The sequence below is a fragment of the Nonomuraea sp. bgisy101 genome, from assembly GCF_057708945.1.
The window spans coordinates 54,000-110,082 of sequence record NZ_JBYITD010000022.1; the positions used below are offsets into that span (position 1 = coordinate 54,000).

At 70.0% G+C, this 56,083-nt stretch carries 52 protein-coding genes (2 of these 52 only partly in view); 19 read left to right on the plus strand and 33 right to left on the minus strand.

Features of this window, described 5'->3' with window-relative positions; all coding sequences use genetic code 11:
* The 3 genes from AC3EO4_RS34950 to AC3EO4_RS34960 form a co-directional block, all read right to left on the minus strand.
* Positions 1–601: the 5' end (the start) of a serine/threonine-protein kinase gene (locus AC3EO4_RS34950; RefSeq protein ID WP_431899677.1), read on the minus strand. It extends 1,043 nt beyond the left edge of the window; 601 of the gene's 1,644 nt are visible here — the first part of the coding sequence; the start codon lies at positions 599–601; its stop codon lies off the left edge, out of view.
* 52 nt (positions 602–653) lie between these two features.
* Positions 654–2,987 (minus strand): serine/threonine-protein kinase, encoded by a 2,334-nt coding sequence (locus tag AC3EO4_RS34955; RefSeq protein ID WP_431899679.1) that lies wholly within the window; start codon positions 2,985–2,987, stop codon positions 654–656.
* A 64-nt stretch (positions 2,988–3,051) separates the two neighbouring features.
* Positions 3,052–3,687, minus strand: coding sequence for a pyridoxamine 5'-phosphate oxidase family protein (locus tag AC3EO4_RS34960; protein WP_431899681.1), 636 nt, complete (start codon positions 3,685–3,687; stop codon positions 3,052–3,054).
* Positions 3,688–3,722: 35 nt separating this feature from the next.
* Here AC3EO4_RS34960 and pdxR point away from each other — a divergent pair, with 35 nt between their 5' ends.
* Positions 3,723–5,141 (plus strand): MocR-like pyridoxine biosynthesis transcription factor PdxR, encoded by a 1,419-nt coding sequence (gene pdxR / locus AC3EO4_RS34965; protein ID WP_431899682.1) that lies wholly within the window; start codon positions 3,723–3,725, stop codon positions 5,139–5,141.
* On the opposite strand, the gene AC3EO4_RS34970 is transcribed toward pdxR, so the two are convergent.
* Positions 5,122–6,243, minus strand: coding sequence for a DegT/DnrJ/EryC1/StrS family aminotransferase (locus AC3EO4_RS34970; protein WP_431899684.1), 1,122 nt, complete (start codon positions 6,241–6,243; stop codon positions 5,122–5,124). The genes pdxR and AC3EO4_RS34970 overlap by 20 nt on opposite strands.
* Positions 6,240–7,322 carry a GNAT family N-acetyltransferase gene (locus tag AC3EO4_RS34975; protein WP_431899685.1) on the minus strand — a complete coding sequence of 361 codons (1,083 nt, stop codon included), beginning with the start codon at positions 7,320–7,322 and terminating at the stop codon, positions 6,240–6,242. Before AC3EO4_RS34975 ends, AC3EO4_RS34970 begins: the two co-directional genes overlap by 4 nt.
* A gap of 201 nt (positions 7,323–7,523) precedes the next feature.
* Between AC3EO4_RS34975 and AC3EO4_RS34980 the strand changes: the two genes are divergently transcribed.
* The 3 genes from AC3EO4_RS34980 to AC3EO4_RS34990 all read left to right on the plus strand — a co-directional run bounded on the left by AC3EO4_RS34980 (position 7,524) and on the right by AC3EO4_RS34990 (position 10,846).
* A complete protein-coding gene (locus tag AC3EO4_RS34980) occupies positions 7,524–8,555 on the plus strand; it encodes a phosphotransferase family protein (RefSeq protein WP_379575882.1) in 1,032 nt (343 codons plus the stop codon).
* A gap of 52 nt (positions 8,556–8,607) precedes the next feature.
* Complete coding sequence (locus AC3EO4_RS34985) at positions 8,608–9,360, plus strand: SDR family oxidoreductase (RefSeq protein ID WP_379575881.1); 753 nt, start codon at positions 8,608–8,610, stop codon at positions 9,358–9,360.
* Positions 9,361–9,466: 106 nt separating this feature from the next.
* The gene (locus tag AC3EO4_RS34990) at positions 9,467–10,846 is read left to right on the plus strand and encodes a GH39 family glycosyl hydrolase (protein WP_379575880.1); all 1,380 of its coding nucleotides are present in this window, start codon (positions 9,467–9,469) and stop codon (positions 10,844–10,846) included.
* Here the strand turns inward: AC3EO4_RS34990 and AC3EO4_RS34995 are convergent.
* The 12 genes from AC3EO4_RS34995 to AC3EO4_RS35050 all read right to left on the minus strand — a co-directional run bounded on the left by AC3EO4_RS34995 (position 10,843) and on the right by AC3EO4_RS35050 (position 26,240).
* Positions 10,843–11,649 carry an SDR family NAD(P)-dependent oxidoreductase gene (locus AC3EO4_RS34995; RefSeq protein ID WP_431899687.1) on the minus strand — a complete coding sequence of 269 codons (807 nt, stop codon included), beginning with the start codon at positions 11,647–11,649 and terminating at the stop codon, positions 10,843–10,845. The two genes, AC3EO4_RS34990 and AC3EO4_RS34995, sit on opposite strands and share 4 nt — an antisense overlap.
* A gap of 50 nt (positions 11,650–11,699) precedes the next feature.
* A complete protein-coding gene (locus tag AC3EO4_RS35000; protein WP_379576321.1) occupies positions 11,700–12,887 on the minus strand; it encodes a DUF418 domain-containing protein in 1,188 nt (395 codons plus the stop codon).
* Positions 12,888–12,937: 50 nt separating this feature from the next.
* A complete protein-coding gene (locus AC3EO4_RS35005; protein WP_431899688.1) occupies positions 12,938–16,135 on the minus strand; it encodes an ICP22 family protein in 3,198 nt (1,065 codons plus the stop codon).
* Positions 16,136–16,143: 8 nt separating this feature from the next.
* Positions 16,144–17,466: a lipopolysaccharide biosynthesis protein gene (locus AC3EO4_RS35010; protein ID WP_379575877.1), complete on the minus strand. Its 1,323-nt coding sequence runs from the start codon at positions 17,464–17,466 to the stop codon at positions 16,144–16,146.
* A complete protein-coding gene (locus AC3EO4_RS35015; protein WP_379575876.1) occupies positions 17,459–18,262 on the minus strand; it encodes a polysaccharide deacetylase family protein in 804 nt (267 codons plus the stop codon). Before AC3EO4_RS35015 ends, AC3EO4_RS35010 begins: the two co-directional genes overlap by 8 nt.
* Complete coding sequence (locus AC3EO4_RS35020; RefSeq protein WP_379575875.1) at positions 18,259–19,200, minus strand: glycosyltransferase family 2 protein; 942 nt, start codon at positions 19,198–19,200, stop codon at positions 18,259–18,261. The genes AC3EO4_RS35015 and AC3EO4_RS35020 overlap by 4 nt, the downstream gene beginning before the upstream one ends.
* 10 nt (positions 19,201–19,210) lie before the next feature.
* On the minus strand, positions 19,211–20,047 hold the full coding sequence (locus AC3EO4_RS35025; protein ID WP_379575874.1) for a glycosyltransferase family 2 protein: 837 nt from the start codon (positions 20,045–20,047) through the stop codon (positions 19,211–19,213).
* Positions 20,048–20,255: 208 nt separating this feature from the next.
* Positions 20,256–21,386 (minus strand): GNAT family N-acetyltransferase, encoded by a 1,131-nt coding sequence (locus AC3EO4_RS35030; protein ID WP_379575873.1) that lies wholly within the window; start codon positions 21,384–21,386, stop codon positions 20,256–20,258.
* On the minus strand, positions 21,383–21,751 hold the full coding sequence (locus AC3EO4_RS35035; protein WP_379575872.1) for a hypothetical protein: 369 nt from the start codon (positions 21,749–21,751) through the stop codon (positions 21,383–21,385). The genes AC3EO4_RS35030 and AC3EO4_RS35035 overlap by 4 nt, the downstream gene beginning before the upstream one ends.
* A 262-nt stretch (positions 21,752–22,013) precedes the next feature.
* A complete protein-coding gene (locus tag AC3EO4_RS35040) occupies positions 22,014–23,603 on the minus strand; it encodes an RNA polymerase sigma factor (RefSeq protein ID WP_379575871.1) in 1,590 nt (529 codons plus the stop codon).
* 108 nt (positions 23,604–23,711) lie between these two features.
* Positions 23,712–25,469 (minus strand): substrate-binding domain-containing protein, encoded by a 1,758-nt coding sequence (locus tag AC3EO4_RS35045; protein WP_379575870.1) that lies wholly within the window; start codon positions 25,467–25,469, stop codon positions 23,712–23,714.
* Positions 25,470–25,601: 132 nt separating this feature from the next.
* Positions 25,602–26,240 carry a cation efflux transmembrane domain-containing protein gene (locus AC3EO4_RS35050; RefSeq protein WP_431899692.1) on the minus strand — a complete coding sequence of 213 codons (639 nt, stop codon included), beginning with the start codon at positions 26,238–26,240 and terminating at the stop codon, positions 25,602–25,604.
* A 113-nt stretch (positions 26,241–26,353) separates the two neighbouring features.
* Between AC3EO4_RS35050 and AC3EO4_RS35055 the strand changes: the two genes are divergently transcribed.
* Together AC3EO4_RS35055 and AC3EO4_RS35060 are read left to right on the plus strand one after the other, a co-directional pair.
* Complete coding sequence (locus tag AC3EO4_RS35055; RefSeq protein WP_379575868.1) at positions 26,354–27,115, plus strand: DUF4184 family protein; 762 nt, start codon at positions 26,354–26,356, stop codon at positions 27,113–27,115.
* Positions 27,108–27,941, plus strand: a complete 834-nt coding sequence (locus tag AC3EO4_RS35060; RefSeq protein WP_431899694.1) for a TrmH family RNA methyltransferase — start codon at positions 27,108–27,110, stop codon at positions 27,939–27,941. The genes AC3EO4_RS35055 and AC3EO4_RS35060 overlap by 8 nt, the downstream gene beginning before the upstream one ends.
* Positions 27,942–28,217: 276 nt before the next feature.
* Here the strand turns inward: AC3EO4_RS35060 and AC3EO4_RS35065 are convergent, their stop codons facing one another.
* Genes AC3EO4_RS35065 through AC3EO4_RS35075 form a run of 3 tightly spaced genes read right to left on the minus strand, consistent with a single transcriptional unit; the run spans position 28,218 to position 30,296 of the window.
* Positions 28,218–29,012: a hypothetical protein gene (locus AC3EO4_RS35065; protein WP_431899696.1), complete on the minus strand. Its 795-nt coding sequence runs from the start codon at positions 29,010–29,012 to the stop codon at positions 28,218–28,220.
* A 51-nt stretch (positions 29,013–29,063) separates the two neighbouring features.
* Positions 29,064–29,411: a hypothetical protein gene (locus AC3EO4_RS35070; RefSeq protein ID WP_431899698.1), complete on the minus strand. Its 348-nt coding sequence runs from the start codon at positions 29,409–29,411 to the stop codon at positions 29,064–29,066.
* 21 nt (positions 29,412–29,432) lie between these two features.
* Positions 29,433–30,296, minus strand: coding sequence for a D-alanyl-D-alanine carboxypeptidase family protein (locus AC3EO4_RS35075; RefSeq protein ID WP_431899699.1), 864 nt, complete (start codon positions 30,294–30,296; stop codon positions 29,433–29,435).
* Positions 30,297–30,415: 119 nt separating this feature from the next.
* Here AC3EO4_RS35075 and AC3EO4_RS35080 point away from each other — a divergent pair, with 119 nt between their 5' ends.
* Positions 30,416–30,607 (plus strand): YegP family protein, encoded by a 192-nt coding sequence (locus AC3EO4_RS35080; protein ID WP_379575863.1) that lies wholly within the window; start codon positions 30,416–30,418, stop codon positions 30,605–30,607.
* Positions 30,608–30,632: 25 nt separating this feature from the next.
* Here AC3EO4_RS35080 and AC3EO4_RS35085 read toward each other — a convergent pair whose 3' ends face one another.
* Positions 30,633–31,151 carry a DedA family protein gene (locus AC3EO4_RS35085; RefSeq protein WP_379575862.1) on the minus strand — a complete coding sequence of 173 codons (519 nt, stop codon included), beginning with the start codon at positions 31,149–31,151 and terminating at the stop codon, positions 30,633–30,635.
* 198 nt (positions 31,152–31,349) lie between these two features.
* Between AC3EO4_RS35085 and AC3EO4_RS35090 the strand changes: the two genes are divergently transcribed.
* Positions 31,350–31,856: a hypothetical protein gene (locus AC3EO4_RS35090; RefSeq protein ID WP_379575861.1), complete on the plus strand. Its 507-nt coding sequence runs from the start codon at positions 31,350–31,352 to the stop codon at positions 31,854–31,856.
* Here AC3EO4_RS35090 and AC3EO4_RS35095 read toward each other — a convergent pair.
* From AC3EO4_RS35095 to AC3EO4_RS35105, 3 genes are all read right to left on the minus strand, one after another.
* Positions 31,825–35,199: an ATP-binding protein gene (locus AC3EO4_RS35095; RefSeq protein WP_431899702.1), complete on the minus strand. Its 3,375-nt coding sequence runs from the start codon at positions 35,197–35,199 to the stop codon at positions 31,825–31,827. The two genes, AC3EO4_RS35090 and AC3EO4_RS35095, sit on opposite strands and share 32 nt — an antisense overlap.
* Before the next feature lie 63 nt (positions 35,200–35,262).
* Positions 35,263–36,318, minus strand: a complete 1,056-nt coding sequence (locus AC3EO4_RS35100) for a lysylphosphatidylglycerol synthase domain-containing protein (RefSeq protein WP_431899704.1) — start codon at positions 36,316–36,318, stop codon at positions 35,263–35,265.
* 67 nt (positions 36,319–36,385) lie between these two features.
* Entirely contained in the window at positions 36,386–37,201 is an 816-nt protein-coding gene (locus AC3EO4_RS35105; RefSeq protein ID WP_379575858.1) for a PIG-L family deacetylase, read from the minus strand.
* Positions 37,202–37,224: 23 nt separating this feature from the next.
* Here AC3EO4_RS35105 and AC3EO4_RS35110 point away from each other — a divergent pair, with 23 nt between their 5' ends.
* Complete coding sequence (locus AC3EO4_RS35110; protein ID WP_431899705.1) at positions 37,225–38,319, plus strand: glycosyltransferase family 4 protein; 1,095 nt, start codon at positions 37,225–37,227, stop codon at positions 38,317–38,319.
* Here the strand turns inward: AC3EO4_RS35110 and AC3EO4_RS35115 are convergent.
* Complete coding sequence (locus tag AC3EO4_RS35115; RefSeq protein ID WP_431899707.1) at positions 38,298–39,737, minus strand: DUF2079 domain-containing protein; 1,440 nt, start codon at positions 39,735–39,737, stop codon at positions 38,298–38,300. The two genes, AC3EO4_RS35110 and AC3EO4_RS35115, sit on opposite strands and share 22 nt — an antisense overlap.
* Positions 39,738–39,825: 88 nt before the next feature.
* A complete protein-coding gene (locus AC3EO4_RS35120) occupies positions 39,826–40,200 on the minus strand; it encodes a hypothetical protein (RefSeq protein ID WP_379575855.1) in 375 nt (124 codons plus the stop codon).
* A gap of 110 nt (positions 40,201–40,310) precedes the next feature.
* On the opposite strand from AC3EO4_RS35120, the gene AC3EO4_RS35125 reads away from it, so the two are divergent.
* Positions 40,311–41,651: an APC family permease gene (locus AC3EO4_RS35125; RefSeq protein ID WP_379575854.1), complete on the plus strand. Its 1,341-nt coding sequence runs from the start codon at positions 40,311–40,313 to the stop codon at positions 41,649–41,651.
* Positions 41,652–41,688: 37 nt separating this feature from the next.
* Here the strand turns inward: AC3EO4_RS35125 and AC3EO4_RS35130 are convergent, their stop codons facing one another.
* Positions 41,689–42,267 carry a DUF1707 domain-containing protein gene (locus tag AC3EO4_RS35130; RefSeq protein WP_379575853.1) on the minus strand — a complete coding sequence of 193 codons (579 nt, stop codon included), beginning with the start codon at positions 42,265–42,267 and terminating at the stop codon, positions 41,689–41,691.
* Positions 42,268–42,481: 214 nt separating this feature from the next.
* Here AC3EO4_RS35130 and AC3EO4_RS35135 point away from each other — a divergent pair, with 214 nt between their 5' ends.
* Positions 42,482–43,396 (plus strand): anti-sigma factor RsbA family regulatory protein, encoded by a 915-nt coding sequence (locus AC3EO4_RS35135; RefSeq protein WP_431899709.1) that lies wholly within the window; start codon positions 42,482–42,484, stop codon positions 43,394–43,396.
* A gap of 17 nt (positions 43,397–43,413) precedes the next feature.
* A complete protein-coding gene (locus AC3EO4_RS35140) occupies positions 43,414–44,565 on the plus strand; it encodes a low temperature requirement protein A (protein ID WP_379575851.1) in 1,152 nt (383 codons plus the stop codon).
* Here AC3EO4_RS35140 and AC3EO4_RS35145 read toward each other — a convergent pair.
* The 3 genes from AC3EO4_RS35145 to AC3EO4_RS35155 are packed head-to-tail and all read right to left on the minus strand — an operon-like array spanning position 44,537 to position 47,007.
* Positions 44,537–45,670, minus strand: coding sequence for a sensor histidine kinase (locus AC3EO4_RS35145; protein WP_379575850.1), 1,134 nt, complete (start codon positions 45,668–45,670; stop codon positions 44,537–44,539). The genes AC3EO4_RS35140 and AC3EO4_RS35145 overlap by 29 nt on opposite strands.
* A gap of 54 nt (positions 45,671–45,724) precedes the next feature.
* Positions 45,725–46,660 carry an aldo/keto reductase gene (locus AC3EO4_RS35150; protein WP_431899711.1) on the minus strand — a complete coding sequence of 312 codons (936 nt, stop codon included), beginning with the start codon at positions 46,658–46,660 and terminating at the stop codon, positions 45,725–45,727.
* On the minus strand, positions 46,657–47,007 hold the full coding sequence (locus AC3EO4_RS35155; RefSeq protein ID WP_431899713.1) for a MerR family transcriptional regulator: 351 nt from the start codon (positions 47,005–47,007) through the stop codon (positions 46,657–46,659). The genes AC3EO4_RS35150 and AC3EO4_RS35155 overlap by 4 nt, the downstream gene beginning before the upstream one ends.
* A 238-nt stretch (positions 47,008–47,245) precedes the next feature.
* Between AC3EO4_RS35155 and AC3EO4_RS35160 the strand changes: the two genes are divergently transcribed.
* Positions 47,246–47,932, plus strand: coding sequence for a DUF998 domain-containing protein (locus tag AC3EO4_RS35160; protein WP_379575847.1), 687 nt, complete (start codon positions 47,246–47,248; stop codon positions 47,930–47,932).
* 4 nt (positions 47,933–47,936) lie between these two features.
* On the opposite strand, the gene AC3EO4_RS35165 is transcribed toward AC3EO4_RS35160, so the two are convergent.
* Positions 47,937–48,302, minus strand: coding sequence for a hypothetical protein (locus tag AC3EO4_RS35165; RefSeq protein ID WP_379575846.1), 366 nt, complete (start codon positions 48,300–48,302; stop codon positions 47,937–47,939).
* A 95-nt stretch (positions 48,303–48,397) separates the two neighbouring features.
* Between AC3EO4_RS35165 and AC3EO4_RS35170 the strand changes: the two genes are divergently transcribed.
* The 6 genes from AC3EO4_RS35170 (at position 48,398) to AC3EO4_RS35195 (ending at position 54,288) form a co-directional block, all read left to right on the plus strand.
* Complete coding sequence (locus tag AC3EO4_RS35170; protein ID WP_379575845.1) at positions 48,398–48,862, plus strand: universal stress protein; 465 nt, start codon at positions 48,398–48,400, stop codon at positions 48,860–48,862.
* Positions 48,863–49,053: 191 nt separating this feature from the next.
* Entirely contained in the window at positions 49,054–50,298 is a 1,245-nt protein-coding gene (locus AC3EO4_RS35175) for an APC family permease (protein ID WP_379575844.1), read from the plus strand.
* A 205-nt stretch (positions 50,299–50,503) separates the two neighbouring features.
* A complete protein-coding gene (locus AC3EO4_RS35180; RefSeq protein WP_431899716.1) occupies positions 50,504–51,889 on the plus strand; it encodes a methionine--tRNA ligase in 1,386 nt (461 codons plus the stop codon).
* Between the two features lie 43 nt (positions 51,890–51,932).
* Positions 51,933–52,910: a phosphotriesterase family protein gene (locus tag AC3EO4_RS35185; protein WP_431899717.1), complete on the plus strand. Its 978-nt coding sequence runs from the start codon at positions 51,933–51,935 to the stop codon at positions 52,908–52,910.
* Between the two features lie 100 nt (positions 52,911–53,010).
* Positions 53,011–53,397, plus strand: coding sequence for an STAS domain-containing protein (locus AC3EO4_RS35190; RefSeq protein ID WP_379575841.1), 387 nt, complete (start codon positions 53,011–53,013; stop codon positions 53,395–53,397).
* Between the two features lie 9 nt (positions 53,398–53,406).
* Complete coding sequence (locus AC3EO4_RS35195) at positions 53,407–54,288, plus strand: sigma-70 family RNA polymerase sigma factor (RefSeq protein ID WP_431899719.1); 882 nt, start codon at positions 53,407–53,409, stop codon at positions 54,286–54,288.
* 410 nt (positions 54,289–54,698) lie between these two features.
* On the opposite strand, the gene AC3EO4_RS35200 is transcribed toward AC3EO4_RS35195, so the two are convergent.
* Both AC3EO4_RS35200 and AC3EO4_RS35205 read right to left on the minus strand, forming a co-directional pair.
* A complete protein-coding gene (locus AC3EO4_RS35200) occupies positions 54,699–54,833 on the minus strand; it encodes a hypothetical protein (RefSeq protein WP_358127072.1) in 135 nt (44 codons plus the stop codon).
* An 11-nt stretch (positions 54,834–54,844) separates the two neighbouring features.
* Positions 54,845–56,083 carry the 3' portion of a hypothetical protein gene (locus tag AC3EO4_RS35205; protein WP_431899721.1) on the minus strand. The gene runs 204 nt beyond the window's last position, so the window shows 1,239 of its 1,443 coding nt (coding positions 205–1,443); its start codon lies off the right edge, out of view; its stop codon occupies positions 54,845–54,847.

Consider the following 56,083-nt stretch of genomic DNA (forward strand, 5'->3'; position numbering starts at 1 on the left):
GCATGCCGGTCAGGCACTCGAAGAACACGATCGTCGCCGCGTAGACGTCGCTCGCGGGCGTGGCGGGGCCGCCCGACCACTGCTCGGGGGCCATGTAGGCGGGCGTGCCCGCCGAGTTCGCGCCCTCGCCCTGCCGTACGGCGATGCCGAAGTCGACGAGCTTGCTGCTGCCGTCGCCCTGCACCATCACGTTCTCGGGCTTGAAGTCTCGATGCACGACGCCGATCGCGTGTGCCGCGGCCAGGCCCTTCAGCGCGCCCTTGAGCACGGCCAGCGCCGCCTCGGGACCCGTCGGGCCCTCGGAGTCGAGCAGCGCCCGCAGAGAGACGCCGTCGACCAGCTCCATCACGATCGCCGCGCCCTCACCGTCCTCGACGTAGCCGAGCAGCCGGACGTTGTACGGGCTGCGCATGCTGCCGAGCATCCGCGCCTCGTGCCTGAACCTGGCCACGAAGCCGACGTCGTCGCGCAGCCTGTCGGACAGGTACTTGATCGCGACCTCGACGCCGTCGTGGTCGCGCGTGGCCAGTACCACCCGGCCCGAGGCGCCGGAGCCCAGCTCGCGCACCTCGGTGTAGCCGGGGACCCCCCACCGGTCCATCAGATCACCTCTGATCCCTCTGGGCCCCCACCCACATCAGACGGATCGTAGCTTAGTGTCCGCCACTCTGGCCCGGAACAGAATTGTCAGTATCTTCTTGTCCGGAATGACCGGGACGCGGAGTAGCGGTCTCGGCCGGGGGTTCGCAGGCAGGCGTCTTGCCTCCGGCGGTGTCGGTGCCGTTCGCCGCGGCCGGGCTGGTCGCCGCTGTCACGGCCCACGTCGATCCGCACGGCAGCCGCGGGAAGGCGAAGGCGACGGTCCTGCTGTAGGAGGTCTGGCCGGACAGCTCGGCCGACTCGCTGTGCTGGGTCCTGCCGCCGACGCCGAAGGCGACGCTCAGCCGTACCGGCTGGACGCCCTCGGTGCTCACGGTGACGACGGCCGTCACGCGGCCCCGCGCGTTCATGGCGGCGCGGGCGATCGAGACCTGCCGCACCCGCGCGGGGCACGGGACCTGGGCCCTGGCGGTGTCCTGCCGGTCTCCGGCCTTCACCGTCACCGCGACCGTCCCGCCGCACGGCCGCTCACCGAAGGTGTGGCTGAAGGCGCGGGTGTAGGCGGTCCGCCCGGACAGCGAGAGGGACCTGGAGGCCACCTGGTCGCCGTTGAGCGCGACCGTGGCGGTCACGGGCACCTTGCCGGTGCCGCTGGTCTCGACCGCGAGCTGGGCGCGTACGGCCCGCCCCGGCGCCTCGGGCACGTCGAGGGACACCCGCACTCCCGTGACGGTCGTCGGGCACTCGGGCAGCGCCGCCCTGACGGTCTTCGCGCCACCGGGGGCGGCGGGCGAGGTGGAGACGGTGAGCGTGACGACCCTGCCGCAGCGCCGTTCGCCGAGGCCGTGGCTGAAGGCGCGGGTGTGGGCGCCGGAGCCGCTGACGCGCTGTCTGGCGGTGTGCACGGCCTGGCCGTCGACCGCGAAGCGGGCGGTGATCGTGACGGCTCCCGTGCCCGTGGTGCGCAGCGAGACGGTCGCGGCGGCCAGGCCGTCCGCGTCGACCGTCAGGCCGCCAACGTTCAGCGCCGACACGGCCGTCGTCGGAGGCGGTGTGGGAGTGCTGGGCGTCGGCGTCGGCGTCGGCGTCGGCGTCGGCGTGGCTGTGGGTGTTCGGGTCGGGGTGGGTGTCGGCGTGGGAGGGGGCGCACTGGTGGAGGTGGCCGGCGGGGGAGCGGAGGTGGCGGATGAGGGCGGCTGAGTCTCCGCGGCCTGGCCGGTGTTCGATCCCGCGCCGCCGGGCTCGCCGCTCGGGTCGCCGCCACCTGTCTCGGGGGTGACGGTGGGCAGCGTCGCGGGGCTCGGCAGCTCGGGCGAGGGTGAGGTCGTCGGTACCGCCGCCACCACGTCGATCGCCGTGGGCGGCCGCTCCCTGCCGGCCAGCACGTAGCCGGTCGTGCCCGCGGCCACCACGACCGCCGCGGTGCCGACCAGCAGCCGTTTGCCGTGGCGCCGGGCCGTGCGCCCCGCGGTCCTGAAGACCGTCTGGAAGAACGACGAACTCGTCGCGGGCGGCGGCGTCTCGGGATGCGGCAGCAGCAGCGCCAGCAGCGCCACCAGCGCGGCCAGGCGCCGCCTGCCGTTCTCCTCCCACTCCTCGCCGTAGGCGGCGAGGGCGGCCCGCTCCACGTCCGCCACGAACGCCGCCGCGCTCGGCGGGCGGTCGGCGGGCTCCTTGGCCAGGCCGCGCGCGATCAGCTCGTGCATCTCCTCGGGCGCGTCATGGACGGGGATGGGCGCGTGCAGGTGCTGGTAGCCGAGGACGTGCGACTCGGTCGAGCGGTAGGGCCTGTGCCCCGTCAGGCACTCGAAGAAGACGACCGTGGCCGCGTAGACGTCGGTCGCGGGGGAGGCGGGCTCGCCCGACCACAGCTCGGGCGCCATGTACGGCGGGGTGCCTGTGGCCCGCGTGGCCGTGCCGTGCCGTACGGCGATGCCGAAGTCGACCAGCTTGCTGACCCCGTCGTCACTGACGATCACGTTCTCCGGCTTGTAGTCCCGGTGGACCACGTGCGCCCGGTGCGCCCGCTCCAGGCCGAGGAGCGAGCCCTTGAGCACGACCAGCGCCGCCTCGGGACCCGTCGTGCCGTTCTCGCGCAGCAGCGCGCGCAGCGAGACGCCGTTGACGAGCTCCATGACGATCGCCGCGCCCTGCGGCTCCTGGACGTACTCCCACATCCTGGCGATGTGCGGATCCACCAGCGTGGTCAGGACCTCGGCCTCGGCCCTGAAGGCGGCCAGCGCTCCCGGCTCATGCCGTACCAGGTCGGACAGGTACTTGATGGCGACGCTGATGCCGGTCTCGTCGTGCACGGCGAGGACGACCCTGCCGCTTCCACCCGCGCCGAGCTGCCGTATCTCGGTGTAGCCGGGGGCGCTCCACTCCATGGCGCTCTCCCATCAGAGTCTGACCCACCTGATGAGACGTATGATCTAGCGCCATGGTTTGCTGTCAACGGTCATTGATGTGGGCGGGTGCCGCAGTCCCTTCCTGAAGAACGCGGTCGGGTACGGGCGCGGCCCACGAGGTGACCAGGGGAAGCACCCCCGCCCAGATCGGCAGCGCGTAGTCCTCGTCCTCGTCCTGCGGGTCGCCCTCGCGCACCTTGACCGACGCCTCCTCCAGCGACAGCGCGAGCACTGCCGTGGCCGCGAGCTCCTTGCGGGTGGGCCGCCTGGCGTAGTCCCACTGGCCGGGCGCGAGCTGCTCGGTCAGGGCCCGCAGGCCCGCCATGCGCTCCTCCTCGTCGGTGACGAGCCTGGCCTCGCCGTAGATGATCGCCGACCGGTAGTTGACGGAGTGGTTGAAGACCGAGCGGGCCAGCACGATGCCGTCGACGTGCGTGACGGTGACGCAGACCTGCCGGCCCTGGCCCGCGCGCAGCGAGCGGGCGCCGGTGGAGCCGTGCAGGTACAGGGTGTCGCCGATGCGGCCGTAGCCGGTGGGCACGACCATGGGGTGACCGTTCAGCACCACGCCCAGATGGCAGATGAGCCCGGAGTCGAGCACCTCGTAGAGATCGTTCCTGTCGGTGCTGCCGCGGTGCTTCTCTCGGCCGAGTGTCGTGCGAGGTGTGGTGGAGAGCATGCGGCCACGGTATTGAGATAGTGGACCTGTCGTTAATGTCCACTAATAACCGCTTCTTGGAGACCACTTCCTTGCGCACGCTCGTTGACCTGCCCGTCTCGCTGACCAGGGACTCGGCGGTGCCGCTCTCCGTGCAGCTCGGCGACTGGCTGCGCGACGCCATGCGCGCGGGCGCCCTGACCGCCGGAGCCCGCCTGCCCTCCTCCCGCGGGCTCGCGGCCCAGCTCGGCGTCAGCCGTACGGTGGTCACCGAGGCCTACCAGCAGCTCTACGCCGAGGGCTGGCTCGACGGCCGCCACGGCTCCGGCACCTACGTGGCCGACCTGTCGGAGGACGCGCCGCGCGCGGCGCCCTTGCCCGCCGCCGCCGCGCCCCGGCCCGTACGGCGGTCCGTCCCGCTGATCGACCTCACCCCTGGCGACCCGTGGGTGAAGGACTACGACGTGTCGGCGTGGAAGCGGGCCTGGCGCAAGGCAGCCGACCTGCCGCCCGGCGACGACCCCGACCCCTACGGCCTGCCGCACCTGCGCGAGCTGCTGGCCGTGCACCTGCGCAGGACGAGGGCGATCGCCGTGGGCCCGGAGAACGTCCTGGTCACCAGGGGCACGGGCAACGGACTCCTCCTGGTCGCCATGGCCCTGCTCGGCCACGGTGTGCGGGCGGGCGTCGAGGATCCCGGCTACCGGGTCGCCCGCAACGTCTTCGCCGCCAGGGGCGCCACGATCGTGCCCTGCCCCGTGGACGAGGACGGCGTGATCGTCTCCTCCCTTCCCGACGACCTGCGCGTCCTCTACACCACCCCCGCGCACCAGTACCCGGTGGGCGGCAGGCTCCCCATCCCGCGCAGGGAGCGCCTGCTGGCATGGGCGCGCCGTACGGGGGCGGTGGTCGTGGAGGACGACTACGACGCCGAGTTCCGCTACGACGTCGCCCCGCTGCCCGCCCTCTACGGCCTCGACCCCGCGCACGTGGTGTTGCTCGGCACGCTGTCGAAGTCGCTGGCACCCGACGTCGGGGTGGGCTGGCTGGTGGGGCCGCCCGAGCTGCTGGGCAGGATCGCCGCCATCAGGGACGACCTGTCCGACCGCACCAGCGGCCCCGTCCAGCAGGCCGTCGCCACCCTGCTGGAGCGCGGCGACCTCGACCGGCACCTGCGCAGGATGCGGCTGGAGTACGCCCGCCGCCGCGCTGCCGTGGTGGAGATCCTCGGCCCCGTCTGCCGCCTGCGCGGCGACACCGCGGGACTCCACGTCCTGGCCGAGCTGCCCGCCTCGGCGGTGCGGGGCATCGTCGGCTCGGCGGCCTCCGCGGGCGTCCTGCTCGACACGACCGCCCGCCACCACCACGGCGAGACGCAGGTGCACGGCCTGGTCATCGGATACGGCTCCGCCTCGCTGCCGGACGTGCGGCGCGGCTGTCAGATCCTCGCCGACCTCATCCGCGGGCTGGAGTGAGCTCGCGCAGGACGGGCAGCGACCGGTGGGCGTAGACGGGGTCGACGGGCAGCACGTGCTCGGCCCACCACCGGGCGTCGCCGGGAGAAGGGGACGGCGTCGTGAACGAGGGGGCGTAGTCGTCGTAGGGAGGGGCGTAGAGGTAGCCGGTGGCCACCCCGCGGCGTTCGAGCGCGGCGACGGCCTCGTCCCGCTCCTCGACCAGCAGCGGCACCCTGAACAGGGGCTGGTCCAGGTGGTCGAGGACACCCGCGGCCACGCTCGGCAGCTCGGCCAGCCGCCGCACCCCGACCAGCCGGCGCGGCCGCAGTCGCGCCACCTTCGCCACCTTGCGCCCCTGGTACCAGCGGGACAGCGGCCCCCGCCTCGCCCTGTAGGAGTGGAGGTCGGCGCGGACCCACGGGTCGAAGGGCGGCAGCGAGGGCACCATCTTCATGGCCAGATCCAGCTCGGTGGCGCGCAGCGCGATCCGGTAGCCCTCGCGCTCCTCCTCCAGGCCGAGCGCGCGCATCAGCGCCAGCGCGGGCCTGACCAGGTCGAGGGCGAGGGCGGCCTGCCGGGCCATCGAGCTGGCCACGCCCAGCGCCTCCGCGCGCCACGACCCCGGCTGGAGGAGCTCGTCGCGAGCCCGCTCCAGCGCCGTGAAGTCCGCGGCGCTCTCGACGGCCAGCACGCCGCCCGAGCCCGCGCCCGCGTGCTTGGAGAGGCTGAAGACGCCCGCGGCGCCGAACGTCCCGAGCGGGCGTCCGCCGACGGTGGTCTCCATCGCGTGGGCGACGTCCTCGATGAGGGTCAGGCCAGAGAAGGCGGCCAGGTCGTCGGGCAGGCCGTACAGGTTGGTGGTCAGCACGGCGTCGACCTCGGACAGGTTCACGCGTGAGGGGTCGATGTTGCCCGTGCGGCGCGACAGCGGCGCGATCACCGGCCGCAGGCCGGCGGCGAGCACCAGGAAGAGGATCTCGTCGGCGGAGATCGGCGACATGAGCAGCCGCTGCCCGGGGACGCAGAAGTGGCGCAGCGCGAGGTAGAGGCCGAGCCTGTTGGAGGGCAACGCGAGGCAGTGGCGGCCGGTGCGTTGCTCCAGCGCGCGCGTGGGGCTCACGCCTGCAGCGCCGTGCGCAGGCGACCGTAGGTCTTCAGCGCGCGGTCGGCCGTCTTGAGCAGGACGGGATTGGCCATGACCGCGCCGCGCGCCTTGCGTACGGGAACCCTGATCATCCAGTGGACGCCGGCCCCCGCGCTGGCGCGCGCGACCCTGCCCTCGGCGACGTGGAGCTCCCCGGTCTTGAGCTTCTCCTTGTACTCCTTCGTGCCCCTGCCCATGTCGATCAGCTTGATCCCCGCGGCGGCCGCGGCCTCGGCCATCGCGAGATGGTGGATCAGGCCGGGCGACGACTTGGCGAAGGCGGTGTCGTAGGCGGGGAACCAGCCCACGAGCGTGTTCCTGGTGCGCAGGCCGAAGTGCCCCGCCATCGGCACCCCGTCGACGTAGACCATGTCGAGCACGCCCGCGAACGCCTCCGTCTGGGTGGCGAGCAGGCGTTCGACCAGGTCGACGATCCAGCGGGTGGCGAACCTGTCGGTCCGGCCGGTCCTGCGGTACTGGTCGGTCTTCCAGCCCAGCAGCGTGCGCAGGGGCGCGGGATCGGTGCTGGCGTAGTCGTGGCGCAGCGGCCCGACGTCGCGCTGGAGCTTGCGCGACTTGGCCAGCGTGCTCTTGTACGTCTTGCCGGAGTTGGCGGTGAGATAGTCGGTGTAGGCAGCCCATCCGTCGCTCAGGTCGATGATCGGCGAAGGGTGGAGCTCGTGCCGCTCGGCCAGCATGGGCTGGCCGGCCACCAGGTGATCGAACTCGAAGACCCCCAGCCCGCAGGCCTTGATCAGCGTCTGGGCGTCGATCTCCGCCTTGGCGTCCTTGACCATGCCCTGGGCGTCGGTGAGCCCGGCGGCCACAGGTTTGCCGATGCCGAGCGGGTGCCGCTCGAAGGGGAAGAACGCCACCACGTCGTTGCCGTCCTCCACGACGGCGACGCGGGTCTGATCGCGCGACTCGCCTACCGCGATCGTGAACTCCGGCGACAGGAAGGGGTTGTCGAAGGTCGGCTCGGCCTCCTGCAAGGCTCGCCACCGGTCCACTTCCGGGCGCCCCAGGTCACGGGGGTGAACAAGAGTGATGCGCATGGGCTCCTACTGGGGTGTGCGGTCCCCGACCACCATCCGACATGGTCCGAGGGGGATGGGAGTCCTCCTCACGAGCAGATCATGCGCGGCGGTGTACAGCAACGTTAAGGGATGAGCGAGTGTGGTGGACGACGCCCGAGCGCAAATTTAGGGAACTCTCATTTTGCCTGCGCGAACCGAATCGAGTTCTAATGAGGTCCTATGACGGTACCTGGCATTGACTGGCCGCGCCTGGTCGCGTGGATGGGCGAGCACGTGCCCTCGGCGGGCACACCCGTCTCTGTGTCGCTGATCTCCGGAGGCAGGTCCAACCTGACCTATCTGGTCGAAGCGTCCGAACAGCGCGTGGTGCTGCGCCGCCCTCCGCTCGGCCACGTCCTGCCGACCGCGCACGACATGCGCCGCGAGTGGCGGGTCATCTCCGCCCTGTACGGCACGCCGGTGCCGGTCCCCCCGCCCCTCGCCTTCTGCGCCGACGACGAGGTGATCGGCGCGCCGTTCTACCTCATGGGCCACGTCGACGGCGCCGCCGTCCGCGACAGGGACGAGCTGGGCACGCCCGGCGTCGAGGAGACCAGGAAGCTGTCCGAGCGGCTGGCCGAGGTGCTGGCCGAGATCCACGCGGTGGACTACGCGGCCGTGGGCCTGGCCGACTTCGGCCGCCCAGAGGGCTACCTGGCCAGGCAGCTCGACCGCTGGTGCCAGCAGTGGTCGCGCTCGGCCGACCGCGAGGAGCCCGTCTACGACCGGCTCGTCGCCAGGCTGCGCGACCGCCTGCCCGCCACCTCGGCCTCCACGCTCGTGCATGGCGACTACCGGCTCGACAACACGCTGGTCAGGCTCGCGCCCCCCGAGATCCGCGCGGTCGTCGACTGGGAGATGTCGACGCTCGGCGACCCGCTGGCCGACCTGGGCCTGACCCTGACCTACTGGCACGACCATGGCGACGAGGAGCGCGCCTCGATCCCCGTGGCGGGCGACGTCACCCTCGCCCCCGGGTTCCTCAACGCCGCCGAGTTCGCCGCCCACTACGCCAAGGTGTCCGGCAGGGACCTCACCGACCTGGACTTCTACGTGGCGTTCGGCAATTTCAAGCTGGCGGTCATCGTGGAGGGTATCCACGCAAGGTTCCGGCAGGGTAAGACCGTGGGGGAGGGGTTCGAGCGCATCGGCGGCGCCGTGCCCGTCCTGCTCGCCCGCGCCCACCGCACCCTCGACAGGGGCACCCCGTGAGCTCGTCCGGCAACCGGTCGGGGCGCTCACCAGCGACAGCGAAGGAGACCCGATGAGCAGCGTCGTCCTCATCACAGGAGCGGCCAGCGGGATCGGCGCCGCGGTGGCGCGCAGAATGGCGGCAGGGGGCGCGCGTTGCGTGCTCGTCGACCGTGACGAGGCGGGCGTCGAACGCGTCGCCAAGGAGGTGGGCGGCGTGTGGCTGGCGGGCGACGTCAGCGACCCCGAGACCTCCCTGCGCGCGGTCGACCTTGCCGTCACGACGTACGGCAGGCTCGACCTCGTCCACCTGAACGCGGGCATCTCCAGCGGAGTCGACCTCGCCGACTTCGACCTCGAGCGGTATCGCGTCGCCATGGGCGTCAACGTGGACGGCGTCGTCTTCGGCGTCACCGCCGCGGTCCCCGCGCTGCTGCGCTCGGGCGGCGGCGCGATCGTCGTCACGGCCTCGCTCGCCGGCCTGGTCGGCTACGACGGCGACCCCGTCTACACGATGACCAAGCATGCCGTCGTCGGCCTGGTCAGAGGTCTGGCCACGCCGCTGGCCAGGGACGGGATCAGGATCGGCGCCGTGTGCCCGGGGTTCACCGACACCCCGCTGGTCGCCGGGCAGCGGGAGATGTTCGTCGGCGCGGGTTTCCCCCTGCTGACAGCCGAGGACGTGGCGGGGGCCGTGGAGTCGGCCTTCTACACCGAGGAGCCGGGTACCCTGCTGGTCGTTCAGCCAGGCCGGTCGCCCGTGCCCTACCGATATGCTGGCGTGCCGGGGCCGGCAGGGGGACAAAGGCCACCGATTCCCAGCTAATCGATAGAGCGACATTCAAGCGTTCTGCAAACGGTCCGGTTACCTTGGTGTTTGAGCCGGGCGCGACGACCCGGCTTCGTCGTGTGGAACGCTACAGGAGGCTTCGGTGATACCGACGAACGGCCGTCACGCGCAGAGGCGCTCGCCATGGCCGATCGCCCTCGCAGCCGGAGTCATCGCGCTGGTCCTCGTCGCGGGGATCATGATCTACGCGGGCTCCAGGACCAAGGCCTCGGGAGAGCAGAACACGATCCCGCCGTCGCAGGCGGCGCCCACGCTGGCGCAGCCGCCGGTCACGGAGGACTGGCCGCGCTGGGGCGTCACCCACACGCAGTACAGCGCCGACCAGGAGGTCAAGCAGGTCAGGGACCGCGCCGCGAACATGCTCGGCCGCGAGCCGATGCTGCAGAACCAGCACATCATGGGCTGGGGCGCGGGCAACCCCGAGCCGAGCCCCGGCAAGTACGACTTCCGCGATCTCGACCGGCGCATGAAGCTCGTCTCCGACTCGCGGGGCATCCCGATCATCACCCTGTGCTGCGCGCCCGACTGGATGAGGGGCGGTACGGCGGGCCGTACCGACTGGACGAAGAACGCGACCACCGCTCCCAGGCGTGAGCACTTCGACGACTACGCCAAGCTGGCCGCGACCGTCGCCAGGCGCTACCCGACCGTCAAGCACTTCATGGTCTGGAACGAGTTCAAGGGCTTCTGGAACCAGGCCACCAACACCTGGGACGCCGAGTCCTACACCGAGCTCTACAACAAGGTCTACGACGCGCTGAAGCAGGTGAACTCCGAGATCAAGGTCGGCGGCCCCTACGTGCCGATCGACCACCACGCGCCCACGGCGGGCACCTCGCCCGTCAGCGGCTCGTGGGGCACGGTCGACCGCCGGGTGCTCGGCGCCATCGAGTACTGGATCCAGAACAAGAAGGGCGCCGACTTCATCGTCGTCGACGGCGCCACCATGACCAGGGACCAGCCGCCCACCCCCGACGAGTTCAGCGCGACGGCCAAGTTCTCGGCGATCACCGCGTGGCTGCGGCAGCAGGCGCCCGACCTGCCCGTGTGGTGGGCCGAGTACTACATGGAGCCGGAGAACACCGGCTGGACCGAGGAGCGGACCGCCGCGGTCCAGGCGACGGCGATGATGGAGTTCGCCAAGAGCGGCGTGACCACCGCGCTCTACTGGAACCCCCACAAGAAGGACGAGCGCGAGTGCCACGGCTGCCTGTGGGTGCCCGGCCGTGGGGACGAGATGCCGATGGCCGGGCTGCTCAGCGGGTTCGTCAAGTGGTTCCCCGCGGGCGTGAAGGTCGAGCAGCCGACCTCGAGCGACCCGAAGGTGCGCGTGCTCGGCCAGCCGGAGCAGATGGTGATGGTCAACACCACCAACGCCGCTCTCACCGCGACCGTGGACGGCAAGCAGTTCACCTTCGGACCGTACGAGATCAAGTGGAGCCCGCGCGGCACCACCTCCTAGACGGCCTTGAGGAACCCGCCGTCGACGACGAACTCCGCGCCGGTCGTGCTGGCCGAGCGGGGCGAGGCCAGCAGGGCGATCACGTCGGCGACCTCCGACGGCTCGACGAGCCGGCCCGTCAGCAGGTTCATCATCTGCGGCGCCACCGTGTCCATCACGCTGTCCCGGTCGGAGCCCGTGGCACCGGCCAGGATGTCGGCCGCGCCGCCCTCCTCCGTCCACCACGCGGTCCTGACCGGGCCGGGGGCGACGGTGTTGACCCTGATGCCCTGCGGGGCGTACTCCTCCGACAGCGCCTTCGACACGTTCAGCAGGCTCGCCTTGGCCGCCTGGTAGTCGACGTTCATCGGGCCGGGCTGCCTGACGGCGCCGGTGGTGACGTTGACGATCGAGCCGCCGCCGCGCGCCAGCAGGTGCGGGATGGCGGCCCTGATCGCACGCACGACCGCGAACAGGTTGAACTCGAACATCTCCCGCCAGTCCGCGTCCGTCGGCGCCAGGAAGGCGAAACGGGGCAGCTTGGTGCCGGGCGGCGGACCGCCGGCGTTGTTCACCAGGATGTCGAGCCCGCCGTAGACCTCGACGGCCCGGTTCACCGCGGCCGCGGGCCCTTCAGGGTCCATCAGGTCGATGGCGGCGTGCGTCAGGTCCGGCCCGGCCAGCGCGTCCAGGCCGGGAGTGCTCTTGCGCGAGACCGCCACCACCTTCGCGCCCTCCTCCAGAAGGGTGGCGACAGTGGCGAGACCGATGCCCTTGGAGGCGCCGGTGACGACGGCCACGCGGCCGGACAGCTGCAGGTCCATGAGTGAGCCTTTCATCGAATGCGTTTGCACCCTCTGAAACACCGGCACCCTCAGGACGGTTGCACCCGTGTCGTCGGAATCCTCCAGTAGGTGAGCGCGCGCAGGAGCCACTCGACGGGGCCGTAGCGGCGGCCGCGCAGCCACCAGTGGCTCACGACGGCCTGAAGGGCGAACACGGCCATCGCGATGAGCACCTCGGCGGGCGGGCTGACCCGGTCGACGAGCGCCAGGCCGTACCCGGTGAAGATCAGCGAGCAGATCAGCGACTGCCCGAGGTAGTTGGTCAGCGCCATGCGGCCAGGGGCGGCCAGCAGCCGGGCCACGCGCGGCAGGTGGGGCAGCAGGCGCAGCAGGGTGGCGGCGTAGGCGGCGGCGAGCAGCGGGGCCGTGACGAGGTCGACGGACTGGCCGAGCAGCCGCAGCACGGCCCCCGAGCCGCTCCAGGCCGAGTAGGCGTGGAAGGCCTGCCCGGCGACGCCCACGGTGAAGCCCAGCCACTGGAGCGTGGGCAGCATCGCCTGGTTCGGCTCGCGCAGCGCGCCCCTCTTGCCGAGGGCGAGCCCGAGCAGGCAGGCGGACAGCACGGCCGGGCCCTGGAACAGCACCCGCAACACGACGATCATCGACAGCTCGTGCAGGTGCTCAGAGATGATCTTGCCGGGCCCGCCGCGCAGCAGCATGTCCGCCCTGAGTGCCTCCGCGACCCCGCCCGAGCCCGCGCCTGGCACATGGAAGCCGAGCGTGGCCGCCACGGCGGCGAGCGCGAAGGCCGCCGCGAGCAGCGACGTCAGCGTGACGGCCAGGACCACCGCCGTCCTCGGCTGGATCTTCCTCAACGCCAGCAGCACCAGGCCGACCATCGCGTAGGTGGCGAGGATGTCGCCGGGGAAGAGCAGCACGGCGTGCGCCAGCCCGAGCAGGAACAGCCCCGCCAGCCGGCGCAGGAACATCGGCGAGAAGGCCGTGCCACGCCTGGCGGCCGAGTCGAGCTGCAGGGTGAGGCTGTAGCCGAACAGGAAGGAGAACAGCAGGTAGAACTTGTTCTCCATGAACATGGTGACGAACCAGCGCACACCCCAGTCGAGGGTGCTGTCGAAGCCCGGCTCGGGCAGGCCTGCCATCCGGTAGCCGGAACCCAGGAAGGCGATGTTGACCACCAGGATGCCGAGCAAAGCGAAACCACGCAGTGCGTCGACGGCGGTGATCCGGTCTCCGGGGGCGCGAGCAGATGTCCACATCAAGTGGACATCATCTCGCAACCTTCGAGTTTGCTGTGACTTTTCTTGAATTACTGGAACATATTCAGCCCGATGTAGAGGAATCGGAAGACCACCACGGCCACGGCGATCACGAACGCGGGCACCGCGACCCACAGCAGCCGCCTGCGCGCCCTCGGAGCTCTGTCCGTGCCGCGCAGCCGGATCATCTCGTAGGAGAGCAGCGTCGCCCATGTGAGCCCGAGGGCGAGCACGCCGACCAGGTCCCACGGCGAGGAGGGCTCACCCGGCCCGCCGACCGCGTAGCGAGGCAGGGGGATCTCGGTGCCCTTGACGAACTTCTTCCACGTGTAGAGCGCCGCGTTCGCGTTGGAGTACACCTTCTTGAGGTCCTTGGACCGGTCGAGCGCGGCCACGAACGCCGGATACCAGTCGGCCGGATAGCCCTCGTTCAGCTGCAGGTAGGCGGCCTGCCCGGTGGTGACGGCCAGGAAGGTGTTGCGTTCGCTGCTCTTGAGCTTCGCGACCACGTCCTTGATGTCGTTCGGGTCCTTGTGCACCAGCGCCTGCTGGGTGTAATCGACCTTCTCGAAGTCCTTCTCGCCCCACGGCAGGATCGGCGTGACCTCCGGGCCGAGCTTGGGAACCAGGTACAGCACCCTGGCGCTCGGCTTGTCGTGGTCGTAGACGTAGCGCATCGCTGCGACCTCGCCCGAGGTGGTCCGCTCGAACTTCTCGTTGCCGTAGCGGGCGATGAGGAAGGCCATCGAGAAGCCGAGCGCCACGCACGCGGCCAGGACGATCGAGACGATCCTCGTGGTCCTCGGGTTGAACCTCACGTTGCGCCGGCGGAAGGGCACCGTCTCGTCGGAGGCGTCCTCGCTGTCGGCAGGCAGGTTGGGGAAGAAGGCGTAGGCGGCCAGCAGGCAGGCGCCCGGCAGCATGAACATGTAGACCCGCAGGCCCATCTCGCCGCCGTAGCTCTGCAGGCCCATGGCCAGCACAGGCACGCACAGCAGGACGAGCGCCGCCCTGTCGAACACGCCGCGCCGCAGCCGTCTGACCAGGCCCGCGGCCGCCAGCAGGAGGACGGCCGCGCAGATGCCCAGCCGTGTCTTGAGCACCATCGCGTGGACGGGGTCGCTGCCCGCGATCCTGTCACCGGTGCCGCGCTGGAGGTTCTCCAGGAGCCTCCCGATGCCGCCGAAGATCGCGTCCATGTGGCCGGCCCAGAACCCGACCGTCTGGTAGCTGATCCACGCCAGCACCACCAGGCCGAAGAAGAACGGCAGCGCCCACGTCAGCGAGGTCCGCTTGACCAGCAGGAAGGCGGTCAGCACGCCCAGCATCATGAAGGGGGTGATCTGGTGGGACGCCGTCGCGGCGAAGAACAGCGCGATCAGCATCATCAGCATGAGGAGCTTGTCGGCGCTGTACGTGCCCGTGAAGGCCAGCTCGCCCGGCAGCATCGCGTCGAGCTTGGCCAGCAGCCTCCGGACCCGCCCCTTGGACGGCAGCGGCTTGTTCCGCGTTTCGACCTTGCCGAACCAGCGCAGCAGGATCGCCACGAACGCCAGATAGAGGGCGAAGGTGAAGCCCTGCGGCGAGAAGTAGTCCTGCCCGATCCACTGCACCAGGACGAACAGCAGCGCCGCGAACCATCTGGCCCGCGTGGTCGCGACCACCTGGCGCAGGATCAGCACGAACGGCAGCAGATAGAGCAGGTTCGACAGCAGCGGCGTCCAGTTGAGGATCGTCGTGAAGTCGGTGATGCCCGCCGCCTTGCCGACGAACGCGAAGAGCGCGAAGAAGCCGGGCCAGGCCATGCGCGCGTCCAGGCCGATGGCCGACTCGCCGGTTCTGGCGATGAAGTCGACCAGGCCCGCGTGCACGTACGCCGTGGGGAAGCGCGGCGCGTCGGCCACGATCGCTCCCGCTCCATGGAGGGCGAACGTGATCGCGGCGATCTGGAACAGCAGCAGGAACTTGCGGTCGGTGCTCTGGGTGACCGTCACGAAGAACGAGACGATCATCAGGATGATCGCGAAGAACGCGCTCAGCGGCATCGCGGAGATCAGTCCGAGGCCGTCGATGTCGGCCGGGTCGACCCCGCGCAGCGGCCCCGGCGAGACGCGCAGCGCCAGGACGTACATGACCAGGCCCTCGAGGACCAGCAGCACCGGCAGCCAGCGCGGCGCGCCCTGCACCAGCGCCGTCAGCCGCGCCCCCCACCCGTGGGCGGGGGCGGCGGGCTTCCTCGCCGGTACGGCAGGCGCCTCGGCGCCGGAGCGCCCGGTCTCGGCGGCAGCCTCAGCGGCGGGACGCGCTGCTTCGGCGGGAGCCTCGGCGGCGGAGCGTCCGGTCTCGGCAGGGGCCTTCGTCGGGGTCAGTCTGGAGGCGGCGGAATCCTCGGTCGAGGCAGGAGCCTCGGGGCCGCGCCCGACCCGGGCGGAGGTGGGGGCGGGGACGTGCTTGGCGACGGTCGTGTCCTCGGCCCACTCCTCGGTCTGCTCCCCGGGCTGCTCCCCGACCAGCGCCTCGGTCTCCTCCTCGGCCTCGCCGGACCGTCCTGCGGCCTCGTCGTCCGGCTGCTCGGCGCTCCGGTCGGCCCCCGCCCGCTGCTCCACGTGCGCTTCGGCCTGTTCCTCCGGCCGGGGTCGCAGGGGCAGACGCACGATCTGGGTGACGTCGGCGACGTCGTCCGCCTCCGCGTCCCGCTCTGGGGGCCGGATGGCGGGGTTGGTCTCGTCGCTGTCGACCTCGGCGGATCGAGGGAAGGCGGTCTCCTGAGTGACCGCGTCGTCGGCGGCCTCAGGGTCATCCTGTGCCGTGTGGGCGACTTCAGGGTGGTTCTGCGCCGTGTGGGCGGACTCCGGGTCGCCCTGTGCCGCCTCCGGCACCGAGGGGAGCGCGGTCTCCTGCGTGGCCTCGTCCTCCTCGGCGGCCTGGGGACCGTCGTCCGCCCGAGGGGAGCCGGTCTCTGGGGAATCACCCTCGAGGGAATCGCTCTCCACGGATCCGGTCTCCGAGCTGGGGTCGGTCTCGGCGGCGGCGTCCTCCTCCAGTGCCGCTTCGTCCGCCTGCCGAGCGTCCGCGTCCGGGGCCGCCGGGTCCTTCTTGGGCACGGTGATCCGCGGGATGACACCGGTGGCGTCAGGATCGAACTCCGACTCCTCGGACACGTCGCTCTCCTCCACCTCCGCGGCCTCGGAAGCCGCGGACGTGCCGGTCGTCTCCGTCGTCATCGCATCGCCCGCCGGTTGCCTCACGTTGACCATCATGCGGCCTCGGGCGACCTTTGGGTGACACTCGACTGCCCGGTATCGCCGTATTTGAGAATTTTACGAAGGCCTCTGAAGATCAACAACGCTACCAAAATCTCACTGAAAAGCAGACCGTATCCGACCGCGTTCACGTCCACGAAGGGGAAGAGGGCGAGCATCGAGGCCAGCACCAGCACCGCGAGCCCGATCTGCACCAACGCCAGCTTGCGCGCCTGCCCGAGCGCTCGCAGAGAGCTCAGGTAGATCTCGATGAGCACCCTCGGCAGGACCGCCAGCGCCATCAGGCGCAGAAGCGTCGTCCCCTCCACAGCGAATTCGGAGCCGAAGACCGTAAGGATGAGTGGGGCGGCGAGCAGCGCCACCCCGATGATCGGGATGATGATCGTCAGCGCGCGCTTCAGCGCCCTTCTGGCGTTGGCCGCGAGCATGGAGCGGTCGAACGAGCCCTCCACGGTCAGCGAGACCGCCATGTTCATCGCCAGCAGCTCGATCATGCAGCCCAAAGTGTGCGCCATGGAGAAGCGTCCGAAGGTGGCCTCGCCGACCCTGGCCGCGACCAGAACGGGCACCAGGTAGACGATGGCCAGCATCGAGAGCGTGCCGGGGAAGTCACCCGCGAGGAACCGCCCCATCTCGCGCAGCCTGGGCGGCTGAGCGGTCTCCGCGGTCGCGCGGATGTGCCGGGGCACCTGGATGCCGAAGATGAGGAAGTTGACGGGCACCAGCGCGATCGCCGTCGGGATCATCCAGGAGACGAAGATGCCGCCCGAGGGCAGCCGGCTGGCCAGGACCGCCAGCAGGGCCATTTTGACCAGGCCGAACACCAGGTTGTTCACCGGCACCCATGTGGCCTTGCGCAGCCCGGTGAGCGCCACGTCCTGGAGGGTGAACACCGACCACACCAGGACCGAGCCAAGAAAGAACAGGCTCATGGCGGGAGTGCCGAGCACCGCGTAGATGTCGCCCCACACGGGCAGCGTCATGAGGAAGCCCACGGCGGCGGCGCCGCCCGTGGCGGCCGCCATGCCGTACCCGCGGAGGATGACGCCGCTGGTGCTGCGGCCGGAGATCGGGATGTACCTGGCCAGCGCGCCCACGAAACCGAGCGCCGTCAGAGAGGCGAACAGCCGCATCGCCGTGATGAGCGCCTGCCCCCTGCCGAACTCCTCGGGAGTGTAGAACTGTGTGGCGAGCAGCCAGTAGCCCATGCCGAGCGTCGCGGTGATCGCCGTGTTGGCCATGAGCGCGTAGCCGTTGCGGAAGAGCGGGTTGCGAAGGTCCTGCAGAAGCCTCTGCAGGACCGTACGGTCAGACATTCCCGCGTACCCGCTGCAGTCCGTACCTCGTTCTCCTGACGACCGCGTAGCCCTTGGTGAGCACCCGCTCGCGCAGGTAGATCAGTGGAATGGAGTTGCCCTCGACCGCCCGCCTGAACATGGTCATCGACGTGTGCTGGCCCACGGTGAGGCGTGGGATGGCCAGCAGGTCGTGGCGGTCGGCGGCGAGCGCGTTGTTCACCGCGCACGCGGCCCAGTAGCCCGCCCTGCGCACCTCGCGGCGCACCCGGGCGCTGGAGTAGCCGTAGGGGTAGGCCATGGTGGCGACAGGTGCGCCGATTCTGTCCTCGAGCAGGCCCTTGTTCCTGCGCAGTTCCTGGCGCAGCTCGGCGTCGGGCAGCTGGTCGAGCTGGGGGTGGCTGTGACTGTGCCCGCCGATCTCGATGCCGCTCTGCGCGATCTCGCGCGCCTGGCCCCAGCTGAGCATGTCGTCCAGCGGGTTGCCCGCGGCGTCACCGCCGGCGTCGGCGACCCATCCGCTGGTCAAGAAGACCGTGGCGGGGAAGTCGTACCGCTCCAGGAGCGGCAGCGCGTTGGTGTGGAAGTCGGCGTAGCCGTCGTCGAAGGTCAGCACGATCGGCTTGTCGGGCAGCGACCTGCCGTTGTTCTTGTGCACGGCGGCGACCAGGTCGGCCACGGTCAGGGGGGTGAAGCCGCGCGTGGACAGGTAGTCGAGCTGCTCGGCGAAGTCGCTGGTCCGCACGGCGTGCGGCCTGGTGTCCTGGTTGGGCCGCTCGGTGATCGAGTGGTACATCAGGATCGGCACTCTGATCATTTGCGTACCACCTTCAGCCGGGCGGAACCGACCACGTAGCCCCAGGTCGTCCACGCGAGCCCGATCACGATCGCGAAGGCCCTGCCGGCCCCCGACACATCACCGCGGACCGCCTCGCCGAGACCGCGCAGCGCGCCGAGCGGGAGCGCCTTCAGCGCGTGCGCCCGCTCGCTCTTCAGCCCGTCCTGGGTGCCCACGCTCTGCGTGACCAGGGCCTTGGACAGGCCCTCCGCGTAGCAGCGGGAGCGGAAGTAGGCGAAGGTGGCGCGCTGGGCCGGCACCTTGTGGCCGATCACCGCGTCGGGCTCGAACAGCATGATCGAGCCCGGCTTGCGCTGGGAGAGCCTGATGCAGAACTCGGTCTCCTCGCAGCCCAGCGGGCGGCTCTTGCGGCCCTGCACGCTGCGGCCGATGCCGCTGTGGAAGCCGCCGACCTCGCCGACGGCCTCGCGCCTGAACGCGGCGTTGCCGCCCATGACGTTGCGGATGGGCGACCGTACGGCGGGCATGCCCCGGTAGCTGCACCCCACGGTCCAGTCGAACTCGTAGGGGAACCATCCGGGGCGCCCGCCCGTTTGCCAGAGCGGATCCGTCCTGCCTCCCACACCGACCACAGCGGGGTTCTGGAAGCCCTCCTCCAAAGCTTCCAACCACCCGGCGTCGGCCACGGCGTCGTCGTCGAGATAGGCGACGATGTCACCGGTCGCCACGTCGGCCCCGGTGTTCTTGCCGCCGGACAGCCCCTTGTCATGGACGTTCTCGACCACGACGGCGCGCGGGTAGGCCTGCTTCAGCCTGAGCAGCAGATCCGGGTTGTAGTCGACGACCAGGATCAGCTCGTGCGCTGGGCGCCGCTGGCGCTCGACGGACTCGACCGCTTCCCTGATGTCCTCCCAGCGGTCTTCGGTGTAGACGCAGATGACGACCGAACTCTTCATGACCGGACCTTTACGCGACGCCCCGGTCGGCCGCCGGGCGGGCGGCGGGCTCAGGCAGGGGCTGCGCGGGACGGCGGCGCCGCTCGCGCAGGATGGTCTTGAGCACCCTGATGCCGTCGCGGACGGCGTGCAGGTTGCTCTCGCCGTGGATACGGCAGCGCTCGTGGCTGGGCACCTCGTGCACGCGCAGACCCGCCTTGGCAGCCCGCACGTTCATCAGAGTCTCCACCTCGAAGCCGTCGCAGTCCAGGTTGAGAACCGGCAGGTGACGTGCCCAGAAGGCGTTGTAGCCGTAGCAGAGGTCGGTGTACTTGGTCCGGTAGAAGACGTTGACCAGCGAGGTCAGCACCTTGTTGCCGAAGTAGCGGCTGAAGGTCAGGTCGTCGCTGCCGCCGCCGGAGATGTAGCGCGAGCCCTTGACGAAGTCGGCGCCGGTGACGAGAGCGCCCACGAACGAGATGATCTCGTGGCCGTCCGTGGAGCCGTCCGCGTCGATCATGACGATGATGTCACTGGTGCAGGCGGCGAATCCGGCGGCCAGGGCGTCGCCCTTGCCCTTGCCGGTCTGGGTGACGATCTTGACGTTCGGCCTGAGCCTGCGGGCCACCGCCACCGTGTCGTCGACCGAGTTGCCGTCGACGAGGACGATCTCGTCGATCCACTGGGGGATGGTGGCGAAGACGTGCGGCAGGTTCTCCGCCTCGTTCATCGCGGGCACCACCACGCTGACGGTCGGGGAAATGGCCAGGTGAGGCGTGAGGGGCGTGAACCGTTCGATCGGCGGCATCGATCGCAGGGCGGCACCCTGGACCTTGTGGCCGTTTGTCTTGATGATCTCGGGACTCATGGTGCGCTAAATCCTTCCGGGACCTGTCGCTGCCGTACGGACCCGGGGCCATCCGCGATCCTATGGATCATCGGGAATGGCAGAAGTGACGAACGGTGCATGAAGGGTCCATGGGGTGAGGGTGCCAATGGAGGTGCTGGTGTTACCAGTGGTGCTGGTGGTGCTGGTGCTCGTGCTGGTGGTGCCGTGGTGCGAGGGTTGGGGGCGCTTAACGCGCTCCCGAGGGTTCCTTGACGACTGACTCCGATGACGAATCGGACTGCAGAGTCGTTCGCACCCGCCCGAATCCCTTCAGTACGCGATCGGCCACCTTATAGAGAGACGGTCGATCGAGCACGATTGTTCGCGCCTTGTTAACAGGAGTCCTGCCGATCCAATGGACGGCCGCGGTGGCGGAGGGCCTGGACACGCGTCCTTCGGACACGTAGAGCACGCCGCTCTTGAGCCAGTCCTTGTACTCCTTGCCGCCCTTGCCCATGTCCACGGCGAGGACTCCCGCCCTCGCCGCGTGCTCGGCCATCTGCAAGTGGTGCACGATGCCGGGCGAGTAGCGGGCGAACTCGGTGTCGTAGGCGGGGAACCAGCCGACCAGAGTGGTCGCCGTGCGCAGTCCGAAATGGCCTGCCACCGGAGTGTCACCGGCATAGAGCATGGTGAGCACGCCGGAGAAGTCGGCGGATTGTTCGGCGTGCATCAGATCGATGAGCTCCACGATCCACGGCTGGGCGAACCTGTCCACCCTGCCGGTCCTGCGGTACTGGTCGGACTTCCAGTTGAGAAGCACGCGCAGCACCTCGGGATCGGCCGAGGCGTACTCGAAGCGCAACTCGCCCTGCTCCCTGCCGAGCTTGCGCTCCTTGTAGCGCACGGTCTTCAGGTTCTTGGGCGAGTTGGCCTTGACCTGCTCGATCCAGACGTCGAACCCCTCGGTGAAGTCCATGATCGGGGCGGGTCTGACGTCGGTCTCGAACGGCGCGAACGTCGCCTGACCCGCCACCATGTGGTCGAAGTCGAAGACGCTCAGCTTGGCGGCCCTGAGGAGGGCCTTCGTGTCGATCTTCAGCCCGGGGGCCGAGATCAGGCCATGACACGTGGTCAGAAAGCCGCCGAGCGGCTTGCCGATGCCGAAGCTGTGCCGTTCGTAGGGGAAGAACCCCGCGATCGAGTCGCCGTCGTGGACGACGGCCACTCGCACGTAGTCGCGCAGGCGATCCATCGCGAGCGCGAACTCGACCGACAGGAAGGGGTTGTCCAGCGAGGGATCCGCCTTCTGCAACTCCCGCCATCGAACCCGTTCGGGCTCGCCGAGCTCGCCCGGGCGAACGATCGAGATTCTCACCGTGACCTCGCCCCCTGTTCGCTCTGCATGTTCTTCCCCCGATACAACACGCGCAGTACGTACATGAACCCAGCGAGCACGGCGACTGTCGCAACGCCGGCCCGTGGGGACCATGCGTCGAACAGAAGCATGGCTTGGGCAAGGAGAACGTTAAGAATGAGACTTGCCGCAGCTCCTACTGATAGTGCGGCAAGTGGGTCACGATCACGCAACAGTCCGACTACCGCGGCGCCAGGAACGACCAAAAGGAACAGAGAGATCAGAAGCGGACGCAGTGGCGTCTGGATGTCGGCGAGCGCGATCACCGCCCCCGCGATGCACGCGGCCGCAAGCACCCATGTGAGCGCCCTCCACTTGCTGACCATCTCCCCACTCCTGGCTGCTAGCTGGGTAAGACACGATTGATCGCATTATTCATGGGATCAACCTTGCCTTGGGGTCGTCAATGCCGACGTCTGACGGCAGCTCCAGGTTTACCGAACATGCCGAGATTCCAATGTGTTGTTCAACACACTGTCAAGAGCGTCCAACACTGCGTGGCCCCACAGGCCATCTAGCTTGCCCTATTGACGGAGATCATCGCCGCCCAAAGTCGGGTTTGTTGGTCTTTGTCACCAAAATGAGGTCTTAATCACCTTGCGGCTCATGCGTCGATGTGCTGCTCGCCACACCCGGGGCAGGTGTTTCGGTGGGGGCTGAAGAGGTGGGAGGTTCCTCGGTCGGCTCGGGCTCGTTGCCCTCCTGCCCGCTCCACGAAACGGCGCAGGAACCGCCGCCGCCGTTGGACCTGATCGTGACGGTGCCCGTGCCTGCGGCGCCCGGATCGTTGACCGTCACCCAGACGGACGCCGCCTGACCTGCCTTGATCGAACCCCCGGCGGGGAACACGTCGAGACCGTCCGATGCGCCGGCGCTCCAGGTGACGGTCATGTTGCGGGCGGCCAGCCGTACGGTGCCGGCTCCTTCGACGGCTCCCGGGCAGGTGACCGAGAGCCTGGCGGCCGGGGCGGGCGGCTTGGTGCGGGTCGCGGTCGGCCTCGGCCGCCTGGTCGACGGGGGCGAGGCGGGGGTCGGCGCGGGCCTGGCCGCCGGCCGCGACTGCGGCACCTGCCCGTCCGTACGGCCTGCCGTGGGCGTCGGCTCGGCCGTCTCCTCGCCTTCGTCCTGCGGCTCGGGCTCCAGCGCTAGCTCCCCCGAGGGATCGGCGGACGGATCGGCCACGCCCGGCGCCACGCCGGAGACCGAAGGCGAAGCGGAAGGGACGACGCGCAACGCGGCGGGCTCGGCCTGGCCGTTCATCACGACCATCGCCCCCGTCGCGGCCAGCACGCAGGCCCCGACGGTGAAGACCGGCGCCAGGCGGCGCGGCCTGCGGCGCGAGCGGCGCTCCACCGTCACGGGGAAGCCCGTCCTGTCGAAGCTGTCACCGCGCTCGGTGATCAGTGTGCGGGTCTGGTCCCGCGCGGGGCTGGTGCAGGTGTCGATCACCCTGCGGCGCAGCGAGATCGGCGGGAACGCGACCGGCACCATGTCGAGGAGCCTGCCCGCGGAGACGTGCCGGTGCCTGCCCTCGGTGCAGACCTCGCAGCCGCCGATGTGCCCCGACAGGCGGCGGCGCAGGATCGGGGTGAGCGGCCCCTCCCACGAGTCGACCATCGCCGACAGGTCGGGGCAGTGCGCGCGCCCGGTCCTGGCGAGCACGACGGCCGCGGCGGCGTTCTCCAGGTGGTCTCGGGCCCTGCCCAGCCTGGTCGCGGCCTGCCTGGAGGTGAGCCCGAGCACCGCGCCCACCTCGGAAGGGGTCAGCCCGTGCCGCAGCGAGAGCTCGAGCACCTCGCGCTCGCCTCTGCTCAGCTCGCCGAGCGCCTCGTGCACCAGCTCGGCCAGCTCGGGGTCCTCGGGGTCGTCCAGGACGGGCGGAGGGGTGCCGGTCGTCTTGGGGGTCTTGGCGACGCTCTGGAAGCGCGCCAGCGCGTAGAGCCAGGCCCGCAGCCTGCCGCTCTCCTTCAGCTGGTCGGTACGGCCCTGCGCCGTCACCAGCGCGTCGTGCACGGCGTCGGCCGCGGCGTCGCGGTCGCCGGTCAGCGAGCACGCGTAGTCGTGGAGCCGCTCGGCGTAGGCGTCGTAGAGATGGGCGGGGGCGTCGGGGTCGGCACGGCGCAGCGCCTCCACCAGTTCGTGATCGTCGGCGCGGTCGACAGTAGGCCATCCGGGCACGGATCTTCCTCCCCGCGGGCGAGCTCGTTCTCACAGCCCCACGCGGGTAGGACGCCCCCTCCTGGAAGGGGGTTGCCTTGGCATAACGACCGGGTATCGGTGCCTTTGTCAGCGGCAGTCGGGCGCGCACAGGCGCCGCTTCATGCCCTGGACGAAGAACTTGCGGACATCGAGGATGTTCTCCGCGATGTAGGCCTCGCCGCCGCTGGCCGCCGCCAGCGCGTCCATCTGCTTTCTGCCCTTGGGCGCGTCGGGCCCGAACGCGATGATCAGCAGGTTGACCGGCCGCTTCGGGTCGTACTCCTCTTTCAGGAACTCCACCATCCGCGCGTTGGTGATCTTGCCGGTCGGGTCGTCGTTGCCCGCTCCGTCGGTCAGGATCAGGATCGTATTGATCTTGTCGCGCTCGTAGCTGTCCTTCATCGCCTTGTAGGCGGCCGTCAGGGTGTCGTTGAGCCCGGTGTCGCCGGTGGCCTTGGCCTGCACGGTGGTCAACTGCTGGCCGAGGATCTGCTTGCGGGGCACGCCGTTGACCATCTCGCTCAGCGGGCCGACCGAGACCAGTTCCTTGTAGTCCTTCTGGCCGTCGAGCAGCGTGGAGAAGCTCCAGACGCCGATCTCGCTGTCGGCCTCGAACAGGCTGAGCCCCTCGCCGGCGATCTTGCTGATGGCCTGCATACGCGTCATGCCCGCGCCAGGGACGGGCAGCGCCATGGTGCCCGAGACGTCCAGCAACGCCAGCATCCTGGTGCCCAGGTTGAGACGTGACCAGGTCTGCCGCATGCTCGCCACGTTCTTGGTGTCGGGCGAGGGCAGCGCCTGGGGGGCGTCCTGCTCGAAGCCCTTGTCCGCGGCGAGCGCGCCGCCTCCCTTGCCGTCGGGGGTGCGGAAGCCGAACTCGCGCAGCGTCGACTTGGCGGAGTCGGTGGCGAGTTCCTGCGTGAACGCGGCGGCGGCCTTCTGGGTGGCGGCGTCCTTGGCGGTCACGACGATCGGGTAGTCCAGGCTCAGCGTGCCGTCCTCCGGGTACAGCGGCACGACGGGCGAGGCGGACTTCTTGGCGTTGTGCGCCCAGACGCTCTGCTCGGAGGCGACTCCGATCGGCACCTTGCTGCCCGACTTGACGGTCAGGCTGGCCAGCAGCGCGCTCGGGTCGGCGGCGATCTGCTCGGAGAGCTTCTTCAGCGCGCCGATGAGCTGCTCGTCGCCCAGACCCGCCTCCTTGGCCGCGCCCGCGGCGGCGACGAGGGCGCCCAGCCCCGCGGAGTTCTTGGCGGGGTCGAGCGCCAGGACGCGGATGTTCTTGCCCGGCCCGTCGGCGTTGGCCACGTTCGCCACGCTGATCAGGCTCTGCCAGCTCGGCTTCAGACTCTTGGCCAGGTTCGCGGCGGCGCTCTTGGCGGCGACCAGCACGATGGGCGAGGTGGCGGCCGAGCCGGTCGGCGCGGGCAGCGTGACCCCCGACTCGGCCTCACGCAGCATGCCGACCAGCAGGCTCGAATCGGCGATCCACATGTCGGCGTTCAGGTTGCCGTTGGCGTAGCTGTTGGCCGACTTCGCCGCCGACTCCTTGGCGACGGTCACGGTGACGCAGTGGCCGTCCACGGCCTTGCCCGTCTTGTTGAACGACCCTGCGACCTTGTTCAGCGCGGGCGTGATGTCAGGAGTGGCCACGACGCGCAGCGCGAGCGGGTCGCCCGTGCAGCCGCGCTCCCTGGTGAAGATGACGAAGGCGGCGACACCCAGGAGGACGGCGAGCGCGACCGCACCCGCCAGGGGAACCAGCACCCTGCCGCGCCCTCTGCCGGGGCGTCGGCGGGGGGTGCGATAGCCGTCATCGAGCTCGTCTGTACGGTGTCGCCCCACGTTGCCCTCTTTGGTGTCGATAGATTCGGGTCACCATACCGGGAGAAACTCCGCGGTGCTCACGGAACGATACTGGGTGCACTTGGTGTGGCAAAACCACTGATTTGGTGCATCGATTACCGAGAGTGCCTGTCAGTGGCAGCAGTCGTGACCACGCCACGCACGGGCTCCCTCGCGCACGGCTACCGCCGCCAGCCCCACCGCCACCGCCGGATCGACCCACCACCAGCCGAGCGTGTTGAGCCACAGCCCGGCCAGGACACCGCCGGCCACCGCCGCGCACATGAGGTTCTGTGCGCCCTCCCCGCGCGTGGCCGCCGATCCGAGCCGCGCGCCGAGCCGCCGCTTGGCGAGGCCGAGCGCCGGCATGCTCACCAGGCTCACCGCCGTCACCGCGATGCCCAGCACGGTCGGGGTCGCGCGGTAGCCCTCGTCGAGATCGTGCAGCACGTGGACGACCAGATAGGGCGCCAGCACCCAGAAGCTCACCGCCACCGCGCGCCTGGCCCGCCCCTCCGCGTGAGGCGAGAGCGTGCGCGCGCCGGTGAAGCGCCACACCACGATCAGGCTCGCCAGTGCCTCGACGAGGGAGGACAGCCCCCACCCGATCAGCGCGACCGAATGCGCGGCCAGCCCCGCCGCCAGGCCGAGCGTGCTCTCCAGGCCCAGCCATACCAGGGTGAGCACCGACAGGGTCCGCGCCCTCGCCGCGTCGCGGAGCCAGGCGGCCGACACGACCGGATGCGGGCGACTCCGCTGGTCAGGAACCATGACCCCGATCACATCCCTCCAGGCGACGGCAGCGCTCCGTACCTTATCCATCACGCACCGTTATCGTGCTGTTTCTATGCAAAGCTCGGTCAAACATCACCGGGGGAGAATCTGTGCCGTTCACACCGAGCCACATCGCCGCCGTCGTCCCGTTGTTCCGGGTGAGATGGCTTGATCCGTGGGCCCTCGCTCTCGGCGCGATGGTGCCCGACCTGCCGATCTTCCTGCCGTTCCTGCCCGACTACATGCTGTGGCACTCCGTCGCCTGGGTCGTCACGGTCAACCCGGTCGTCGTGTGCGTGCTGATCGCCGCCTTCGAGGCGATCTTCAGGCTGCCGCTCGTCGCGCTGCTGCCGCCGGGACTCGTGGGACGGGCCGCCTCACTGCGTCCCTCACGCCGGGTCCTGCCCCTCCTGGCCGGCGCGACGGCCGGTTCCGCCACCCACGTGTTCTGGGACTCCTTCACCCACTCCTACAGCTCGCAGGTGTGGGGATGGACCTGGCTCGACCACGAGGTGCTCGGCGTGATCACGGTCTTCAGGCTGCTGCAGTACATCTCGTCGGCGGCCGGCCTGGCGTTCGTGACATGGTGGGCATGGCGCGGCCTGTCCCGGATGGACGACGTGGCCGCACCCGGGGAGCTCCTGCTGCCCGGCCGGGTACGGCGAGCCGTGCTGTGGGCGGGCGTTGCCGGCGCCGTGGCGGGCGCGGCCTGCTGGCCCGTGCTGAACCCGCCGGGATCGAGCGCCGCCGCACTGGTCACCAGGCTCGGCGCGGGAACGATCGTCGGGCTCTGCGCCGTGCTCACCGTCTACGCCGCGACCTGGCAGGTCAGGCGGCTCCGGCGGCTCATGGCAGGATTCGACGGTGCCTGAGTACGTATCCGACGCCCACGACCCCCGCCTGTCCGACTTCACCGGCCTGCGCGACGTCGAACTGCGCAAGAGCATGGAGGCCGAGCAGGGCCTGTTCGTCGCCGAGGGCGAGAAGGTGATCAGGAGGGCGATCGGCGCGGGCTACCCCGTACGCGCGGTCCTCACGACAGAGCGGTGGCTGGAGTCGCTGGCCGACGTGCTCGGCGACGTGACCGTCTACGTGGTCTCCGAGGAGGTCATGCACGGCGTCGCCGGATTCCAGGTGCACAGGGGAGCGCTGGCCTCCATGGAGAGGCTGCCTGTGCCGCCGGTGACCGAGGCACTCGAACGCGCCTCACGCATCGTGGTCCTGGAGGACCTGGTCGACCACGGCAACGTCGGGGCGATCTTCCGGTGCGCGGCGGCTCTCGGGGTCGACGCGATCGTCCTGTCGCCGCGTTGCGCCGACCCCCTCTACAGAAGGTCGGTCAAGGTGTCGATGGGCGCGGTCTTCGCGATTCCCTACGCCCGCATGGACAACTGGTACGACGGGCTGGAGCAGATCCGCGCGGCGGGCTTCCGGACGCTGGCGTTGACCCCGGCCCAGGACGCCACGCCTATGGACACGGTCGAGATGAGTGATCGGGTGGCGCTGCTGCTCGGGTCGGAGGGGGACGGGCTGTCCTCCCGCTGGTTGCGGGAGGCCGACGAGCAGGTGTGCATCCCGATGAGCCCAACCGCGATGGAGGCGGGCGTGGACTCGCTCAACGTGGTGGCCGCCGCCGCGATCGCCTGCCACGGCCTCATGAGAGGCACGTCCATCCATCGAGGTCGGCGGCAACCGTAGCAACGCCCTAGGTGTTCGTGATCACCCCAACGTGGAACTGCGGTGCGTGAGCCGCCGGTGGGGCGACGGGTGCGACAGGAGGTTCGCTTGACGGCGCATGGGCAGGTTCTGACCACCGTCTCGTAACCAGAGGAGGCGCGCACGCCGGCTCGTCGTCTCACAGCGCAGCGCCTCGCTGCTGGTACGGGCTGCTGTGTCTTCCATCTCATCGGCGGCTCTGTGAGGACGTCAAAGCAGCCGGATTGCTCGACAAGGGTCCGCTAGTCCGTCATCTGGTCAACGTTCTCGCAAGGTTGCCGTAGCTTGGCTTGCTATTTCGAGATTCGAATCCTGGGCGAGGATCTGAAGAACAGAAGTCGGGGTGCTAGGCCAGGTTGCGAGCCACCATCGAACGTTAATGGATCGATCGCGTGCAAGCAGGCGCAGATCGTCTTCTTCGAGTGCCACGAACTTGAGTAGGTTCGCGCGGACGAGGGCCGAGCGGTCACGAGCAAGAGAGTGTCGCTGTGCGGCTGTGGTGAGGCCATTTTGAGCTGCACCCGCCCGCACGTCGTTATCGTGTTCACTCAGCAGGGTCTCAAGGATGTCAGGATACGTTGTGTGAGCAGCCAAGGCTGCTCGAACCGTTTCGGCGTCATCAGACAGCAACAGTCGGGCTGTTTCGTAGTCGAGGCTCGCATCCTCGGCCATCAGGCGACGCAGGTCGACATCTGGTGATTCGGCAATTGCGTGACGGACCTGCGAGTTCGTGTTCGGGTGCGACGGCAGGTCCCATCGGACTGACCAATGAGGATCATGCACCAGCTCGACGAGAATTTCTGGAGGGCAGATCGGGTTGGCCGCCAAGGCTTGACGAGTCTTCAGGTCTGGGTCGTGGGCAAGCCGATGCAGAGTCTCTCGCACTTGGAGATCGTCGCGAGCCGCGAGGGTGCGTCTGACCGCAGGAGACGGATCGCTCACAAGTAGCGCGATCACGCTCTCCGGTGCAGAGACAGCCTGGGCGGCGAGCACACGCTGTTTGACTGTCTTAGCTCGTGCAAGGTCCCAGAGTTCGCCATCTCCGATTGGCATGCGTAGCGTACTCCTCCATAGTTCACTTTATCGTTCGGCCGTCGAGTGTGGCTATCCTTCATAGAAAGGAAGCGCGGATGCGAACCGGAATACGGCGAGCAACGCGAATATGCCCGCGACAAGCAGCATGAACTTATGGCGACGAAGAATCGTCATGACCATGACGGCGGCCAAAGTGCTCGCACCAGAAAGAAGTAGAATAAATAAGACCGCATCTGCGTCGACTTGTGTCTCTTCGCCCGAACTCCAATGATCGTTATATATTGACACGAGATAGCTGAACGGTACTGCGAAGAATGCAAAGGCGCCGCAAAGGCTGCTGGTCAGGGCCGCTGCAGCTGGTCGGCAGCCATCGCGAGGATGACTCACATGCGAATTCCCGGAAATCACTTTCAGCACATCCGACGTGGTTGCGCGCCGTCAGGGCTCGGTGGCGGCGATCTGCTCGTCGGCGAAGTCGAGCAGCCTGCCGGCGGTGGTGAACCGGCGGGAGTCCTGGTCGCCGAGCAGCACGCCGATGACGCGCCTGCCGTTACGGTCGGCCGCGAACAGCAGGCAGAAGCCCGCCTTGCTGGTGAACCCGGTCTTCACCCCGATCACGCCGTCCGACGAGCCCAGCAGCTTGTTGGTGTTGGTCCAGGTGTGGGCCCGGTGCAGGGCGCTCTTGGCGACCTTGTGGGTCTTCGTGGACACCACGGCCCTGAACGTCGGGTCCTCCAGCGCGATCTGTGCGAGCTTGGCCTGGTCGATGGCCGTGGAGTGGCCGCCCTGCCGGGGCGCGGGCAGGCCGTCGGCGTTGGTGTAGAGGGTGTCGGCCAGGCCGAGCTTGCGGGCGGTGGCGTTCATCTTGGTGATGAAGGCGGTCCTGCCGGGGCCGTAGGTGCGGGCCAGCGCGTTGGCCGCGTCGGCTCCTGAGGGGAGCATCAGCCCGTACAGCAGGTCGCTGACCGTCAGCTTCTCGCCGGTGCGCAGCGCCGCGCTGGTGGCGCCGTTGTCGGCGGCGTGCCGTACGTCGGCCTTGGTGATGGTGACGACGTCGCCGAGGCGGCCCTCGCGCAGGACGACGTAGGCGGTCATGACCTTGACGAGGCTGGCGACCGGCACTCTGCGGGTCTCGCGCTTGCCGAAGTGGACCGTCCCTGACGAGTCGACGATGTACGCGATCCGCGCGCCCACCTCGGGAGCTCTCGCCGTGTGTGTCTTCGCCTGGGTCGGCGGGGAGAACCCCACGACCAGTGCGAGCGCCGCTATGCCGGTTAGTAGTCGAATGCCCCCAATACGCATGTCAGTCATGGTGACAGGTGATCAACCGTTGATATGCGGAACTTGACCCTATGCCGGGAAAACGTCGTCCGGGACGCGGGTAAATGATCCCTAGAACCGTCATATCGGGGGAGATCGACATGGCAGGCAAGTTCGTCATTACCAAGGACAGGCGCGGAGAGTTCCGCTTCAAGCTGGTCGCGGGCAACGGTCAGACTCTCGCGGTGAGCGAGGGCTACACGACCAAGGCGGCGTGCGTGAACGGGATCGAGTCTGTCCGCAAGAACGCTTCCGACGCGACGGTAGACGACACCACGATGGCCGCCGTCTGAGCGGCAGGGTCCTCGTCGGGAATCGTCAGGCGGCGAGGACCTTCTCGCTCTTGCGGCGCCTGCGCCACACCACGAAGGCCGTGACGGCGCTCGCCGCGATCACGGCTGCGACGGCGGCGGCCACGGGCGAATGCGCCGCCAGCTCCAGCCAGCCCCAGATCACCGAATAGAGCGCGAACGAGGTCACGGGCACCCAGGTCAGGCAGCCGAGCGCGCTGGCCACGACGTACCAGGGATAGGAGATGCGCAGCGCTCCCGCCACCCACGGCAGGGTGTGGCGCAGGACGGGGACCCAGAAGCATGCGTAGACGGCGAGCGCCCCCCACTTCTCGACGACCCTCTCGACCGAGCGGATGCGTTCGCGGGGCAGTTTCCTGCCGAACTTCGACTCGTAGAGCTTGTCGCCGAGCTTGTATCCGATCCAGTAGTAGGCCTGGAAGGCGCCGAACAGCGCGACCGCTCCGACCGCCACGATCAGCCAGTACGGCAGGCCGAACAGTGAGGCGCGCGTCGGGTCGGGGATGGCGATCGCAAGGTGCCGCATGACAGACATCACCACCCCAACAGAATATTAGGCCAGGCTTACCTTAGGTCATCGCGACCGGCCACGCTACTCGCCACCCACGCTACCCGGGGGTCGCTCCGCCACCTGCCAAGGGTGAGCCGTGACCTGCAAGTCACCATCAAGTGGACCTCAACCCTCCACCCCTACAAATGGGGTGGATGAGAAGGGGTGTTGATCATGGGGACGAGAAGCAAGGCGGTCCTGGGAACCGGGTCCTCCACCGCCGCCAGGTTGCTGGTCGGCGCACTCGCCTTCACCGCCGCCTACGTCGGCGTCTCGGCCTACGGCACCGCGAACTCCACTCCGCGGGAGACGACGACCGTGAACCTCTCGGCCACCATCCTGCCGATCACCGAGCAGACCGAGCCCGACGTGGGCACCATCACCGTCAGCGCGCTCACCGGCAGGGGCACCGGCTGCGACAAGAGCTTCGTCGCCAGGTCCGTCGTGCTCAACCCCGAGGCGGGCGACACCCTCATGTACCACTGGCGGCTGACCCGATGGAGCTCGGTCAGCCGGTCGTGGAAGACCTACCAGAGCGAGTACGCGGGCTTCGCCGGCGCGCGCAGGAACGTCAAGTGGGAGCTGCGCATCCAGGACAATCCCGGTTGGTACCGGATCGAGCTGGTCGTCGAGGGGGCGAAGAAGCCCATCAGGTCGGATCGGATCCTGGTGAGTTGCTGACCGCCCGCTGAGCCGCCTCCACCCATCGCGGCACCCCGACCCTCCTGGCCACCTCCAGGGCCTTGTGGTAGTGGTCGCGGGCCGCGTCGGGCTGGTCGAGCCTGATCGCCAGGTCGCCGAGGGTCAGCGCCACGGGCCACAACGCCACCACACCGGTGCCCGCGCCCGCGATGCGGTCGGCGAACGGCTTGAGCTTGTCGTAGCAGTCGACCATCCGCTCGCGGTCGTCGAGCAGCATGCCCGCCAGCGCCCGCCACGTCATGGCGAGCTCGTACAGGAAGTCGGGCCGTACGGGAGGCCTGGTCGCGGCCACCGCCTTCGCGTCCTTGACGTGACCGGCCGAGGCCAGCGCCAGAGCGTAGGCGTCCAGAGTCCACTTGGCGCCGCGCTGGTGGGCCTCACCGAGCAGGTCGACCATCTGCGCCGCCCTGCCGTCGACCAGGTGCAGGCAGAACGTCGTGATCAGCGGCAGGTCCTGGCGGCCCTCCAGCATGCCGGCCCTCGCCGTCATCCTGGCCGCCTCGCGGTAGGCCCGCTCGGCGCCGGAATAGTCACCGGCGATCATCAGCCGCTGCCCCTCGTACCAGGCGACGACCGCGGCGGGAGCCGACAGGTCATACTGCTTGGCCAGCCGCTCGGCGGCTCGCGCGTGCTCGTCGGAGACCGAGAACTCGCCGCGCGCCGCCGCGCACTCCAGGAGCACCAGGTGGGCCAGCGCCTGCACCGCCATCTGTCCCGAGTGCTGGGCGACGTCCAGCAGCTCGCGGCCGATGTTCTCGCGGGTGTCGACGGCGGGGATGTCGTAGGACTGGCGCAACCTGCCGCTCAGCGCCGCGGCCAGCAGCGTCGGGTCGCCGCTCTGCCTGGCCAGTTCGAGGGCCTCCAGCGACGCCTGCCGTCCACGCTCGGGCGCGGACGATCCCTCGAGCTCCAGAGCCAGTGTGGTCAGCAGGCTCGCGCGCAGCGTCTGCTCGCCCTCGGGCAGCTCGATCAGCGCCCGCTCGGTGACGTCGACGATCTCCCACGCGGTCTGGGTGAAGTCGCGGGCCATGCCCTTGTGCGGTACGGCCAGCGCCGCGGCCACCCGCGCGGTCAGCACAGGACTGTTCAGCGGCAGGGCCAGGTCCATCGCCTCGCGCCGCCTCAGCCTGGCCGCCGTCATGTCGCCGCACAGTGCCAGCGCCTTGATCTGGGCGAGCATCAGCTTGAGCCGCTCGGCCGTGTCGCCGCCCGTGCGGTCGAAGGCGGCTATGGCCTGCTCCCACAGCGTGGCGGCCTCGCGGTGGGCGAAGCGGCGCTCGGCCTGCTCGGCGGCGAGCCCCGCGTAGTGGACGGCCTTCTCCGCGACGTCGGCGACGAAGAAGTGGTGCGCGAGCGCCGCCACCTCGGCCGGTCTGCGCTGCTCGATGACGTTCGCCACGGCCGCGTGCAGCCTGGTACGGCGCAGCCTGGAGGCGTCGGAGTAGATCGTGTCGCGCACCAGGTCGTGGTCGAAGCGCAGCAGGCCAGGGCCAGGCTCGGTCACCAGGCCCGCCAGCAGGGCGGCCTCGACCGCGTCGACGACCGCGTCCTCGTCGCCCGCCACCTCGACGAGCACGTCGACGTCGACGTCGCGGCCGATCACCGCGGCCTGCAGCAGGATCTGCTGGGCCCGCTCGGGCAGCCGCGAGATGCGCCGCCGCAGCACGTCGCGCACGCCCGAGGGCACCTGGGAGGCGACCTCGGCGGCGGTCGCGCGCTCGCCGACCGCCTCGGCGTCGAGCAGCCGCACGGTCTCGCGCACGAAGAACGGGTTGCCCCTGGTGCGCTCGACGATCGACTCGACGGCGTCCTCGTCCACCTCGCGCACGCAGGTGGCCCGCACCAGCTCGGCCACCGCCTTCGGGTCGAGCCCTGACAGGTTCACCCTGACGGGCCCGAGCCTGGCCAGCGCGGCGAGAACGTCGGACTGCCTGTCGTCGAGCTCGCTGTCGCGGCAGGTCACCACCAGCAGCACCCTGCTGGTGGCCAGCAGGCTGGGCAGCGCGCGCAGCAGCGCGAGCGTCTGGTCGTCGGCCCAGTGGAGGTCCTCGACCGTGAGCAGGACGGGCGCCCTGCGGGCCACACCCGCGAGGTATCCGCCGACCGCCCGGTGCAGGCGGAAGCCGCCCGACACCTCGTCCTCGTCGGGGTCGGGTTCGCCGTCGCCGAGCAGCGGGGCGAGGAGCTGGCCGTACTCGCCCGGGCCTGTGACCTCGACCAGCGTGCGCAGGATGCCCACCCAGGCCCAGCCAGGCGGGGTCGCGCTGGAGTCGGGGCAGGCCCCGGAGGAGGTGATCCAGCCGTCGGCGGTGAGCTTGCCCTCCAGCTGGCGCAGCAGCGTCGTCTTGCCCGCGCCTGCGTCGCCCGTGACGATCGCCACCTCGAAGCGCGCGGTCTTGGCGGCCGCGCCGGTCAGCCTGGACAGCTCGGCGTCGCGGCCGATGAACGGCTCGGGCTCCAGCGGCGGCGGCTCGACGGGGGTGGTCGCCCTGGGCGGCCAGGTGTCGGCGACCGGGGCGGGCTGGCGAGCCGGGCGCGGCGCCGCGGTCAGTTCGAGCTCGGGCGCCTGGGCCAGGATGTCGGATTCGAGCTTGCGCAGGGCCGGGCCGGGGTCGATGCCCAGCTCGTCGGCGAGGATGCCGCGCGCCCTTCGCAGCGCGGCCAGCGCGTCGCCCTGCCGCCCGCACCGGTAGAGGCCCAGGGCGAGCAGCCGCCAGCCCTCCTCGCGCAGCGGGTTCTCGCCCGTCATCGCCTCGAGGTCGGGCACCGTCTCGGCGTGCATCCCCAGGCGCAGCCCGGTGTCGGCGTAGCGCTCGCGCGCCACGAGCCGCAGCTCGGTGAGCCTGTTGACCTCTGCCTCCGCCCATGGCTGGTCGGCGAAGTCGGAGTACGGCGTGCCACGCCACAGCCCGAGTGCCTTGCCCAGCCTGGTCCTGGCCGACTGCGGGTCGTCGCTGTCGAGATGCTCGCCCGCCGCCCTGACGAGCTGCTCGAAGCGCAGCGCGTCGACCTGGTCGGGCGCGACCCGCAGCGCGTAGCCGGAGGCCACGGTCACCAGCAGCCTGTTGGGCCCGCCACGCGGTCTGCCGGGCTCGAGCACCCTGCGCAGGCGGGAGATGTAGACCTGCAGGCCCGACTGCGCGCCCTTGGCCGCGTCGTCATCCCACAGGTCGTAGAGCAGGGTGTCAACAGGCACGACCTGCCCTCTGGCCACGAGAAGGCGGGCGAGCACGGCTCGCTGCCGCAACCCGCCGAGGTCGAGTTCGTCGTCGCTGTTGCTTTCGTACGCCTCGACTGGCCCCAGAACCCGGAACGCCACCATGTCAGCCGCCACGCTATGCGCGCTTCCGAAGCACGCACAAGGTCTTTGTCAGGTTCGCGATGGTCACGGCTGCGTTTCCATGTTCGTGTGTGGGCTCTCGCGACGAGTCCTGCGATTTCTTCCCAGGAGCGTCCAGGCGCCCAGAGCCAGCCCGCCGAAAGGGATCTCCACAGTGTAGGTCCAGAATCCGAACAACAACGCCGTGGCCGTGGCGGCAGCGGTGTCCACACCGAAAGCGGTGGTCAGCAGCAACACGACACCACCCTCCATGAGCCCCGCGCCACTAGGTGTGACCAGGACCGCGGTGAGCACCCGGGACAGGGCGAAGACTGCGATCGATTGTGCAAGACCAGGATACGCGCCGGTCGCCTGCATACAGCAGATCATGATCAGCCACTGCAGCACCAGGAAGGCGATCATGCTGCTGGACAGGCCCAGCCACCGGGTTCTGACGATCCCCACGGTGTCTCTACGGAGTTTCTCCAACGATTCGGACGCGGAGAACCTGAGGCGGGCCAGCCGGACGAGCGCGTCGAGGGCGCGGCCGAGCAGCGCGGCGGCGCGGTCCCAGTAGAGCGCGGCCGCCACGACGCCCACGAGGGCGAGGATCGAGACGGCGCCGACCCACCCGGCGTTGGCCACGGTCGGGTTGGGCGCCTCGCCCGCCATCAGCAGCGCGATGATGCCGACGGCGGGCAGGACGAACCTGAACAAGGTGTTCCACACCCCGCTGACCAGCGTCATCACCACGATGGAGCGGTTGGTGAAGCCCCAGCTCCTCGCCATGGCGAAGGTCAGCGCCACACCCGCGGCGCCGCCGAACGGCAGCAGGTTGCTGACCGCGCTGCCCGCGGCGTTGAGGGCGAGGGCCTGCAGGTTGTTCAGGCCGGGCATCGAGTTGGTCAACACGAAGGTGTAGGCGATCAGGCTGCTCAGCCACACCGCGGTCATCAGCGCGATCGTCCCGGGGCTCAGCGTGGCGAACACCGCGCCGATCTCCACCCACGAGACCTGCTTGCCGGTGAGTGCCTGGACGATCTGCGGGAGGTAGACGACGAGCGTCACCGCCAGTCCGAGGGAGGCCACCGACAACGTGATCTGGAGCCATTTGTTCTTCATCGGTACCACCCTGCCCCGGTTCGCGGGTGTTCAGCGTCGTCCTGAGGGAGGAGGCGGCGGCTGGTACTCACGGCGCCTCATCGAACGGGTGCCTGAGGCGGGTGCCCGGGGGCAGATCGCGCCGGACGTACCACTCGGTGCCGAAGACCACGCGGTAGAGCGGGCCGGGGATCTTCAGCAGGACGGCCAGCGTCCTGTCGCCGTCGCCACCGCTGGCCTGGGAGACGTGTGCGGTCATGCTGGCCCGTTTCTGCCTGGCGTACTTCCTGACGTTGATCCTGTGGGTGATCTGGTCGCCCGCCGTGTAGGCGCTCTCGAACGTCCTGAGGTCGAACTCGGGAGGGAAGGTGTAGACCTTGCCAGCCAGCCGCAACGCCCTGATCAGCGGGTCCCTGTTGACCGTGGCCTCCAGCACGATCGGCGTCTCCGCGATCTGCGCGGCCCGCCTGCCCACCCTGTGCACCTGCACGTGGTCGGGATGGCCGTAGCCGCCCGCCGGGTCGTAGATCGACAGCAGGTCGGCCTTCTCCTCCTCCAACACCGCCGCCAGCGCCTTGGCGGCCTCCTCGGAGTCGGCGTCGATGAAGGCGTTGTCGGGCCGCTCCTCGGCGATGCCGCCTGACGGGCTCAGCCCAGAGTCGCCGTACCCGAGACACACCACGCGCGCGCAGCCCAGCACCGCTGCGGACTCGTACAGCTCCCTCATCCGCCTCTCGCCGAGCGCCTCGCCCTTCTCCATCTCGGCCAGGCCGCGTTCGCCCGCGGTGGCCACGACGAGCACCACTCGGTGGCCCTCGGCCGCGAGCATCGCCATCGTGCCCGCCGTCAGCAGGGCCTCGTCGTCGGGGTGGGCGTGGAAGAACACAGCGGTTCGTGGTGGCACAAGGTCAGATTAGTGTGGGACGGGTGCGGATCCTTCACGTCAGTGACTGTTACCTTCCGCGGCTGGGGGGCATCGAGGTGCAGGTCGCGGACCTCGTCGGCATGCAGCGCGAGGCCGGCCACACCGTCGAGGTGGCCACCGCGACCAGGGGAGGGACGCTTCCCGGCGTCCACAGGATCGTCGCCAGGATGCCGTTCGACCTGCCCGTCCACCCCCGCGGTGTGGGCAAGCTCACCAAACTCATGACCTTGAGCAGACCCGACGTGGTCCACGTCCACGCGGGCGCCGTCTCGCCGTTCGCGTGGATGGGGGTGCGCGCCGCCGTCAGGGCGGGGCTGCCCGTCGTGGTGACGGTGCACAGCATGTGGGACCCGATCACCCGGTTGGTCTACACCGCGCTCAGGCTCGTGTTCGAGTGGCACACGTGGGGGCTGGTCGCCACCACGGTCAGCAACGCCGCGGCAGGCCCGATCCGGGCGGTCGCGGGCCGGGGCACGCCCGTCCACGTGGTCTCCAACGGGCTCGACGTCTCGGGCTGGCGGCCGTCGGGCGCCCAGCCGCCGTCCGACGGGGAGGTGCACATCGTCGCGGTCGGCAGATTCGCGCCGCGCAAGCAGCCTGTCCGCCTGCTGAGGCTGTTGCGGGAGGCGCGCGCGAAGGTTCCCGCCGGCGTCCCGATGCGGGCCACCGTCATCGGCGACGGCCCCGCGCGCGGCTCGATGGAACGCTTTCTCACCGCGAACGGCATGACCACCTGGGTCTCGCTGCCGGGCCGCTACACCCGCGAGCAGATAGCCAAGGTGCTCTCGTCCGCCGACGTGTTCGTCGCCCCCGCGCCCCGCGAGTCGTTCGGGATCGCCGCTCTCGAGGCGCGCGCGGCGGGGCTGCCCGTCGTGGCCCGGAGCCAGAGCGGCGTCGCCGACTTCGTCAAGCACGGCAAGGAAGGTCTGCTCGGCCGCTCGTTCGACGACCTGGTGTCGGCCGTGGTCCGCCTGTCGACCGACACCGCGCTGCGCGAGTCCATCGCCGAGCACAACCGCGCGACGCCCCCGGCGGCCGGCTCGTGGCCGCTGGTCCTGGAGGGCTTCGACCGCTGCTACCTGGAGGCCATCGGCTGACCGTCGGCGGTCTTGCGCAGCACGACGTAGCCGTTGCGCTCGAAGACCTTCTCGTAGCCCGAGGCCAGCAGCAGCGAGACGCGCTCGGCCTGGGCGGCGGGCGAGCCGTGCGGGTACTCCCAGCGCTCGACGTCGGCCACGACCCACGGCGCGTAGCGGGGCTGGTGGTCCCACAGCAGCACCGTGGCGCGCGAGGTCAGGGCGGGGCCCACGGAGTTGGTGGCCTCGACGACGACACCCGAGGGAACCTTGGCGACCGCCTCGGCCGCGGCCAGCGTGCGGGCGGGGTCGGCGCGGTAGAAGGCGGGATGGGCGAGCTGGTCCAGCGCGAAGCGTGGGAGCAGGGTGAGGGCGACGGCCGCGACGCCGACCGACCACGCGATCTTCAGCGAGTTGGGGCCCTTGGTCCGGCGCAGCAGCCTGGAGAGCCCGTCGACGCCCGCGCAGAACAGGATGACCACCGTGAACGCGCTGTACTGGAAGTCGGCCTGCCACCACGACGACCTGTCGGACAGCATGCGCTCGAGGACGTGCGGCAGCGCGATGAGCGAGACAGGCGACAGCAGGCAGAGCATCAGCGTCGGCCAGACCAGCAGGAAGAGCGTGTCGACCTTGGCCTCCTCGCTGAACGGCAGCGCGAGCGTGCCGAGCGGGTCGCCGAGCATGTGGAGCAGCGCGCTCGGCACGTCCGCGCCGAGGTGCCCGTAGGCCCAGAAGTCGCCGGTGTCGCCGCCGACCAGCTTGATCAGCACGCCGCGCACCAGGACGGTCCACGCCAGGCCGATCGTGACGCACAGCAGGCCGCGCAGCCGGTCGCCGAGCACGACGAGGCAGGCTCCCGCGCCAATGGCCATCAGACCCATGTCCTCCTTGACGAGAAGGAGGGCGAGCATGGCCAGGAACGCGGGCAGCGGGCGGCCCGCCTGGTAGCGCTCGATCATGATGGCGGTGAGCAGCGGGACGAACATCACCTCGTGCGCGTCGAACGCGGCGGCCTGGGAGATCGGCCACGACACGGCGTAGGCGAAGGCGACGAGGTAGGCGGGGGCCGTACCGAGGATCCTGCGGGTGAGAACCCACAGGAAGGGGATGGCGGCCGCGAACAGGGCGGCCTGGGCGACGATCAGCGTGGCGGGGCCGTCATGGATCCAGTAGAGCGGCGCGAGCAGCGCGTAGATCGGCGAGAAGTGATCGGCCAGTTGCGGGTAGTCCAGGCCGCGGCCGTGGAAGACGCCCACCGAAGGGATGTACGGCATGCCGAAACGGGCGTAGCCGCGCACCGCCTGATCCACGATGACCAGGTCGAAGGTGGTGGCGCGGAAGGTGGCGAGCCTGACCAGGCCGAGCAGGGCGTAGGCGAACGCCGCCGCGAGGGACAGCAGGTAGACCCACAGACGGGGGGAGGTCGTCAGGCGCACGGAGGACAAGGGTAGACAAGCCGGGCGCCTGACCCTGGCCGCCGCGCCGCGCTGCCCCCCACAGGCGGTGCGGCGGCCAGGCGGTTCATCAGGTGCAGGCGCTCTGGATCTTGGTCGAGAAGCCCTGCATCTTGCCGGTGAACTCGGTGAGCTTCGAGGCGTCCTTGAGGTCCTTGATGCTCTCGAAGCCGGCGGCCAGGTCGTTCAGGGCCGCGGCGAGCTCGCCGTCGTACTTGGCCGCGAGGGCCTTGGACTTCTCGGCGGCGGTGTTGGAGGCCTTCTCCATGGCGGCGGGGTCGGTCATGGCTGCGGACAGGCTGCCCGACCACTCCGTCATGATCTTCGTGGCTTCGTTGCCGACCGCGTTGCAGTCGACGGCGTTGCCCACGGCGCCGCAGGCGGTGAGGCCGGCCAGAGTCAGCGTGGCCGCGGAGACGGTGATGGCCCGCTTGAGGAAACGCATTCTGTGCCCTTCGTTGGATGTCCAGCAGAAGGGACATTATGGGGCCAGACTTGATGTTCACTTACATCCCGCTTACATCACCTGTTACATGCGCGGGTAGGAGTCATGGCATGACGGTGAGTCACGAGCTGAAACGGGTCATAGGGCGCAAAGTGCTCCTTCTGTTCGTCGTGGGCGACATCCTCGGCGCGGGCATCTACGCGCTGGTGGGCAAGGTGGCGGGGTACGTCGGCGGTGCGCTGTGGCTGCCGTTCCTCGTCGCCTTCCTGCTGGCCGCGCTGACCGCGACCGCCTACGCGGAGCTGGTCGGCAAGTACCCCCAAGCCGCCGGCGCCGCCCTCTACGCCAACAAGGCCTTTCACATCCCCTTCGTGACGTTCATCGTGGCCTTCTCCGTGATGATGAGCGGCATCACCTCGGCCAGCACCGCCGCCAGGGCCTTCGGCGGACGCTATCTCGCGGAGTTCGTCACACTCCCGGTGATCGTCGGCGCGTTCGTCTTCCTCGGCCTGGTCACGGTCGTGAACTTCGCGGGGATCAGCGAGTCGGTGAGGGTCAACGTGGTACTGACGATCATCGAGGCCTTCGGCCTGCTGGTGATCGTCGCCATCGGGATCTACGCGCTCTTCAGCGGGCAGGGCGAGCCCGCCAGGGCCCTGGAGTTCCACCCGGCCAACGGCGCCTTCCTCGGCGTCCTCGGCGGCACGGCGCTCGCGTTCTACGCACTGCTCGGCTTCGAGGACTCGGTCAACCTCGCGGAGGAGGCCAAGGACCCGCAGCGGGACTACCCCCGCGCCCTGTTCGGCGGGATCGTGGTCGCCGCGCTGATCTACCTGGCGGTCGCCTTCACCGCCACGATGCTGGTCGACACCAGGACCCTCGTCGGCTCGACGGGACCGCTGCTGGAGGTCGTCAAGGTGGCGGGCCTGGCCTTCCCGCCCAAACTGTTCGCGCTGATCGCGCTGCTCGCCGTCGGCAACACGGCACTGATCAACATGCTGATGGCCTCCAGGCTCGTGTACGGCATGGCCAGGCAGCGCATCATCCCCGCGGCCTTCGGGGCGGTCCATCCCACCAGGGCCACGCCATGGGTGGCGATCGTCTTCACGGTGGCGATCGCCGCCGTCCTGGTCTCGACGGGCGACATCGGACCGCTGGCCGACACGACCGTGCTCCTGCTGCTGTTCGTGTTCGCGCTGGTGAACGTCTGCGTGCTGTTGCTGCGCAAGGACAGGGTCCGCCACGAGCACTTCGTCGCGCCCACGTGGATGCCCGCTCTCGGTGCGGTGGTCTGCCTGACCCTGACTCTGCCGATCACCGGCCGCTCGGGCGATGTCTACCTGCGGGCCGCGATCCTCGTCGGCATCGGCGTCGTGCTCTGGTTCATCAACCGGATCTTCGTCGGGCCCATCGAGGAGATCGACATCACCAAGATCAACCCGCCGGACTGAACCCGTCCGCCGCCGTACCACCCGCGGCGGCCACGGATCACATCTCGTCCCTCCACCAGTCGGCGACCGAGCGCCTCGGATAGCGGACCTTCAGCTCGCCGTACTTGATCCGGCCGGTGATCCGCACGTGGAGGATGCCGTGGCGGGGGCGCGAGGGCACGCTCACCTTGGCCTCGCCGCCCCACCCCGCCTGATAGCCGTCCGTGTTCGCGGTGGCGCCCTCGGGCAGGACGATCTTGGCTGAGCCGTACTTCAGGTCGAACTCGATGTCGACCACCGGGTGCTCGACGCTCGCCTCCGACAGGTCGAGGCCGGCGTTGCCGTACTTGGACACGATCTTCAGCCGCTGCGGCACCAGCCAGTCGCCCGAGCGGCTCACGTCGCCGCTCTTCGACTCCAGCACCACCGCGTCCGCGTGCGCGTCGGCGATGACGGCGGGCACGAAGGCGCCCGCGCCCGGCAGGTCGGACAGCGGCTCGGTGAGATCGCCGTAGGTCTTGGCCGCGAAGGCCAGCTCCAGCCGTTCGTCCAGCTCCACAGGAGTCAGCCGGCCCTCGGCGAAGGCCTTCTGGAGCTGCTGCGCGGCCCGCTCGCGATCGGCGTCGGACACGCGCATCCGTCGATCATTCATCGGCGTCTCGGAAGGGGTCTCAGAAAGGGAGGGGTCTGCCGGAGGGGGTACGCAGGTCGAGGGGGACGGGACGGCGAGGGGGACGGGGGCGGGGGACCAGCTGGAGCTTCTTCACCTAGAGGAATCCTTCCAGTGGGACGTACCTATGTAATACCCGATGATCAGGTGTAACTCACCCCGTCGCGGTAACCTCACTGATATGGCGTTCGCGCACCCGGCGTTCTTCTACAGGGACGACGTGGACTACCTCTCGGGCACCGTCCCGTTCATCCGCGCAGGACTGGCGGCGGGTGAACCGGTGGCGGTGGCGGTTCCTGGCCCCAATCTCGAGCTGATCAGAGACGAGCTCGACGAGGCGGCCGGGCAGGTGCGGATGCTGGACATGACCGTCGTGGGCCGCAACCCCGGCCGGATCATCCCCGGCGTGCTGCGCGACTTCGCCGACCACTTTCCCGACCGCCACGTGCGGATGATCGGCGAGCCCGTCTGGGCGGGCCGCACCGGCACCGAATACCCCGCCTGCGCCCAGCACGAGGCGCTGATCAACCTGGCGTTCGACGGGCGCCATGTCACGATCATGTGCCCCTACGACGCCAAGCGGCTCGAGCCCGAGGTTCTCGACGACGCCGAACTCACCCACCCCGTCCTCCAGGACTCCGGCGGCGAGCGGATCAGCGTCCGCTACGCCCCCATGAGGGTGGTCGACGGCTACAACGTGCCGCTCCACGAGCCGCCCGCGTCGGTCGCGCTCCGCTTCGACAGCGCCAACCTCGCCCAGATACGGCACCTGGCCAACGAGTGGGCGATGGCCGCGGGCATGACCGGCACCCGCCTCGACGACGTGCAACTGGCGGTCTCCGAGCTGGGCGCCAACAGTCTCGACCACGGCGGCGGCTCGGGCGTCCTGCGGCTGTGGTACGAGGAGGGCCGCCTGGTCTGCGAGGTCAGCGACGCCGGCCACATCACCGACCCGCTCGTCGGCAGGTCCCCCGTCGACCCGCGCGTCCCCGGCTCACGGGGACTGCTGATCGTCAACCTGCTCAGCGACCTGGTTCGCGTCCACACGCGCGAGGGTTCGACGGTGGTGCGCGCCTACTTCGACCGGCCGCTATGAGCTGGTAGGACGGCGGCATGACCCTGCTGCGTTCGATGCGGGCGCGCGCGAGGGACGAGCCGCACCGCGTCGCGACCGCGCTGGAGCTGTTCTTCGACCTGTTCTTCGTCGTCGCGGTCTCCTTCGCGGTCAGCCAGCTGGCTCACGCGCTGTCGGCCGGGCATCTGGGAGAGGCGCTGGTCGGCTACCTCACCACGTTCTTCGCCATCTGGTGGGCGTGGATGAACTTCACCTGGTTCGCCTCCGCCTACGACACCGACGACTGGGTCTACCGCGTCATGACACTGGTGCAGATGTCGGGCGTGCTCGTGCTGGCGGCGGGGGTGCCCAGGGCCTTCGAACACCACGACTACCGGGTCTTCTGGTTCGGCTACCTGATCATGCGGTTCGCCATGGCCTTCCAGTGGCTGCGGGCCGCCGCGAGCGATCCCGCGCACCGGGGGGTGGCGCGGCGCTACGCGCTCGGCATCTGCCTGGCGATGGTCTACTGGCTGGTCCTGTTCGTGGTCCCCGAGCCGCTGGCGGTGCCCGCGTTCGCGCTGGGCGTGGTGGTCGAGCTGTGCGTGCCCCTGTGGGCGGAGCGTGGCAGGCCCACCACCTGGCACCCGCACCACATCGCCGAGCGCTACGGGCTGTTCACGATCATCATGATGGGCGAGAACGTCCTCGGCGCCACCGTCTCCGTGCGGGGCGCGCTGTCCGACGAGGGCGCCAAGCCCTCGCTGATCGTGCTGGCCGTCGGCGCGCTGGTGATCGTCTTCTCGCTGTGGTGGATCTACTTCGAACCCGAGACCCCCGAGATCCTCACCTCCAACAGGGCCGCGATACCGTGGGGGTACGGCCACTACGTGATCTTCGCGTCGATCGGAGCCGTCGGCGCGGCCATCGAGGTCGTCGTCGCCTTCGTCACCGGCGAGAGCGCGCTGACCAGGTCGCAGGCCGGACTGGCGATGGCCGTGCCCGTCGCGGTCTACCTGGTCGCGGTGTGGGTGCTGCACATCCGCCCGCACGGCTACGGCAGGGCCGACAGCGCCGCCTTCCTCATCGCGGCCGTCCTGGTGCTCCTGGCCCCGCTCGCCCCTTCGGCCGTCCCGCTCATCGCGGTGATCGTGGCCGCGCTGGTGGTGGTGACCACGCTGATCAGGCGGGCAGCGTGGCCCGCACGGTGAATCCGCCGCCCGGCAGGGGGCGCGCCTCCAGCCACCCGTCGAACAGCGCCACCCGCTCGCGCATGCCGATGAGGCCATGGCCCTGACCGCCCTGACCCCGCCGCTCCTGCGGCCCGTGGCCGCTCGGTGAGCCGGGCGCCGGGCCCTCGTCGGTGATCTCCAGGCAGAGCTCCCTGTGCCGGTGCGCCACCGTCACCGTCACCCTGGTCGGTCCCGCGTGCTTGAGCGTGTTGGTCAGCGCCTCCTGGATGATCCGGTAGGCCGACAGCTCGAGGCCGGCCGAGAGCGGAGAGGGCTCGCCGCGCACGTCGAGCTTCACGTCGAGGCCTGCCACGCGCACCTGGTCCACCAGCTCCTCCAGGCGGGCCAGGCTGGGCTGGGGGACGTTGACTCCCGGCTCGTGTCCCGATCTCAGCACGCCCAGCATGCGCCGCAGCTCGTGAACGGCCTCGCGGCCCGCCTCCTCGACGACCGTCAGCGCCTCCCGCTCGCGTGCCTGCTCCTCGTCCAGGCAGCGACGCACCGCGCCCGACTGCATGACCATGACGCTGACGCTGTGGGCGACGATGTCGTGCAGCTCGCGGGCGATCCTGTTGCGCTCCTCGTTGACCGCCTCCCTGGCCAGCAGCGCGCCGCGCTCCTGCGCCTGGGCGGCGACCTCCCTGTAGCGCTGGACGGCGAAGCCCGCGCCGGCCGCGACGCCGGTCATCACCAGGGCGATGGCGACGTCGCCCGGCCCGACGGGCGCTTCGGTGAAGACGATCACGGCCACGAAGCCGAGCGCGAGGGCCAGGCCCGCGGGCGTCCGCCGGCTCCTCGGCGGGACCTCCGCCATCAGCGTGAAGAGCAGGAGCAGTTCGACGTAGAACTGCCATGCGCCCAGCGTCTCCTCCGACAGCGGGATCGCCAGGCCGCCGAACACGGTGTAGACGGCCAGCACGGCGAACGGTGCGCGCCGCCGTACGGCCACCAGAGCGGCGCTCGCCACGGCGAGCCCGATCCACAACGCCGGGTGGGCGCGGTCGGGCTCGCCGGTGCGGCCGCCGATCTCCTCAGCCAGCGAGAACACGGCCACGATCACGGCGATCGCCCAGTCGAGCCTCATGGGTCCGACTGTAGGCCGTGACCAGGCGATCGCGAGTCACCCGCTAGACGGACATCACTGCTCTACCGACGACATATCGGCATAGCGGGCACCCTGAACGGCGTCAGCCAGGCCGGACAGCGTGGCCAGCTGCTCCGCGGTCAGCGTGAAGCCTGCCGCGGCGGCGTTCTCCTCCAGGTACTTCAGCCGCTTGGTGCCGGGGATCGGCACGATGTCCTCGCCCTGGGCGAGCAGCCATGCCAGGGAGAGCTGCGCGGGCGTGCAGCCCACCTCGGCGGCGACTTCGGCGACGCGGGCGACCAGCCCCGCGTTGTGCTCGCCCGCCTCGCCCGAGGTCCTGGGGTTGACCCTGCGGAAGTCGTCGGCTGCCAACTGGTCGGCGGGCGGCAGCGCGCCGCTCAGCAGGCCGCGGCTGATGGGGGAGTAGGCCACCAGCTTGACGCCCAGTTCCCGCGCCGCGGGCAGGATCTCCTTCTCGATGCCCCTGGTGAACAGGGAGTACTCGCTCTGCAGTGCGTGGATGGGGTGGGTGGCGTGCGCCCTGCGCAAGGTGTCGGCCGAGACCTCCGACAGGCCGAGGTGGCCGACCTTGCCCTGCTCGACCAGCTCGGCCATGGCGCCGACCGACTCCTCGATCGGGACGTCGGGGTTGCGGCGGTGCATGTAGTAGAGGTCGATGTGGTCGACGCCGAGGCGCTGGAGCGAGGCGTCGCAGGCCTGGCGGATGTAGGCGGGGTCGTTGTCGACGCTGCGGACGCCGCCGTCGCGCCTGATGCCGAACTTGGTGCCGAGGAACACCTCGTCGCGGCGGCCCTTGACGGCCCGGCCGACGAGCTCCTCGTTGCGCCCCAGGCCGTACATGTCGGCGGTATCTAGAAAAGTCACACCAAGGTCGAGGGCGCGGTGAATGACGGCAATCGACTCGGCGTCGTTGGCTTCGCCGTAGAACTCGGACATGCCCATGCACCCGAGCCCGATCCTGGAGGTCATGACATCTCCTTGTAGAAATTGATCTTGTAGTCCAGGACCTCGAGGTCCTGTGCCAGTTCGGCGATCCTGGCGGCCACGCGGGCCCTGTGGGCCTCCAGCATCCGCTGGCGCTCGGGCGCGGTGTGCGGCCCCTGCCGCCGCAGGTCGGCGTAGCGGCACATGTCCGCGATCGGCATGCCGGTGCTGCGGAGCCTGGTCAGGAACTCCAGCCAGGTCAGGTCCTGCTCCGTGTAGTCACGGTGGCCCTTGCCATCCCTGTCGACGGAGTGGATGAGCCCGATGCGCTCGTAGTAGCGCAGCGTGTGCGCGCTCAGCCCCGACCGGCGCGCGGCCTCCTGGATCGTCATGTCTCCAGCGTCGCCCTTAGAGTGCACTCGAAGTCAAATGGGGCGCTGTCGACCGGCGCGGGAGCCGCAGCAGGCTGTACCCACCCTGAGGGGGCCAGCCCCACCAAGGGTCGACTTCCGCCAGGTCATCGGGGTGCCGCAGGGGATGGTCCTACCAAGGTCGTAAGGGTCGGTTCAGGGGGCGCGTGGGGCCGATCTCCGATACTCCGGAACGCCGCGTTCCACGAGCGTTGAGGGCATGAAGGGATTGCTCATCGGTGGATTCGCGGCGCTCGGCACGGGTGCCGGCGCGATGCTCACGCTGCAGACGGAGGCCGGGCTCGACCCGATGCACACCTTGATCAGCGAGTACGCCTTCCACCCGATCGGGTGGCTCCTGCCCGCCTCGCTGACGCTGTTCGCGGCCGGCGCGGCGTTCATCGCCGCCGCGCTCCGCAGATCGGGCGCCGACCGCAAGGTCGTGGCCCTGGTGGCGGCCTGGGGGGTGTGCATGTTCCTCCTCGGCGTCTTCCCGACCGACAGGCCGGGACTGCCGCTGTCCCTGTCGGGCGGCATCCACCGCTACGCCGGGTTCGTCGCCTTCCTGGTGATGCCGGTGGCGGGCCTGCTGCTGGCCAGGGCGAAGGTCGGCTACGCGCGGGCGATGAAGGTGCTCAGCGGCTTCGCGCTGGCCGCGCTGGTACTGGTCGTGATCCCCTACGTGGTCAGGATGTTCGGGATCCCGCTGAGCAACACCGACATCCCCGCGGGGCTCACCCAGCGGTTCGTGGTGGTGTCCGAGCTCGGGCTGCTGCTGTTCCTGAGCCTCCACCTGGTACGGCTACCGCACAGGAGGGCCCACCGCGGTCACGGGCTGGTGTCCGTCCAGCACGTCGCTCCAGCGGCGAACGCTCCCGTGCGGACGTCTCGGTCGCTGGCCGCGTAGGCGGTCAACGCTCCCAAGGGGGCGTCTCCCCGAGCTTGGCGTAGTACTTGGCGAGGTGGGCCTTGACCCGGTCCACCTCGTCTTTCGGTATCTTCACCCCGCCCCTCGCGCCCTGCACGACGCCACCCGCCGCCATGATCGCCCGGGGAACGACCTTGAGCGTGCCGTTGACGACGTCGGCGATCGGCAGCTTGTAGCCGCCGAACTCGTCGGCGTTGTCGCTGTCGTACCAGATGTGGGCTTCGCGGTACTTCGCGTTGGGCGCGTCCTCGGCCTTCGCCCAGGACCGGACGCGCCGCTCGGCCTCCGCGGCGTCCCACTCCCTGTCGCGGTCGGCGAGAGGGAGATCACGGAACTGTGTGACGGTCATAGGCCTCGCCCTACCCGCCGAGCGCGTCCGAAACGAATGAAACGCACGTCGCGGGATAGAAGCGGGGGGAGATCACGACGTCAGGGGAGAGCGACATGACCATTCTGGTGGCGTACGACGGTTCGGACGATGCCAAGGAGGCCATCGCCTATGCGGGAACCCTGCTGAAGGGTCAGGAGACGGTCGTGCTCAGCGTGTGGGAGCGGCTGGCGCTCGCCTCGATCAGGGGCTCGGCGGGAATGATCGCGCCGGTCGACACCACGGCCGAGGACGAGGCCGTCCGGGCCGCCACCAAGGAGCTGGCCGAGCAGGGGGCGCTGCTGGCCGTACAGGCGGGACTGGACGCCACGCCCAGGTGGGAGTCCGACTCGCCGGCGGTCTGGTCGACGATCGTCGACGTGGCGAACGAGCTCGACGCGACGTTGATCGTGACGGGGACCAGGGGGATGGGCGGGGTCAAGTCGCTCCTGCTCGGGAGCACGTCCGACCGGGTGTTGCACCACGCGGGACGCCCCGTGCTGATCGTGCCGGCCAAGGAGGGCGAGAAAGCCGAGGAGTAGTCGGGGCCCCGGCCTGCGGGCGGGTCGACGGGGTCTCGTGCGGCGGACCCAGCGAGGTGTCCACTCCAGGGGCGTGGGGGCGGACCCGAGTGGTGTCACCCCAGGGTTTCGGTGGGAGACCCGGGGATGTCATCTCCATGGGGCACAGTGGTTCTCTCTCGGATCTCTGGCTCTGCGGAAGGGAAGACGGAATGGCGTCAGGTCTGGCGCGGCGGCTGGGCACCGGCGACGCCGTCGTCGTGGGGCTCAGCGCGATGATCGGCGCGGGCGTCTTCGCCGCCTTCGCGCCCGCCGCCTCCATCGCGGGCCGTTGGCTGCCGGCGGCGCTCGCGCTGGCCGCCGTCGTCGCCTACTGCAACGCGACCTCCTCGGCCAGGCTCGCCGCCCGCCATCCGGAGTCCGGCGGCACCTACGTCTACGGCCGGCGGCGGCTCGGCCCGTTCTGGGGATACCTGGCCGGTTGGGGATTCGTGGTCGGCAAGACGGCGTCGTGCGCGGCGATGGCACTGACGTTCGGCACCTACGTCGCGCCCGGCCTGGCCGTCCCGCTGGCGGTCGGCGCGGTCGTCGCGCTGACCGTGCTCAACCTGTACGGCGTGCAGCGCTCGGCCATGGCGGCGCGCATCATCGTGGCGCTCGTCCTGGCCGTGCTGGCGGCGGTGGCGGTCGCGGGCTTCACCGGCGGCCAGGCGCCGACGGCGACCGCCGGCGAGCTCCACCCCGCCGGCCTGTGGGACGTCCTGCAGGCGGCGGGCCTGCTGTTCTTCGCCTTCGCCGGATACGCGCGCATCGCCACGCTGGGTGAGGAGGTGCGCGATCCCGAACGCACCATCCCCAGGGCCATCCCGCTCGCCCTCGGCATCACGCTCGCCGTCTACACGCTCGTCGCCCTGGCCACGCTCCGGGTGCTCGGCCCCGCACGGCTCGGCCTGTCGCCCGCCCCGCTCGTCGACACCGTGGTCTGGGCGGGCGCGGGATGGCTCGCACCCGTGGTCGGGGCGGGGGCGGCGGTGGCGGCGCTGGGCGCGCTGCTCGCGCTGATCCTCGGAGTGTCCAGGACCACGTTCGCGATGGCCAGGGAACGGGATCTGCCGGGGTTCCTCGACGCCGTCCATCCCGTCAGACGGGTGCCGCACCGGGCGGAGGCGGCGGTGGCCGCTGTGGTGATCGTGCTGGTGCTGGCGGTCGACCTGCGGGGCGCGATCGGGTTCTCGTCGTTCGGCGTGCTCGTCTACTACGCGGTGGCCAACGCCTCGGCCCTCAGGCTGGGGCCCGACGAGGGGGCGCCGCCGAGGGCGGTTCCCTTGGTGGGGCTGGCGCTGTGCCTGGTGCTGGCGTTCACGCTGCCGTCCGAGTCGGTGGTGGCGGGCCTGGTGGTGTTCGCGCTGGGCGGCCTGTGGTGGGTGTGGCGCCGCCACGTGCGCGCCCCCGGATAGCCGGCGCGGGGCCGGGGCCGGGGCCGGTCCGCTGGGCCCCTGCGGGGCTGGGGGCCGGTCCGCTGGTGCCGCACGGGGCCGCCGGGCTATCATGAGCCCATGACGACACGGCGAATGATGGCCCCCTAGGGGCTCGCCGACGTCTTCGCAGAGGCCCTGATGACCGGGGCCTCTTCGCATGTCCGGGGCCCCTTTGGAGGTTCCGATGTACATCACGACGACCATCCCCTACGTCAACGCCCGTCCCCATCTGGGCTTCGCGTTGGAGATCGTCCAGGCGGACGTGCTGGCCAGGCACTACCGCAGGCGCGAACCCGTGCGCTTCCAGACAGGGACGGACGACAACTCGCTCAAGAACGTCCTGGCGGCCGAGGCGGCGAACGTGCCGGTCCAGGAGTTCGTCGACCGCAACGCCGAGGCTTTCGAGGCGCTGCGCGGGCCGCTGGCGCTGTCCTTCGACGCCTTCGTCCGCACCAGCCGCGACCACGCCCACCGGGCGGGGGTCGAGCGGCTGTGGCGGGCCACCGCGCACGACGTCTACGAGCGCTCCTACGACGGGCTGTACTGCGTCGGCTGCGAGGCCTTCTCCACCGACGACACCTGTCCCGAGCACGGCGGCCCGCTGCAGAGGGTCGCGGAGAAGAACTGGTTCTTCCGCCTGTCCCGCTACCAGGACGAGCTGAAGGCGCTCATCGCCGACGGCCGGCTGCGGATCGAGCCCGCCGCCCGCAGGAACGAGGTGCTGGCGTTCATCGAGGCGGGTCTGGAGGACATCAGCATCTCCCGGTCGCAGGATCGCGCCCGCGGCTGGGGCATCCCCGTCCCTGACGACCCCACGCAGGTGGTCTACGTCTGGTGGGACGCGCTGGCCAACTACGTCACCGCGCTGGACGACTACGACCGCTGGTGGTCGAACGGCCGCAAGATCCACCTGGTGGGCAAGGGCGTCATCCGCTTCCACGCCGTCTACTGGCCCGCGATGCTGCTGTCCGCGGGCCAGCCGTTGCCGACCAAGATCTACGTCCACGACTACCTCACCGTCGACGGCCGCAAGATCTCCAAGTCGTCCGGCGCGACCGCCGACCCCGCCGAGCTCGTCGCCCGCTACGGGACCGACGCGGTGCGCTGGTGGCTGCTGCGCGAGGTGCCGCGCGTCGGCGACGCCGACTTCACCGAGGCCCGGCTGGCTGCCCGCCACGACGAGGACCTGGCCAACGGCCTCGGCAACCTCGTCAAGCGGGTCGTCACCATGGTCCACAGGTTCCGCGACGGGCACGTGCCCGACATCGACGTGGCGCCGCTCGTGCCCGACGTCGGCAAGCGGGTGCACGCCGCGCTGGAGGAGTTCGACTTCAGGACGGCCGCCGCGGCGGTGTGGTCGATCGTGGAGGAGGCCAACAGGTACATCGAGCGCGAACAGCCGTGGAAGCAGCCCGACCCTGACGTCGCGCTGGCGACGCTCGTCCACGCGTGCCGGGCGCTCGCCGTCCATCTGGAGGATCTGGTGCCGGGAGCGGCGGCGAAGGTCGCGGCGCAGGTGGAGGGGGAGCGGCTGCCCGCGCCCGCGCCGTTGTTCCCCCGGATCCTTTGACGTAGGTTGGCGCGCACAGACCAGTTGGTATGGGAGGCTCCGCATGCCCACCGTTCCCACCGTCCGCGGCCAGGCCGACGTCAGCGACCTGGGCCAGACCTTGATGCACGAGCACATCTTCGCCCTCTCGACCGAGCACAAGGACAACCATGGCGCGGGCGGCTGGTGGGACGAGGAGTTCAGGGTCGCCGACGCGATCGGCAAGCTCAAGGCGGTGGCGGCGAAGGGCGTGCGGACGATCGCCGACCCGACGGTATGGGGGCTCGGGCGCTACATCCCGCGCATCCAGCGCGTCGCCGAGCAGGTGCCCGAGCTCAACATCATCGTCGCCACCGGACTGTACTTCTACGACCTGCCGCCCCACCCATACGAGCACCGCGGACCTGGGCTGCTCATGGACATGCCGGACCCGATGGTCGACGACATGGTCCGCGACCTCACCGAGGGCATCGCCGACACCGGCGTCAAGGCCGCCTTCATCAAGTGCGTCGTCGACAAGCGCGGCCTGACCGAAGGCGTCGAGCGCATGTGCGGGGCCGCCTCGCAGGCGCACGTGCGCACCGGCGCGCCCATCACCGTCCACACCGACGCGGCCACACGATCCGGGCTGCAGGCGCTCGACCTGTTCGCCAAGGAAGGCGTCGACCTGCGCAAGGTCGTCGTCGGACACGCCGGAGACAGCAACGATCTCGACTACCTGCGCAGGCTCGCCGACACCGGAGCCATCCTCGGCATGGACCGGTTCGGGCTCGACATGTACAACCCGACCGAGCAGCGCGTCGCCACCATCGCCGCGCTGTGCGAGCAAGGCTACGCCGACCGGATGGTGCTCAGCCACGACGCGGCCTGCTTCATGGACTACTTCGCCGGCGAATGGGACGAAGGGGTGCCGCTGGTGGCGCCGAACTGGCGCTACGACCACATCCACGACGACGTCCTCCCCGCGCTCCTGGCCCGCGGCGTGACCCAGGAGCAACTCGATCAGATGCTGGTCGGCACCCCCGCCCGCTACTTCTCCTGACCCGCTGCCCGCCCACGCGCCACCGGGTGGGCGAGGCGTTCGCCGCGACCTTCGGTAAGGTAGCGGGATCGAAGCGTGCTACACGGGTAGGTGGAGCTGGGTGACTGCGGAGCAGGCCTTGTCGATCAGCCTCGGACTGCAAGGTCCCTGTGTCATCGCGAGGCTCACAGGAGACTTCGACTTCGGATCGGCGGCCGAGGTGCGAGATCGAGTCACCAAGGCGCTCGATCTCAGCCAGCCTCCGATGATCGTCATCGACATGCAGGCCGTCAGCGTCTGCGACTCCTCCGGACTGTCCGTGCTGGTCTACCTCCACAAGGCGGTCACCGCCTCCGGCGGGCGGCTGCTCCTGTCGGGGCTCAACGCACGCTGCAAGCACCTGTTCGCGATCACCGCCCTCGACAAGTTCTTCGACATCAGGAACACCGCCGAACTCGCCATCGCCGAACTCTCCGAATCAGGGAATTCTCCGCCGTTCGCCGGGTAGTCGGGCGGGATGGCTGACCTGTTAGGCGACTACCTCAAGGAGATCGGCAGAATCCCCCTGCTCGCCGCCGAGGACGAGGTCGACCTCGCCCGGCGGGTGGAAGTGGGTCTCTACGCCGCGCATCTCCTCGCCCACGGCGACGACCGGCCCGAGCTGCCGGCACTCGTGCGGGACGGCAGACGGGCCAGGGACCGGCTGATCAGGGCGAACCTGCGCCTGGTCGTCTCCGCGGCCAAACGCTACGCCCACCGGGGCCTTCCCCTGCTCGACGTCATCCAGGAAGGCAACCTCGGGCTGATCAGAGCGGTGGAGAAGTTCGACTACAAGCGCGGATACAAGTTCTCCACCTACGGCATGTGGTGGATCAGGCAGGCGATCGAGCGCGGCATCAACGACACGAGCAGGACCGTGCGGCTGCCCGTCCACGTGGCTGAAGAGGTCGCCCGCCTGTCCAGAATCGCCCGGCGCCTGTCCACCGACCTGGGCAGGGAGCCGGCGGAGGACGAGCTGGCCGACGCGGCCGGCCGTACCGTCGAGCAGATCGCGGGGCTGCGCAGGCTCGCGCAGGAGACGATCAGCCTCGACACCCCCGTCGGCGAGAACGGCGAGGCCAGCGTCGGAGACCTGATCGCCGACGACGACATACCGCAGGTGCAGGAGCTCGCGGAGGTGCGCGCCCTCGCCGCCGAACTGCGCGGGCTGGTGCGGGAGCTCCCGGTGCGGGAGGCGTTCATCATCAGACGCCGGTACGGCCTGGCGGGCGGCAAGGTGCTCACCCACCAGGAGCTCGCCGACAGGCTCGGACTGACCAGGGAACGCATCAGGCAGCTGGAGAGGCAGGCGCTGCGGCGGCTGCGCGAGGGCGGGCCCCTGCTGGCGTGGGCGTCGTAGCCCGCCCACCTCGGCGGGCACCCGCATCCGCCACCGCCGTCCACCTCGACGGGCGCTCTTGGCCCGCCACCCGCCCCGTCCATCTCGGCGGCACTCTTGGTCCCGCCGTCCATCTCGGCGGTACTCTGGCCAGCCACCCGCCGTCCACCTCAGCGGCGCTCTTGGCCCGCCACCCGCCATCCATCTCGGCGGCGCTCTTGGCTCGCCAGCGCCGTCTACCTCGCCGGGCACTCCGCGCCCGCCATCCACCGGGGTCGGTTCGGTCGCGGGTCGGAGTCCCGATGTGCGAAACCGGTGGCCGCCCGCCTCGCTCTCGAACCGCTGAGCGCGGTGTCGGGAACGAGCGAAAGCCCACGGACGGCTCCTGTAGGAAGGGCCGTCTCGCGGGCTGGATCAGCGAATACCCTGGATCAGGCGGTGATCATGAGGGCGAGGCCGATGAGGACGACGATCGGGACCACCCAGACGACAGCCTCGGCCGCGAACTCCTTGTACATGCTGTAGCTCTCCCTCAATGGGCCGCAGAAAAGGTCACTGCGCAGCATAGCCGCACCGGTCAGCGGTCCGTCCCCCGGTGCTCCCTTTCGGCGAGCCTGAGCCGCTTGGCCAGACTGAACCGCAACCCGTCGGCCATGAGGAGCGGAAGGTCCCGAGAGTCGGCCTCGACACGTGCGCGCAGCTCGGGATGATCTCCCAGGTGGCGCGTCCAGGCCCGCAGAACCTGGGGCATCGCGTCGATGGCGGCCTCGCTCATGATCGCCTCTCTGGGCAGCCAGGAGGTGATGAACTGGGTGACACGCGCCGGACTCCACCACGACGGACGGTCGCCCACGAACTCCACAAGAGTGGCGAACGCCTCACTCGCGCCCGGCACATCGGGGAGATCGTCGAAGCGTTCCACGGTGTCGTCCGGCGACAGCCGCCGGCTCTCGGAACCCCTTGAGGAGTCCTCTCCCTGCCCCGCAGCACCTTCTGCCTCGAACGGCCGACCTCCCACGCCAGCCCCTTCTCCCGCCCTCGCTCTCGCTTCTCCCGCCCTCGCTTCTCGTTCTCCCGTCCCCGCTTCTCCCGTCCCCGCTTCTCCTGCACCCGCTTCTCCTGCACCAGCGGCGGAGCGCTCGGCGGTGCGGGCACGGGCCAGCACGATCGCCCGAGCATTCGGGAAGGTGTCGGCGACCGGCGCGCCCATGATGGCGTCCGTGAGCTCGAACGCGTCGATGATCCGGCCCGCCACCCTCACGGGATCGGCCGGGCGGACGTCGAGGTCGTCGAGGAACTTCGGCTCCTCGATCATCGCGTCGACGGCGAACCCGCCGCTCGCCTGGTCGATGCCGACCACCGCCAGGTGGGGCTCCTTGCCGTTGGGATAGACGAAGGAGATGACCGCCAGGGCCTGCTCGCCGTACGGGTCGGCGGTGCCGTACCACGCGCCTTCGGGATGCGCCTGCCCCATGAGCCGCATCCACCGAACCGCAGGGCCCTCGCTCGCGGTCGTCTTGCCGACGCGTGCCTCCATGTTGGCGGTCGCCTCGCCGACGCTCGTCTCATCGCTGGAGGGGGTCTCGCCGACGCTCGTCTCATCGCTGGAGGGGGTCTCGCCGACGCGCGTCTCAACGCTCACGGCCCCCTCGACGGCGCTCGTCTCATCGACGGCGCTCGTCTCATCGTCGGCGCTCGTCTCATCGTCGGCGCGCGGCTCGCCGGCGGAGGTGTCGCGAGCGTTCGTCCCCTCCTCCGCGGGCCCGGTGCTCGTCTCCTCAGTGGCGGGCTCGGCGGCCGGGGGCTGGCCGATGGA

Bases quoted from the DNA above. Each gene is read 5' to 3' on its own strand.
- AC3EO4_RS34955 (WP_431899679.1), bottom strand. From the start codon at position 2,987: ATGGAGTGGAGCGCCCCCGGCTACACCGAGATACGGCAGCTCGGCGCG.
- AC3EO4_RS34960 (WP_431899681.1), bottom strand. From the start codon at position 3,687: ATGCTCTCCACCACACCTCGCACGACACTCGGCCGAGAGAAGCACCGC.
- pdxR (WP_431899682.1), top strand. From the start codon at position 3,723: ATGTCCACTAATAACCGCTTCTTGGAGACCACTTCCTTGCGCACGCTC.
- AC3EO4_RS34975 (WP_431899685.1), bottom strand. From the start codon at position 7,322: ATGCGCATCACTCTTGTTCACCCCCGTGACCTGGGGCGCCCGGAAGTG.
- AC3EO4_RS34980 (WP_379575882.1), top strand. From the start codon at position 7,524: ATGACGGTACCTGGCATTGACTGGCCGCGCCTGGTCGCGTGGATGGGC.
- AC3EO4_RS34985 (WP_379575881.1), top strand. From the start codon at position 8,608: ATGAGCAGCGTCGTCCTCATCACAGGAGCGGCCAGCGGGATCGGCGCC.
- AC3EO4_RS34995 (WP_431899687.1), bottom strand. From the start codon at position 11,649: ATGGACCTGCAGCTGTCCGGCCGCGTGGCCGTCGTCACCGGCGCCTCC.
- AC3EO4_RS35000 (WP_379576321.1), bottom strand. From the start codon at position 12,887: ATGTGGACATCTGCTCGCGCCCCCGGAGACCGGATCACCGCCGTCGAC.
- AC3EO4_RS35010 (WP_379575877.1), bottom strand. From the start codon at position 17,466: ATGTCTGACCGTACGGTCCTGCAGAGGCTTCTGCAGGACCTTCGCAAC.
- AC3EO4_RS35015 (WP_379575876.1), bottom strand. From the start codon at position 18,262: ATGATCAGAGTGCCGATCCTGATGTACCACTCGATCACCGAGCGGCCC.
- AC3EO4_RS35020 (WP_379575875.1), bottom strand. From the start codon at position 19,200: ATGAAGAGTTCGGTCGTCATCTGCGTCTACACCGAAGACCGCTGGGAG.
- AC3EO4_RS35025 (WP_379575874.1), bottom strand. From the start codon at position 20,047: ATGAGTCCCGAGATCATCAAGACAAACGGCCACAAGGTCCAGGGTGCC.
- AC3EO4_RS35035 (WP_379575872.1), bottom strand. From the start codon at position 21,751: ATGGTCAGCAAGTGGAGGGCGCTCACATGGGTGCTTGCGGCCGCGTGC.
- AC3EO4_RS35050 (WP_431899692.1), bottom strand. From the start codon at position 26,240: ATGGTTCCTGACCAGCGGAGTCGCCCGCATCCGGTCGTGTCGGCCGCC.
- AC3EO4_RS35065 (WP_431899696.1), bottom strand. From the start codon at position 29,012: ATGCCAATCGGAGATGGCGAACTCTGGGACCTTGCACGAGCTAAGACA.
- AC3EO4_RS35075 (WP_431899699.1), bottom strand. From the start codon at position 30,296: ATGCGTATTGGGGGCATTCGACTACTAACCGGCATAGCGGCGCTCGCA.
- AC3EO4_RS35080 (WP_379575863.1), top strand. From the start codon at position 30,416: ATGGCAGGCAAGTTCGTCATTACCAAGGACAGGCGCGGAGAGTTCCGC.
- AC3EO4_RS35085 (WP_379575862.1), bottom strand. From the start codon at position 31,151: ATGCGGCACCTTGCGATCGCCATCCCCGACCCGACGCGCGCCTCACTG.
- AC3EO4_RS35090 (WP_379575861.1), top strand. From the start codon at position 31,350: ATGGGGACGAGAAGCAAGGCGGTCCTGGGAACCGGGTCCTCCACCGCC.
- AC3EO4_RS35095 (WP_431899702.1), bottom strand. From the start codon at position 35,199: ATGGTGGCGTTCCGGGTTCTGGGGCCAGTCGAGGCGTACGAAAGCAAC.
- AC3EO4_RS35100 (WP_431899704.1), bottom strand. From the start codon at position 36,318: ATGAAGAACAAATGGCTCCAGATCACGTTGTCGGTGGCCTCCCTCGGA.
- AC3EO4_RS35120 (WP_379575855.1), bottom strand. From the start codon at position 40,200: ATGCGTTTCCTCAAGCGGGCCATCACCGTCTCCGCGGCCACGCTGACT.
- AC3EO4_RS35125 (WP_379575854.1), top strand. From the start codon at position 40,311: ATGACGGTGAGTCACGAGCTGAAACGGGTCATAGGGCGCAAAGTGCTC.
- AC3EO4_RS35130 (WP_379575853.1), bottom strand. From the start codon at position 42,267: ATGCGCGTGTCCGACGCCGATCGCGAGCGGGCCGCGCAGCAGCTCCAG.
- AC3EO4_RS35135 (WP_431899709.1), top strand. From the start codon at position 42,482: ATGGCGTTCGCGCACCCGGCGTTCTTCTACAGGGACGACGTGGACTAC.
- AC3EO4_RS35140 (WP_379575851.1), top strand. From the start codon at position 43,414: ATGACCCTGCTGCGTTCGATGCGGGCGCGCGCGAGGGACGAGCCGCAC.
- AC3EO4_RS35145 (WP_379575850.1), bottom strand. From the start codon at position 45,670: ATGAGGCTCGACTGGGCGATCGCCGTGATCGTGGCCGTGTTCTCGCTG.
- AC3EO4_RS35150 (WP_431899711.1), bottom strand. From the start codon at position 46,660: ATGACCTCCAGGATCGGGCTCGGGTGCATGGGCATGTCCGAGTTCTAC.
- AC3EO4_RS35155 (WP_431899713.1), bottom strand. From the start codon at position 47,007: ATGACGATCCAGGAGGCCGCGCGCCGGTCGGGGCTGAGCGCGCACACG.
- AC3EO4_RS35160 (WP_379575847.1), top strand. From the start codon at position 47,246: ATGAAGGGATTGCTCATCGGTGGATTCGCGGCGCTCGGCACGGGTGCC.
- AC3EO4_RS35165 (WP_379575846.1), bottom strand. From the start codon at position 48,302: ATGACCGTCACACAGTTCCGTGATCTCCCTCTCGCCGACCGCGACAGG.
- AC3EO4_RS35170 (WP_379575845.1), top strand. From the start codon at position 48,398: ATGACCATTCTGGTGGCGTACGACGGTTCGGACGATGCCAAGGAGGCC.
- AC3EO4_RS35175 (WP_379575844.1), top strand. From the start codon at position 49,054: ATGGCGTCAGGTCTGGCGCGGCGGCTGGGCACCGGCGACGCCGTCGTC.
- AC3EO4_RS35180 (WP_431899716.1), top strand. From the start codon at position 50,504: ATGTACATCACGACGACCATCCCCTACGTCAACGCCCGTCCCCATCTG.
- AC3EO4_RS35185 (WP_431899717.1), top strand. From the start codon at position 51,933: ATGCCCACCGTTCCCACCGTCCGCGGCCAGGCCGACGTCAGCGACCTG.
- AC3EO4_RS35195 (WP_431899719.1), top strand. From the start codon at position 53,407: ATGGCTGACCTGTTAGGCGACTACCTCAAGGAGATCGGCAGAATCCCC.
- AC3EO4_RS35200 (WP_358127072.1), bottom strand. From the start codon at position 54,833: ATGCTGCGCAGTGACCTTTTCTGCGGCCCATTGAGGGAGAGCTACAGC.